56 protein-coding genes and 1 tRNA gene (2 of these 57 running past the window's edge) are annotated in these 56,066 nt (G+C 60.6%); 31 read left to right on the forward strand and 26 right to left on the reverse strand.

The window, feature by feature from the left end; genetic code table 11:
• From KP003_RS12035 to KP003_RS12090, 12 genes are all read left to right on the forward strand, one after another.
• Nucleotides 1-1,069, forward strand: partial view of a cache domain-containing protein gene (locus tag KP003_RS12035; protein WP_216497814.1) — the 3' portion only. Its footprint begins 902 nt before the window's first position; 1,069 of the gene's 1,971 nt are visible here — the last part of the coding sequence; its start codon lies beyond the left edge, outside the window; the stop codon is at nt 1,067-1,069.
• 39 nt (nt 1,070-1,108) lie between these two features.
• The gene (locus KP003_RS12040) at nt 1,109-2,491 is read left to right on the forward strand and encodes a sigma-54-dependent transcriptional regulator (protein ID WP_216497815.1); all 1,383 of its coding nucleotides are present in this window, start codon (nt 1,109-1,111) and stop codon (nt 2,489-2,491) included.
• Between the two features lie 376 nt (nt 2,492-2,867).
• Nucleotides 2,868-3,065: a hypothetical protein gene (locus KP003_RS12045; protein ID WP_216497816.1), complete on the forward strand. Its 198-nt coding sequence runs from the start codon at nt 2,868-2,870 to the stop codon at nt 3,063-3,065.
• A gap of 72 nt (nt 3,066-3,137) precedes the next feature.
• Nucleotides 3,138-3,389 carry a hypothetical protein gene (locus KP003_RS12050; protein ID WP_012529954.1) on the forward strand — a complete coding sequence of 84 codons (252 nt, stop codon included), beginning with the start codon at nt 3,138-3,140 and terminating at the stop codon, nt 3,387-3,389.
• 32 nt (nt 3,390-3,421) lie between these two features.
• Nucleotides 3,422-4,468 (forward strand): hypothetical protein, encoded by a 1,047-nt coding sequence (locus KP003_RS12055; RefSeq protein WP_216497817.1) that lies wholly within the window; start codon nt 3,422-3,424, stop codon nt 4,466-4,468.
• Between the two features lie 879 nt (nt 4,469-5,347).
• Nucleotides 5,348-5,659 carry a DUF485 domain-containing protein gene (locus tag KP003_RS12060; RefSeq protein WP_216497818.1) on the forward strand — a complete coding sequence of 104 codons (312 nt, stop codon included), beginning with the start codon at nt 5,348-5,350 and terminating at the stop codon, nt 5,657-5,659.
• Nucleotides 5,660-5,676: 17 nt separating this feature from the next.
• Nucleotides 5,677-7,671 (forward strand): solute symporter family protein, encoded by a 1,995-nt coding sequence (locus KP003_RS12065; RefSeq protein ID WP_216788511.1) that lies wholly within the window; start codon nt 5,677-5,679, stop codon nt 7,669-7,671.
• Nucleotides 7,672-7,877: 206 nt separating this feature from the next.
• Nucleotides 7,878-9,095, forward strand: a complete 1,218-nt coding sequence (locus tag KP003_RS12070) for a putative nucleotidyltransferase substrate binding domain-containing protein (RefSeq protein ID WP_216788513.1) — start codon at nt 7,878-7,880, stop codon at nt 9,093-9,095.
• A 58-nt stretch (nt 9,096-9,153) separates the two neighbouring features.
• A complete protein-coding gene (locus tag KP003_RS12075; RefSeq protein WP_216497821.1) occupies nt 9,154-9,477 on the forward strand; it encodes a DUF4212 domain-containing protein in 324 nt (107 codons plus the stop codon).
• Entirely contained in the window at nt 9,470-10,990 is a 1,521-nt protein-coding gene (locus KP003_RS12080; RefSeq protein WP_216788515.1) for a VC_2705 family sodium/solute symporter, read from the forward strand. The genes KP003_RS12075 and KP003_RS12080 overlap by 8 nt, the downstream gene beginning before the upstream one ends.
• A 155-nt stretch (nt 10,991-11,145) precedes the next feature.
• Nucleotides 11,146-12,411, forward strand: a complete 1,266-nt coding sequence (locus KP003_RS12085; RefSeq protein WP_216788517.1) for a putative nucleotidyltransferase substrate binding domain-containing protein — start codon at nt 11,146-11,148, stop codon at nt 12,409-12,411.
• 8 nt (nt 12,412-12,419) lie between these two features.
• A complete protein-coding gene (locus KP003_RS12090; protein ID WP_216788519.1) occupies nt 12,420-13,214 on the forward strand; it encodes a sugar phosphate isomerase/epimerase family protein in 795 nt (264 codons plus the stop codon).
• On the opposite strand, the gene KP003_RS12095 is transcribed toward KP003_RS12090, so the two are convergent.
• The 12 genes from KP003_RS12095 to KP003_RS12150 form a co-directional block, all read right to left on the reverse strand.
• Entirely contained in the window at nt 13,204-13,659 is a 456-nt protein-coding gene (locus KP003_RS12095) for a universal stress protein (protein WP_216497825.1), read from the reverse strand. The genes KP003_RS12090 and KP003_RS12095 overlap by 11 nt on opposite strands.
• Before the next feature lie 123 nt (nt 13,660-13,782).
• On the reverse strand, nt 13,783-14,595 hold the full coding sequence (locus tag KP003_RS12100; protein ID WP_216788520.1) for an inositol monophosphatase family protein: 813 nt from the start codon (nt 14,593-14,595) through the stop codon (nt 13,783-13,785).
• A complete protein-coding gene (locus tag KP003_RS12105; RefSeq protein WP_216497827.1) occupies nt 14,585-15,028 on the reverse strand; it encodes a ferritin family protein in 444 nt (147 codons plus the stop codon). The genes KP003_RS12100 and KP003_RS12105 overlap by 11 nt, the downstream gene beginning before the upstream one ends.
• A gap of 156 nt (nt 15,029-15,184) precedes the next feature.
• The gene (locus KP003_RS12110; RefSeq protein ID WP_275423192.1) at nt 15,185-16,726 is read right to left on the reverse strand and encodes an ammonium transporter; all 1,542 of its coding nucleotides are present in this window, start codon (nt 16,724-16,726) and stop codon (nt 15,185-15,187) included.
• Between the two features lie 52 nt (nt 16,727-16,778).
• Nucleotides 16,779-17,117 (reverse strand): P-II family nitrogen regulator, encoded by a 339-nt coding sequence (locus KP003_RS12115; RefSeq protein ID WP_183346759.1) that lies wholly within the window; start codon nt 17,115-17,117, stop codon nt 16,779-16,781.
• Between the two features lie 500 nt (nt 17,118-17,617).
• Nucleotides 17,618-19,867, reverse strand: coding sequence for a putative bifunctional diguanylate cyclase/phosphodiesterase (locus KP003_RS12120; protein WP_239027520.1), 2,250 nt, complete (start codon nt 19,865-19,867; stop codon nt 17,618-17,620).
• A complete protein-coding gene (locus KP003_RS12125) occupies nt 19,861-22,311 on the reverse strand; it encodes a response regulator (RefSeq protein WP_216788522.1) in 2,451 nt (816 codons plus the stop codon). Before KP003_RS12125 ends, KP003_RS12120 begins: the two co-directional genes overlap by 7 nt.
• A gap of 117 nt (nt 22,312-22,428) precedes the next feature.
• Complete coding sequence (locus tag KP003_RS12130) at nt 22,429-23,115, reverse strand: type 1 glutamine amidotransferase (RefSeq protein WP_216788524.1); 687 nt, start codon at nt 23,113-23,115, stop codon at nt 22,429-22,431.
• A 145-nt stretch (nt 23,116-23,260) separates the two neighbouring features.
• Nucleotides 23,261-24,193 carry a CapA family protein gene (locus tag KP003_RS12135; RefSeq protein WP_239027521.1) on the reverse strand — a complete coding sequence of 311 codons (933 nt, stop codon included), beginning with the start codon at nt 24,191-24,193 and terminating at the stop codon, nt 23,261-23,263.
• Nucleotides 24,194-24,462: 269 nt separating this feature from the next.
• Nucleotides 24,463-26,454, reverse strand: coding sequence for a heterodisulfide reductase-related iron-sulfur binding cluster (locus KP003_RS12140; RefSeq protein WP_216788528.1), 1,992 nt, complete (start codon nt 26,452-26,454; stop codon nt 24,463-24,465).
• A 56-nt stretch (nt 26,455-26,510) separates the two neighbouring features.
• A complete protein-coding gene (locus KP003_RS12145; protein WP_216788530.1) occupies nt 26,511-27,839 on the reverse strand; it encodes an electron transfer flavoprotein subunit alpha in 1,329 nt (442 codons plus the stop codon).
• A 23-nt stretch (nt 27,840-27,862) separates the two neighbouring features.
• Nucleotides 27,863-28,675, reverse strand: coding sequence for an electron transfer flavoprotein subunit beta/FixA family protein (locus tag KP003_RS12150; RefSeq protein ID WP_216788532.1), 813 nt, complete (start codon nt 28,673-28,675; stop codon nt 27,863-27,865).
• 219 nt (nt 28,676-28,894) lie between these two features.
• Here KP003_RS12150 and KP003_RS12155 point away from each other — a divergent pair, with 219 nt between their 5' ends.
• A complete protein-coding gene (locus KP003_RS12155) occupies nt 28,895-29,752 on the forward strand; it encodes an energy transducer TonB (protein ID WP_216788534.1) in 858 nt (285 codons plus the stop codon).
• Here KP003_RS12155 and galU read toward each other — a convergent pair.
• From galU to KP003_RS12190, 7 genes are all read right to left on the reverse strand, one after another.
• Nucleotides 29,749-30,615 (reverse strand): UTP--glucose-1-phosphate uridylyltransferase GalU, encoded by an 867-nt coding sequence (gene galU / locus KP003_RS12160; RefSeq protein WP_216497835.1) that lies wholly within the window; start codon nt 30,613-30,615, stop codon nt 29,749-29,751. The two genes, KP003_RS12155 and galU, sit on opposite strands and share 4 nt — an antisense overlap.
• A gap of 280 nt (nt 30,616-30,895) precedes the next feature.
• Nucleotides 30,896-31,741, reverse strand: a complete 846-nt coding sequence (gene folD / locus KP003_RS12165) for a bifunctional methylenetetrahydrofolate dehydrogenase/methenyltetrahydrofolate cyclohydrolase FolD (protein WP_216497836.1) — start codon at nt 31,739-31,741, stop codon at nt 30,896-30,898.
• Between the two features lie 174 nt (nt 31,742-31,915).
• Complete coding sequence (locus KP003_RS12170) at nt 31,916-32,155, reverse strand: FmdB family zinc ribbon protein (RefSeq protein ID WP_216497837.1); 240 nt, start codon at nt 32,153-32,155, stop codon at nt 31,916-31,918.
• Nucleotides 32,156-32,240: 85 nt separating this feature from the next.
• Complete coding sequence (locus KP003_RS12175) at nt 32,241-32,699, reverse strand: CBS domain-containing protein (protein ID WP_216497838.1); 459 nt, start codon at nt 32,697-32,699, stop codon at nt 32,241-32,243.
• A complete protein-coding gene (locus KP003_RS12180) occupies nt 32,696-33,007 on the reverse strand; it encodes a DUF167 domain-containing protein (RefSeq protein WP_216497839.1) in 312 nt (103 codons plus the stop codon). The genes KP003_RS12175 and KP003_RS12180 overlap by 4 nt, the downstream gene beginning before the upstream one ends.
• Complete coding sequence (locus tag KP003_RS12185) at nt 33,004-33,450, reverse strand: DivIVA domain-containing protein (RefSeq protein ID WP_216497840.1); 447 nt, start codon at nt 33,448-33,450, stop codon at nt 33,004-33,006. The genes KP003_RS12180 and KP003_RS12185 overlap by 4 nt, the downstream gene beginning before the upstream one ends.
• A complete protein-coding gene (locus KP003_RS12190; protein WP_216497841.1) occupies nt 33,447-33,779 on the reverse strand; it encodes a YggT family protein in 333 nt (110 codons plus the stop codon). Before KP003_RS12190 ends, KP003_RS12185 begins: the two co-directional genes overlap by 4 nt.
• 244 nt (nt 33,780-34,023) lie before the next feature.
• Here KP003_RS12190 and KP003_RS12195 point away from each other — a divergent pair.
• Nucleotides 34,024-34,121: transfer RNA gene (locus KP003_RS12195), tRNA-Sec, on the forward strand.
• 154 nt (nt 34,122-34,275) lie between these two features.
• On the opposite strand, the gene KP003_RS12200 is transcribed toward KP003_RS12195, so the two are convergent.
• On the reverse strand, nt 34,276-34,494 hold the full coding sequence (locus KP003_RS12200; protein WP_216497842.1) for a VF530 family protein: 219 nt from the start codon (nt 34,492-34,494) through the stop codon (nt 34,276-34,278).
• Between the two features lie 130 nt (nt 34,495-34,624).
• Here KP003_RS12200 and KP003_RS12205 point away from each other — a divergent pair, with 130 nt between their 5' ends.
• Nucleotides 34,625-35,335 carry a fatty acid desaturase CarF family protein gene (locus KP003_RS12205; RefSeq protein ID WP_216497843.1) on the forward strand — a complete coding sequence of 237 codons (711 nt, stop codon included), beginning with the start codon at nt 34,625-34,627 and terminating at the stop codon, nt 35,333-35,335.
• Between the two features lie 816 nt (nt 35,336-36,151).
• Here the strand turns inward: KP003_RS12205 and KP003_RS12210 are convergent.
• Together KP003_RS12210 and KP003_RS12215 are read right to left on the reverse strand one after the other, a co-directional pair.
• Complete coding sequence (locus KP003_RS12210; protein WP_216497844.1) at nt 36,152-36,583, reverse strand: hypothetical protein; 432 nt, start codon at nt 36,581-36,583, stop codon at nt 36,152-36,154.
• A gap of 319 nt (nt 36,584-36,902) precedes the next feature.
• Entirely contained in the window at nt 36,903-38,717 is a 1,815-nt protein-coding gene (locus KP003_RS12215; protein ID WP_216497845.1) for an alpha-amylase family glycosyl hydrolase, read from the reverse strand.
• 974 nt (nt 38,718-39,691) lie between these two features.
• Here KP003_RS12215 and KP003_RS12220 point away from each other — a divergent pair.
• The 4 genes from KP003_RS12220 to KP003_RS12235 all read left to right on the forward strand — a co-directional run bounded on the left by KP003_RS12220 (nt 39,692) and on the right by KP003_RS12235 (nt 43,329).
• A complete protein-coding gene (locus tag KP003_RS12220) occupies nt 39,692-40,006 on the forward strand; it encodes a BON domain-containing protein (protein ID WP_216497846.1) in 315 nt (104 codons plus the stop codon).
• A gap of 95 nt (nt 40,007-40,101) precedes the next feature.
• Nucleotides 40,102-40,251, forward strand: a complete 150-nt coding sequence (locus KP003_RS12225) for a lmo0937 family membrane protein (RefSeq protein WP_216497847.1) — start codon at nt 40,102-40,104, stop codon at nt 40,249-40,251.
• A gap of 127 nt (nt 40,252-40,378) precedes the next feature.
• A complete protein-coding gene (locus KP003_RS12230; RefSeq protein ID WP_216497848.1) occupies nt 40,379-40,801 on the forward strand; it encodes a hypothetical protein in 423 nt (140 codons plus the stop codon).
• Nucleotides 40,802-41,565: 764 nt separating this feature from the next.
• On the forward strand, nt 41,566-43,329 hold the full coding sequence (locus KP003_RS12235) for a sigma 54-interacting transcriptional regulator (protein ID WP_236026761.1): 1,764 nt from the start codon (nt 41,566-41,568) through the stop codon (nt 43,327-43,329).
• Between the two features lie 9 nt (nt 43,330-43,338).
• On the opposite strand, the gene KP003_RS12240 is transcribed toward KP003_RS12235, so the two are convergent.
• The 4 genes from KP003_RS12240 to KP003_RS12255 form a co-directional block, all read right to left on the reverse strand.
• Nucleotides 43,339-43,581 (reverse strand): hypothetical protein, encoded by a 243-nt coding sequence (locus KP003_RS12240; RefSeq protein WP_216497849.1) that lies wholly within the window; start codon nt 43,579-43,581, stop codon nt 43,339-43,341.
• Nucleotides 43,582-43,751: 170 nt separating this feature from the next.
• Nucleotides 43,752-44,873 carry a sigma 54-interacting transcriptional regulator gene (locus KP003_RS12245; protein ID WP_217299639.1) on the reverse strand — a complete coding sequence of 374 codons (1,122 nt, stop codon included), beginning with the start codon at nt 44,871-44,873 and terminating at the stop codon, nt 43,752-43,754.
• 314 nt (nt 44,874-45,187) lie between these two features.
• Nucleotides 45,188-46,120 carry a PAS domain-containing protein gene (locus KP003_RS12250; RefSeq protein ID WP_239027522.1) on the reverse strand — a complete coding sequence of 311 codons (933 nt, stop codon included), beginning with the start codon at nt 46,118-46,120 and terminating at the stop codon, nt 45,188-45,190.
• Between the two features lie 92 nt (nt 46,121-46,212).
• Nucleotides 46,213-46,503: a sll1863 family stress response protein gene (locus KP003_RS12255; RefSeq protein WP_216497851.1), complete on the reverse strand. Its 291-nt coding sequence runs from the start codon at nt 46,501-46,503 to the stop codon at nt 46,213-46,215.
• Between the two features lie 491 nt (nt 46,504-46,994).
• Here KP003_RS12255 and KP003_RS12260 point away from each other — a divergent pair, with 491 nt between their 5' ends.
• The 12 genes from KP003_RS12260 to KP003_RS12315 form a co-directional block, all read left to right on the forward strand.
• Nucleotides 46,995-47,312: a hypothetical protein gene (locus KP003_RS12260; RefSeq protein ID WP_216497852.1), complete on the forward strand. Its 318-nt coding sequence runs from the start codon at nt 46,995-46,997 to the stop codon at nt 47,310-47,312.
• 36 nt (nt 47,313-47,348) lie between these two features.
• Entirely contained in the window at nt 47,349-48,224 is an 876-nt protein-coding gene (locus tag KP003_RS12265; RefSeq protein ID WP_216497853.1) for a sensor histidine kinase, read from the forward strand.
• Between the two features lie 104 nt (nt 48,225-48,328).
• Nucleotides 48,329-48,643 carry a BON domain-containing protein gene (locus KP003_RS12270; protein ID WP_216497854.1) on the forward strand — a complete coding sequence of 105 codons (315 nt, stop codon included), beginning with the start codon at nt 48,329-48,331 and terminating at the stop codon, nt 48,641-48,643.
• A gap of 103 nt (nt 48,644-48,746) precedes the next feature.
• Nucleotides 48,747-48,896: a lmo0937 family membrane protein gene (locus KP003_RS12275; protein ID WP_216497855.1), complete on the forward strand. Its 150-nt coding sequence runs from the start codon at nt 48,747-48,749 to the stop codon at nt 48,894-48,896.
• 192 nt (nt 48,897-49,088) lie between these two features.
• Nucleotides 49,089-49,403 (forward strand): diguanylate cyclase, encoded by a 315-nt coding sequence (locus KP003_RS21625; protein WP_367620864.1) that lies wholly within the window; start codon nt 49,089-49,091, stop codon nt 49,401-49,403.
• Nucleotides 49,400-49,885 carry a ferritin-like domain-containing protein gene (locus KP003_RS12285; RefSeq protein ID WP_216497856.1) on the forward strand — a complete coding sequence of 162 codons (486 nt, stop codon included), beginning with the start codon at nt 49,400-49,402 and terminating at the stop codon, nt 49,883-49,885. The genes KP003_RS21625 and KP003_RS12285 overlap by 4 nt, the downstream gene beginning before the upstream one ends.
• A 505-nt stretch (nt 49,886-50,390) precedes the next feature.
• Entirely contained in the window at nt 50,391-52,547 is a 2,157-nt protein-coding gene (locus KP003_RS12290) for a putative bifunctional diguanylate cyclase/phosphodiesterase (RefSeq protein ID WP_239027523.1), read from the forward strand.
• Between the two features lie 481 nt (nt 52,548-53,028).
• Nucleotides 53,029-54,366 carry a M48 family metalloprotease gene (locus KP003_RS12295; RefSeq protein WP_216497858.1) on the forward strand — a complete coding sequence of 446 codons (1,338 nt, stop codon included), beginning with the start codon at nt 53,029-53,031 and terminating at the stop codon, nt 54,364-54,366.
• A gap of 88 nt (nt 54,367-54,454) precedes the next feature.
• Entirely contained in the window at nt 54,455-54,877 is a 423-nt protein-coding gene (locus KP003_RS12300) for a nucleotidyltransferase substrate binding protein (RefSeq protein ID WP_216497859.1), read from the forward strand.
• On the forward strand, nt 54,877-55,185 hold the full coding sequence (locus tag KP003_RS12305) for a nucleotidyltransferase domain-containing protein (protein WP_216497860.1): 309 nt from the start codon (nt 54,877-54,879) through the stop codon (nt 55,183-55,185). The genes KP003_RS12300 and KP003_RS12305 overlap by 1 nt, the downstream gene beginning before the upstream one ends.
• Nucleotides 55,186-55,214: 29 nt before the next feature.
• The gene (locus KP003_RS12310; protein ID WP_216497861.1) at nt 55,215-55,577 is read left to right on the forward strand and encodes a hypothetical protein; all 363 of its coding nucleotides are present in this window, start codon (nt 55,215-55,217) and stop codon (nt 55,575-55,577) included.
• A 47-nt stretch (nt 55,578-55,624) separates the two neighbouring features.
• Nucleotides 55,625-56,066, forward strand: the 5' portion of a protein-coding gene (locus KP003_RS12315) for a dihydrofolate reductase family protein (RefSeq protein WP_216497862.1). 119 nt of this gene lie beyond the right edge of the window; the window shows 442 of its 561 coding nt (coding positions 1-442); the start codon lies at nt 55,625-55,627; its stop codon lies beyond the right edge, outside the window.

Raw genomic sequence — 56,066 nt, forward strand, 5'->3', positions numbered from 1 at the left:
CCCCTGGAAGAACAAGGGGGAAGAGGCGCCGCGCATGAAGATCGTGCGCTACGAGTACTTCGAACCCTGGAACTGGATCGTCGCCGTCGGCTCCTACGAGGAGGAATTCTACCAGGAGGCTAACGCCATCAAGGGGCGCATCCTGGAAAGCATGGTGGTCCTCACCATCCTGGTCTCGGTGCTGTCGGTGTTCATGGTGCTGCTCGCCTCGCGGGTGATGACCGAGCCGATCAGCCGGATGATCGAGGTGATCCGCCAGGTCAAACAGGGACGGCTGGATGAGACCATGCCGGTCGAATCCGAGGACGAACTGGGCGAACTCGCCAACGCCTTCAACCGGATGACCAGGATCATCAAGCACAACAAGGAGCTGGAGGCCAACCTCGCCCAGCAGGGGAAGATGGCCTCGCTGGGGGTGCTCTCCTCCGGGGTCGCCCACGAGATCAACAACCCGCTGGGGGTCATCCTGGGCTACGCCGCCTACATCGAAAAGAAGCTGCCCCCGGAGGACCCCAACTACAAGTTCATCCACGAGATAAAGCGCGAGAGCAAGCGCTGCAAGAAGATCGTCCAGGACCTCCTCTCCTACGCGCGGACCCCGCAGCCGGTCCTGGAGGAGACCGACATCAACGACCTCCTGGAACAGATTGTGGACTTCGCCGCGAACCACACCGACATGCACCATGTCAGCGTGAAGAAGAGCTTCGACCGCAGCCTGCCGCCGATCATGGTGGACGGCGACCAGCTGCGCCAGGTGGCCATCAACCTGATCCTCAACGCCGGGGCCGCCATGCAGAAGGGGGGAGAGCTGGTGGTGAGCACCGAGCCCGGCGGCGAGGAGTGGGTGAGCCTCAAGTTCCGCGACAACGGCGCCGGGATCTCCCCCGAGCACATGGAGAAGATCTTCGAGCCGTTCTTCACCACCAAGGTGAAGGGGACGGGGCTGGGGCTCGCCATCACCAAGCAGATCGTGGAGCAGCATCACGGCAAGATCGGCATAGAGAGCGAGATCGGCGCCGGAACCACGGTCGAGGTGCGCCTCCCCCTGAAAAGGGAAGAGTACTACTAAACAAAACTGCCCGCCCTGCGCGGTTGACGGAGTAGGTCCATGACCAAGAAACGAGTGATGCTGGTAGACAACGAGGAGGGACTCTGCCGGATGATGGAGGCGGTCCTCTCGGACAACGGCTACGCGGTCTCCGCGTTCACCAGGAGCTTCGAGGCCGCCGAGAGCTTCCAGGCCGGCCAGTGGGACCTTTTGGTCACCGACATCAAGATGCCCGGGATGGACGGGCTGGAGCTTTTGCAGCGGGTGAAGCAGAAGGACCCCGCCATACCGGTCATCATGGTGACCGCCTATGCCACCGTGGAGATGTCCATCCAGGCCCTGAGGAAAGGGGCCTACGACATGCTCACCAAGCCCTTCGAGCCCGAGGAGCTCCTGTACCGGGTCAAGAACGCGCTGCAGCACACACGCCTCATGGAGGAGAACCGCGAGCTGCGCGAGGAGCTGGTGGGGCGCTTCAACTTCGGCAACATCATCGGCGCCTCCACCGCGCTCAAGGAGGTGCTGGAGCGGGTGGAGAAGCTTGCCGTGCGCGACACCTCGGTGCTCATCACCGGCGAGTCCGGGACGGGGAAGGAGCTGATCGCCCAGGCGGTGCACTACAACTCCCCCAGGAAGGAGAAGAAGTTCGTCGCCATCAACTGCGGCGCCCTCCCCGCCTCCCTCCTGGAGAGCGAGCTCTTCGGCTACAAGAAGGGGGCCTTCACCGGCGCCACCGAGAACCGGCGCGGCCTGTTGGAGACCGCCGACGGGGGGACCCTGTTTTTGGACGAGGTGGGCAACCTCCCCATGACGGTGCAAAAGACCCTGCTGCGCTTTCTCCAGGAACAAGAGTTCAACCGACTGGGGGACCCCACCCCCACCAAGGTCGACGTCCGCCTCCTGTCGGCCACCAACGCCGACATGAAACAGGCGGTGAAGGCCGGGGAGTTCCGCGAGGACCTCTACTACCGCCTGAACGTGGTCAACCTCCACCTCCCGCCGCTACGGGAAAGAAGGGACGACATCGCCCTGCTGGCGGCGCACTTCATCTCGCTGCAGAACTCGAAGTTCGGCACCCACATCAAGGGGCTCACCCATGACGCCATGGAGGCCGCCGTGGAGTTTTCCTGGCCGGGCAACATCCGGCAGCTCAAAAACGTGATCGAGGCGTGCATCGCCATGGAGAGCAGCGACTACATCACCCTGCCGGTGCTCTCCCAGTTCATCGAGGTGGTCCCCACCGAAACCGCCGGGGAGGCGATCGCCGAGGAGGGTGAATACTCCAAGGCGCTGATGCGCTTCGAGACCGAGTACCTGAGGGGGCTTTTGCGCAAGAACCAGGGGAACGTGGAGGCCGCCGCCAAGGAAGCGGGCACCAACATGGCCACCATCTACCGAAAGATCAAGAAATACGGCATCAGGAAGGACGAGTACAACATCTGAGCCGGTCGGCCGCAGGGACGGCCCCTTTTGCAGCATTGCAAAAAAGGGGGCTGCCCCACTTGCAGGCTTGCAAATTCAGCCCCCCCACCCGCTTCACGCACGCCAACCACCCGTTTTCACGCAGCTTTAAACCGGCACCCCCGAATACCGGCCGCGCGGGAAACGTTAACTCCCGCTGCGCCACCCGTTAATCTTTCTTTGCGATTTTGCGAAAGCCCCCCCTCTCTCCTCCGGCCAACCGCTCCCCGTCAGCGCGCCAACCATTTGAAATTACGTATATATCATGCTAATAAGTCGGTAAACGGCAAATTGGTACGCCAGTTGCTAACACTGTTTACGTCACCCTTTCTTTACGTAGTAAAAGGTATGAGGTCATATGCAGGAAGCTACGGTCTGCCCCTTCTTCGGCAAAAACGATGATTACTGCGACGTGGGCTGCGGGTACATCTCGCCGCACGACGTCAAGCAGATCATCACCTTCTGCAGCTGCCGTTACAGGGAGTGCCTCAAATACCAGGAGCTGTCCGACCGGGTGCCGGCCGGGCAACTCGATTCCCACCTCTGCCTGGTGTAGCCGACGGGTGAAACCGGGCGGGGGCGAATCAAACACTGCAGGGCTGCATTTTCATGGAAAAGGAGAACGGCGATGAGTGAAAAAGAACTTGAACTGCTCTCGAGGCTTGAGGAGTTGGAGCGGCATACCTGGCGCAACTCAGCGATCCTGCGCGCCGTCGCCATGGTAGCCTTCACCGCCATGATCGGAATCGTGATCGCCTCCGGCGTGGTCGGCGGCGGGCGCGGCAGCCACTGGTCCGGACCGGCCTGGAACACCATGTGGCTCTACGGCCTTTTCGCCGCCAACGCGGTCTCCATGTTCTGGACCACCCACAAGGAATAACAGCGCCTGGCGCCGATTAGGAGGAACGTCACATGCCGATGAGACTGTCAAACGTGATTCTTCTTTTAGTCGTCGTCGTCCTCTGCGCGACCTTTTCGCTGCGGATTTTCCAGGGGCTCGACGAGATGATGGGGGACCAGTACTGGGTGGTGGACACCGCACAGGGCGACCATGGCTGGTACGGCATGGGACTCCTCCCTTACGTGAAGAAGATCCCCAAGGAAGTGGTACAGGCGGTCAACACCGACCCGGACAGCGACGAGAAGTACATCATCTACGCGCAAAACGGGGACTTCGCCGGCAACTCGGTGTACGGCATCTGCCTGGGCATCCCGCTCATCATGTACCTGATCTGGTTCGCCTTCATCCTCGGCTTTCCGGACCGTATCGACCCGTACCTGCTGCCGCGGCGCATCTTCACCCTGACGGTGATCATCATGTGCTCGGTGATCGTTAACCTGTTCCTGATGCGGATCGCCGCCGACTTCGCCCGCGACCCCATGTCCCGCATCGCCAACGTGGCCGGCAACCACGCCTCGCTTTTGTTCCACAACGCGGGGATCTGGTTCGCCATCCTCTTCTCCGCGCTTGGGACGCCGAACCACTCCATGCGCGAGACCGCCGCTCCGGACAGCCGCAACTGGCAGACCCAGGCCAACGAGAAGTTCAACTGGATGTTCGTGCTGCTCTTCGCGGTCACCATCCTCGAGGTGGCCCTGGTCAAGAACAAGCTTGCCCTTCCCGACGCCGCGGTTGACTACTCGGTCTGGATCATCCTGGTGGTAATATTCATGAGGATGTTCGGCTTCTCCCCCAAGTATTGGGTGAAGCGCGGACGCGGCATCGCCATCATGTTCGCCGGGACCCTGATCACCCTCCCCGTCTTCTACCTCTTGGAACGGGCCACCGGGACCCTGGGCGCCGGCTTCGCCTCCCCCATCCTGAGCAAAGCCCTGGGGCCTGAGAACGCAAACATCGGGCTCTCCCTGATGGTTTCCATCTACCTTATCTTCTGGATGGAGTTCGCTGCCGCGATAAGGATGAACGGACCGTCGCGCCGACTGTCAATGGAAAAATAGACCAAGCTATTTCGAGAAATTCGTCAGTACCATGAGGGAAAGCCAGTTCAGGCTTTCCCTTTCTTTTTGCAACCGTCGTTGCGATTTACAGCATATATAAAACGCCGTCACATATTTTTCCCGATTTAACCCGTTACCGATCCCACCATATCCAGAAATCTTCACTCACATCACAGCCTTTCACATCACCATCGTCGCCCCTTATCGGTAATCCCTGTCATTAGCAGCTGCATCAACCGAATCTGAAAGCCGCACGTCCACCCCCCCGCCCCGTCTCTAAGCTGTCCGTCTCGAGGAAAAGCCCGCGATCCGCTACGGAATACTGCCGCTGCCGACCCGGCGGTAAACGAGAATGAGTAGCCGGAATGTTTGACACAATTATGCGACAGCGTTTGAGTGATTGGCAAAACACCACCACGAAACCCCTCAAAAACGGTGCCACGCCGCCGCCACCCAACAATAATAAAAAATAATTTACCGTGCCCTTTTCTTTTTTACGGTGTCATTTAAAATGGTTGCAGCCAACCAGATGATAAAACAAGCCACATCCAGAACACCAATTTCTTTAGAACGCTGTTTATTTTTATTGTACATTTGAAAATCATGTGATACAACATTCTCACGTATACGGAAATTTCGGAGACGGTTGGAAAGAGGCAGAGACGAACCGACGGACAAACCGAATCAAACATTCCTTACAAAACAGTGACTTGCAAAGCAGCGCTTCCAAACAGAACGCTTTAACAATTTTCAGCAAAACAACACCGACAGTTTTAGAAACAAAATTTGCGAAAACGGGAAAGGGGGATTTATCGGAAACTGAAACCAGAGGGGCGGGACGCCGCCGCAACGCATCTTACTGAGAAAGGAGTGACAACCATGGCAGAAAGACAGTACGACTGGAAAGCTATCGCAAAAAATCCCAAGTTCGTGGAGCTACATCACAAGAAGACGGCCTTCCTTTTCGGATGGTGGATTTTCTCCTGTGTGTACTATTTCCTGCTTCCCATCGGGGCGGCTTACACACCGGGAATCTTCAAGGTCAAGATCATTGGCGTAATCAATTTCGGGTACATCTTCGCACTCTCCCAGTTCTTCGTCTCCTGGGGGATTGCACTCTACTACTCGCACGTCGCCAACAAGGACTTTGACCGGTTGACCAGGGAACTGATCGACGAATTACATCTCTAGGAAAGGGAGGACAGGACATGACCATCAAGAAGATATTCATAGCAGCCAGCTTGGCCCTCTCGGTAGCCGCAGCAGCCTACGCTGAAGAGCAGAAGGCCCCGGCAGCCGGCGCGGCGCCCGCGATGAGCGCCCCGGCAGCCCAGGGAGCACCGGCCGCGACCGCAGCGGCACCAGCACCCAACGCGGCCGCTTCCGTGGCCACCCCTGCCCCCGCGGCACCCGCACCGGTCAAGAAGGAACTGAAGGCCAACAAGACCATCACCATCGGCATGTTCATGGTAATCATCGCCATTACCATGGGGGTCGTGGTCTGGGCTGCCAAGCAGACCAAGTCCGCAGCCGACTTCTACGCTGCGGGCGGCGGCATCACCGGCACCCAGAACGGCTGGGCCATCGCCGGCGACTACATGTCGGCGGCGTCCTTCCTGGGTATTTCCGGCCTCATCTCGCTCTACGGCTATGACGGCTTCATGTACTCGGTCGGCTGGCTGGTGGCCTACATCACCGTGCTCCTGATCGTGGCGGAACCCTGCCGCAACGCGGGCAAGTACACCCTGGGGGACATCCTCTCCTTCCGTACCTCGCCCAAGCCGGTGCGCGCCTTCGCCGCCATTTCCACCGTCGCCGTTTCCACCTTCTACCTCACCGCGCAAATGGTTGGTGCAGGCAAGCTGATGGCGCTTCTGATCGGCATCCCCTACAAGATGTCCATCATCGGCGTCGGCGTGCTCATGGTCGGCTACGTCGTCTTCGGCGGCATGGTCGCCACCACCTGGGTACAGATCATCAAGGCGGGCCTGCTCATGTCGGGCGCCTTCCTGCTCTCCTTCCTGGTCATGATCAAGTCAGGCTTCAACCCGATCGGCTTCTTCAACACCATCGTGAGCAGCCCTGAGATCCAGGACCACGTTTCCAAGCTGGTGCTGAAAGACGGTGTCATCCTTTCCGGCATGGACGCCGGCCAGCGCTTCCTCGAGCCCGGCCTGTACCTCAAGAACCCGCTCGACCAGATCTCCCTGGGTATGGCCCTCGTGCTCGGCACCGCCGGCATGCCGCACATCCTGATGCGCTTCTTCACCGTGCCGACCGCACAGGCCGCACGTAAGTCTGTCATCATCGCGATGTTCATCATCGGCGGTTTCTACGTCCTGACCACCCTGCTCGGCTTCGGCGCCGCCATCCACCTGACCCCGCAGGGGATCACCTCGGTCGACCCGGGCGGCAACATGGCTACCCTGATGCTGGCACAGCAGATGGGCGCCGACATCGCACCGATCATCGGCGACCTCTTCCTCGCCTTCCTGTGCGCCGTCGCCTTCGCCACCATCCTCGCCGTGGTCTCCGGCCTGGTACTGGCGGCCTCCGCTGCCATCGCACACGACATCTACGTGAACGTGATCAAGGACGGCCACGCCGACCAGCACGAGCAGGTCTTCGCAGCCCGCGCCACGTCCTTCGTGGTAGGCGCCTGCGGCATTCTGATCGGTATCGCCGCCGAGAAGCAGAACGTCGCCCACCTGGTGGCGCTGGCCTTCGCGGTCGCCGCCTCCGGCAACCTCCCGGTCGTTGTCCTCTCCCTCTTCTGGAGGAAGTTCAACACCGCCGGCGTCATCTCCGGCCTCGTGGTCGGCACCGTAGCCTCCATCGCCCTGGTGATGGTATCCCCCAACATGACCTACCCGAAAGTGATCGCCGAAGGCGCCAAGAAGGTGGTCGTGGCCATGGAGAAGAAGCAGGCGGCACTCCCCGCCGGCCAGAGCCTCTCCGAGAAAGACGCCAAGGCGCTTGCCAAGGCGAAGGTTGACGCACAGCAGACCGGCACCTCCATGGTCGGCCTGGAGAAGCCGCTCTTCACCCTGAAGAACCCGGGCATCATCTCCATCCCGCTGGGCTTCATGGCCGCCATCCTGGGCGCCCTGGCCTTCCCGAGCAGGCGCTCCGAGGAGATGTTCGACGAGGTCTACGTCCGCCAGAACACCGGTTTGGGTATGGCCAAGGCCGTCGAGCACTAGCACGCAGCACAGCAGCAGCATGGAATTGGGGAAGGGAAACCTTCCCCAATTTTTTTGTCCAGCGCCCCGTTCTTTCCTCCCCTTCCGGGCCCGGGTCCCGGCAAAAAAGTCAAGAAAACGCACCTGTTAGCAGCAAAACAGTTTTACATCCCCGTTTTTTTCTGTAGAATCAACGCCACGAGCAGATTGGAAAGAGGTGGCCGCGCATGCCCCATCAGATCTACCCACCCGAGTCAAGCGACGGGGAACTCCTTTCGGAGTTGCTGGGGGAGGTGCACGCCTATCTTCCGCTTTTGGACCGGAACGAGGGGAAGAGACTTTTGGAGGGGCTCCTGTGGCAGAGCTCTGAGGAGCTCGGCAAGCTGCGCCTGTACTCGGGACGTGAAGAGACGATCATCGACCGGGTGCGGACAGAGACCGACTACCCGGCGCTGCTGAAGCTCCACGAGGAGCTGAACCTCCTGGAGATGGAGCGCTTCCTCAACTTCTACTCGGTAACCGCCCTGCACGAGAACTGCACCTGGTACCGCGACGCCCTGGCCGGGCGCGCGCTGGAACTGGTGGCGGCGGAGATGCCCTCCCCCCCGCCGGTCCCCTTCGCCCTGGTCAGCATGGGGAGCGACGGTCGCGAGGAGCAGACCCTCATCACCGACCAGGACTACCTCATCGTCTACAGCGACGACGGGGGCGCGGAGGCCGACGCTTACTTCCAGGAGTACAGCCGCATACTGGTGGAGCGGCTGGCCGAAATCGGCTTCAAGAAGTGCACCGGCGGCATCATGCCCATAAACGACAACTGGCGCGGTTCCCTGTCGCAGTGGCAGCGCCGGCTGCACGCCATCGTGCGTTACGAGACCGAGGACTACGGCAAGAACATGATGGACCTGATCGTCCTCTCCGACGCCCGCTTCGTCGCCGGCGACGCGGAGCTGGCCGGCAGGCTGGTGTCACTGATCCGCTCCCTTTTGCAGGACTACTTCATGGCCCTTTGGGGCATGGCCAAGGCGGCCACCGAGATGAAGCTGGCGCTTGGTTTCCTGAAGCGGTTCTGGACCGAGGGAAGCGGCGAGCACAAGGGCTCCTTCAACCTGAAGCTCTTGGCCTGGGCCCCCCTGGTGATGAACGTGCGCATACTGGCCATCAACCAGGGCATTCCGGCCACCTCCACGGTGCAAAGGATCGAACTTCTCGAGAAGGAGCACAGCTTCTCCGCCAACATGGCGCACGGGCTCGTCGCCGCCTACCGCATCCTCACCAAGCACCGCATCCTGCTCCAGATCAAGGTGATCAAGGGGATCCAGAACGACGCCTACTACCTCAACCCCTACTCTCTTCCCAGCGACGAGAGGGAACGCATGAGGCAGGCGCTGCTCCTCATCGAGGATTTGCAAAAGACCATCCACACCAACTTCTCCATTGTCTAGGAGCGAGGTTGCGGTCCCCCCCGGGCTCTCCCGCCCGGGCGCCGTTAGCGGAGGAGACATGAGCCGACCCGAAAAGCCCTACAAGGTAAACCTGTTGCGCCCCAAGGAGGGGCACATGCGGGACGAGGTGCGCATCATCCTCGCCATCCTCTTCGGCTGGGGAGTCTGCACCTTCGGTTTCCAATTCCTGGTCTACGCCTGCCGGGGCACCGGCGCCGGCAGCCTCCTCACCCGACTCACCTTGTTCAACCTGCCGCTGCACTTTTGGTTCACCGGGCAGTTCCTCCCCCTGTGGTTCATCGTCCTGTGCGTCATCTTCAACATCTACGTGGACCGGATCACCGAGTACCACAGCCGCCGGAGAGACAGAAGCTATGAATGACTCGTCCTGGTCCATCTTCGTCGTTCTGCTGGTGCTGCTTTCCTTCATCCTGGTCGGCCTCAGGCAGAAGTCGCGCGAGAGCCAGGAGTACGGCTTCGGCGGCCGTTACACCGGCAGGATCGGCGGAGGTGCTGCCATCGCCAGCAACTGGATGAGCGCCGCGAGCCTCATGGGGCTGGCCGGTATCATCTACCTGCGGGGCTACCAGGGGCTCGCCTACGTGATCGGCTGGACCGGGGGGTACGTCCTCCTGCTGGTGCTGTTGGCCAGCCAGATCCGCCGCTTCGGCAAGTTCACCACCCCCGAGTTCGTGGGCGAGCGTTACGGTTCCCCGGCCGCGAGGCTCTTGGCCGCGGTGATCGCCATCGCCATCTCGGTGATCTACTGCGTGGCCCAGTTCAAGGGGATCGGGCTCATCTTCGCCTTCATGTTCGGCATCGGCTACGAGCAGGGGGTGACCTACGGGGCCCTCGCCGTGGTCTCCTACCTGGTGGTCTCCGGCGCGCTCGGGGTCCCGCGCAACCAGCAGCTGCAGTACCTGGTCATCTGCGTCGCGTTCATCGTCCCGCTCATGTGGCTGGCCCGCAAGCTCGGCTACTTCTGGCTGCTGCCGCAGTTCGGCTACGGCCGGGCCCTGACCGACCTGGCCCGGGAATTCCGCATAGACTTCACCCTCCCCTTCGCCGGGGACTCGCTCTTCGAATGGTGCGCGCTCTGCTTCACCCTCATGGTGGGGACCGGCGGGCTCCCCCACGTGCTGTCGCGCTTCTACACCGTACCCAACGTCCGTGACGCCCGCTGGAGCGTGGTATGGGGGCTCTTCTTCATCGCCCTCATCTACTGGTCCGCCCCCGCCTTCGCCGTTTTCGGCAGGCTCCTCGAGGCGCGCCAGGGAATCGCCTTCACCCCGGTGACGGCCCGCGCCTCGGCCGACGTGATAGCCTTGAAGACCGCACTCATGGCCGGGCTACCGGGATGGCTGGTGGGGGTGCTGGCCGCCGGCGCCCTGTCGGCCGCTTTCTTCACCGTCGCCGGGCTGTTGATGACCGGGGCCGCCTCCATCTCCCACGACATCTACTACAGCTTCATGAACCCAAAGGCCAGCGAGAGGGTGCGCATGCAGGTGGCCAAGGGGGGAACCCTGGTGCTGGCCGCGCTGGTACTCCTGGTCGCACTGAACCCGCCCGGCCTGATCGCCGAGATCACCGCGGTCGCCTTCGCATTGGCGGGGAACACCATCTTCCCTTTGTTCCTGTTGGGGATCTGGTGGGACCGGGCCAACCGTTACGGTGCCATCGCCGGCATGTTCACCGGCGTCCTCTGTACCGTCGCCCAGCCGCTTTTGGGGGGCGTGCTCCCGGGCCTCGCCTCCTACTTCCCGGTCACCGCCTCGGCCCTTTGCGGCGCACCGCTGGTTATCTGCGTCATGATCGCCGTCTCGCTGGCGACCCCCGCCCCGCCCGAGGAGATGAGGCGTTTCCTGGAGCAGGAGGTGCACGGGCACCTTGATTAAGAAAGGATGTTCAACGTTCCAGGTTCGACGTCAAGCTCATCGCTGAACTTGGGGCGTTTAGCTGATGCGTTTGCCGTCACGGTGCACGTTCCACATGACAGGTAGAGGATCAAACGTTGAACGTTGAACCTTGAACGGCTTTTCGGGGGTTGCACATGCCCATGCTTTTGGGAACCAAGGGAGACGACATCCTCAAGTGGCGCGCCAGCACCGAGCTGGTGCAGAGCCTCAAGAAGCGCCTGGAGGGCAAGTGGGGGAGCAGTTCCTCGCGCGAGGCGGAAGCCTTCCTCGGCACGCTGATCGACACGTTCAAGGAGGAGTTGGCCTACGAGGGGCAGCTCGACGAGGAACTGGCGGCGCTCAACCTTGCGATAGCGGAGGCGCCCGCCCCCGCGGCACTGGTGCCGCTCCAGGCGCGCTACCGGGAACTGGTCTCCGCCCATTTCCGGCGCCGCAACTCCCCCCTCGCCCTGTGCGGCGCCTGCAACGCCCTGCACGACATGGTGCTGCAACGGGCGGCACAACTGGCCGAGGAACGCATGCGCGACCTGGGACAGGGAACGGCGCCAGTCTACGCCTTGCTGGTCTCCGGAGACCGCGGCCGCGGCGAGCAGACCCTCTACGGCCGCAACCGATACCTCCTGCTGCACCAGCTCGACTCGCAGCGCTTCTACCTGTTCGGCCGCCAGCTCACCCAGGCGCTCCACGAGGCGGGGCTGCTCGCCGAAGGGGAGACCCCCTGGCACGGCTCCCTCTCCGAGTGGCGCTCCCTGTTGAAAAACGGTGACCGCGGTCAGCCCCCTCCCCCCGAACTGGAGCCGGTGCTCCCCTTCGCCGCCGCGCAGAAGCAGACGGCGCCGCCGCTTCCCGAGTGGCGCTGGCGCCTGGAGTCGATGGCCGATCTCTGCCACGTCGCCGGCTTCGAACCGCTTGCAGAACAGGCGATGAGCGCGGCGGCCGCCGCCCTCAGGGAGCAGCGCGGACGCGATCCATTCTTCCAGCTGGCGCGCCGGGTGATCAACCTGCCGCTCGCCCTCGGGCACTTCGGTCGCTGGCGGCTGGAACGCGGCGGGGAACACCAGGGGGAGATCGACATCGAGACGCTGGGGCTCTCCCCCCTGGTGCAGTTGGTCCGCATCCTGGCGCTGCAGGCGGAGGTGCACGAAGGGGGGACACTCGAGCGGGTTCGTCAGCTCTTGTACCGGGGGGCGCTGGACGTGGAGCTGGCCGAGCGGCTTTTGAAGGCGCTGCAGTGCCTGATGCAGTTGAGGATCGAGGGTGAGATCCGCAGCGAAGGGGCGGCAGCCTTCGCCAATCCGGAGGAGTTCAGCACGACGCTGGACGAACGCCTCAGGGCCGCACTGGAGGCGGTGCTCAGCCTGCAGAAGATCGCCTACCAGAGACTGGTGGGACAGGTATAGGACCGGGCATGCGCATATCCATCTCAGCAGGAACGCTGTTCACCTTCCCCCTCCCCAAGGCCTTCGCCATGGCCCGGGAAGCCGGTTTCGACGGCATGGAACTGGTGATCAACCAGGAGTTCCAGAAGGTGAACGCGCGGCGGCTGGTGAAAGAGCTCGCGCAGATCATGCCGATCTTCTCGATCCACGCCCCTTTCCTGCAGCTGGACGGCTGGGGGAGCCCGGTCGACTCTTTGAAACGTTGTGTGGAGATCGCCGCGGACTGCGGCATCGGGCTGGTGAACTTCCATCCCCCCTCCTGGCTGGGACTGGAGTTCGCGTACTGGCGCTGGCTGTACCGGATGCAGGACTTCCAGAAGGAGATCGGGGGGAACCAGGTGGCGGTCACCCTGGAGAACATGCCCTGGACCGGCAAGTACCGGATCAACGGTTACATCCTCTCCGACACCCAGAAGCTGATCGAGTTCCTCCAGGAGAGGAACCTCTACCTCACCTTCGACTGCACCCACATGGGGAGCGGGCGGGCAAACTTCATCAACGACTTCTACCTCTGCTACAACAGCGGCCGGATCAGGAACATCCACTTCTCCGACTACGGGCACGGCCGGCAGCACCTGCTGCCGGGGCACGGCATCCTGCCGCTCACCCGCTTCTTGAACCACCTGCGCAACACCGCCTACAACGACATCCTGACCCTGGAGCTTTCCCCCCACGAGTTCCCCAAGGGGGAAGGGATCATCCTGGAAAGCCTCAAGGAGATCCTCGCCTACCTGAGGCAGGAGACCGCCAAGACTACCCCCTGACCACGTAGACCGAGCACTTGGCGTCCCGCACCACCTTGTGCGACACGCTCCCCAGAAGCTTCCGCTTCAAAAACCCCTTGCCGGTGCTCCCGATCACGATCACGTCGATCTCCTCCTTCTGCGAGAACCGGATCAGCTCGTCGGCGGGATCCCCGTACACCACCGCGGTCTCAAGCGGCACCTCCAGTTCGGCGGCGAGTTTCTCCACGACGTAGAAGATGCGCTCCTTGAGCTCGCTCCACTGGTCCTGCTCGGTTATGGGGCGCGCGGGGACGAAATCGGTGAAGGTGTTGCGCGGCGCGTTGGGGAGCACCAGGAGCCCGTAGACCTTGCTCTTGAACTGGCTCGGGATGCCTGCCGCGAAGCGGACCGCCTCCTCGGCGGCCTTGTCCGACAGCGGCGACCCGTCGATGGCCACCAGGATCTTCTTGCGCAGGTTGAGCATCTTTCCTCCGGAGTGCGGATGGGGGGTGAAAGGCTGCACAACTATATAACATCGCCGCGCTTTTTCCTACAGGATTTTAAGTACCTGAAGCGTGTCGCGGGTGCGGGTAGGCGGGTAATAAGTTCACAGCACCGGCTCGGCCTTTCCCGCCCGTTCCAGGAGGGACTCGATCTCGTCGTGTATGAGACCGTTGGTGGCCAGGATGCGGTGGTCGTCGATCCGGTGCGGCTCCCCCATGTGGTTGGTCACCGTCCCCCCCGCCTCCCTGACCAACAGCGCCCCGGCGGCCACGTCCCAGGGTTTCAGTTTGCACTCCCAGTAGCCGTCAAGCCTCCCCGCCGCCACGTAGGCCAGGTCGAGCGCCGCGGCCCCGGCCCGGCGCACCCCGCGCGCCGCGAGCTGCAGCTCGAAGAAGTTGCGGAAGTTGTTCTCGTTGCCGCGCGCGGCGTCATAGGGAAAGCCGGTGGCGATCAGGGACTGCCTCAGGGGCGCGCGGGAGGAGACGCGGATGGGGGCTCCGTTCAAGAAGGCCCCCCTCCCGAGTGTTGTCGTGAACAGTTCGTCCATCATGCAGTGGTAGATCACCCCGAGGGTGAGCTCGCCTTCCCGCTCCAGGGCGATGGAAACGCAGAACCAGGGAAAGCCGTGGGCGTAGTTCGTGGTGCCGTCCAGCGGGTCGATGATCCAGCGCCAGGTGGGGTCGCCGTCGGCGTAGAGGTTCTCTTCTGCCAGGAAGCTGTGGCCGGGAAAGGCGCTCCGGATCCGGTTCACGATCATCTCCTCGCAGGCCCGGTCCACCTCGGTCACGATGTCGACCTCCCCCTTGAAGGAGAAGGTGAAATCCCCCCAGAGTCTCTGCTTCTGGAGAGCCCCGGCCTCGCGTGCGGCCGAGACCGCGACCTCGAGCATCTGCTGCAGCCCGACCTCACTGGACATCAGTTTCCTCCAGAAGTTCCTGCATCTCCTCGAGCAGAGTGAAGTGAATCTCGTCCTCCTCGGCCATGGTCTGGAACATCTCGCGCTCCCAGGGGTGCAGCGCCTCGCGGGCCAGTTCGGAGCAGGTTCGCGCCGAAAGCGCCTCGAACCGCATGGCGTTCCGGTACACCCCGAGGTCGCCCCGGTAGCGGGAGAGTTCCTGGGCCGAGAGCCGGCGCAGGATGCTCCTCGCCCCCTCCAGCGTGGCGGATTGGCGGAGGTCCACCCTTCCCCCCTCCCTAAGCGCCCGTAGCGCCCCCGCGTGACGCAACTCGTCGTCGCTGAACATCCTGAAGATGGTGGAGAGCCCCGCCACCCCTGCCTCGGCGCTGCAGCGCTCGTAGTACCCTATGCCGTCCCCTTCCTTCCGGAGCACCATGTCCCTGGAATCCATATCTCCCTCCCGAGATGTCTTTTTCTGGCTGGAAAACATTAACAGGAAATCTCTATATTTCAAAAGGGTAGGCGTTTTTTTCCCGACGCGGAAAGGCCCAACAAGAAAAGGGGGACCTCGCGGTCCCCCCTCTCGTCGCATGCTGTGCTGTCTGTGCTAGTTGTATGCGGTCTCGGAGTGCTGGGTCTGGTCGAGGCCCATGATCTCGTCTTCCTTCTCGACGCGCAGGCCGATGGTCTTGTGCAGGACGAAGGCGATCACCAGGGTCACCACCACCGCGTAGGCGCCTGCCGCGCCGACGGCGATCAGCTGGGTGACGAACTGTTTCATGTTGCCGGAGGTGAGGCCGGTGGCGCCGACGGTGGCGAATACGCCGGTCAGGATGGCGCCGGTGGTGCCGCCCACGCCGTGTACGCCGAAGGCATCCAGGGAGTCGTCGTACTTAAGCTTCGCCTTGAGCAGCACGCCGCCGTAGCAGACCAGGCCACCGGCTACGCCCATGAGCAGGGCTGCACCAGGCTGTACGAAACCGGCGGCGGGGGTGATCACGACCAGGCCGGCCACCACGCCGGAGCCGAAGCCCAGGGCGGAAGGCTTGCCGGCATGGATCCACTCGGCGATCATCCAGGTCAGGCCGGCAGCGGCCGGTGCGATGGTGGTGGTCATGAAGGCGAGGCCGGCCAAGCCGCCCGCCGCGTCGGAGCAGCCGGCGCCCACGATGGCGGAACCCGCGTTGAAACCGAACCAGCCGAACCAGAGCAGACCGACGCCGAGCAGGGTCAGCGGCAGGTTATGCGGAGCCATGCGCTCAGTCGGGAAGCCGTGACGCTTGCCGAGGAAGAAGAGAACCACCAGGGCCGAGATACCGGAAGAGAGGTGAACGACGGTGCCGCCTGCGAAGTCGAGTGCGCCCATCTTGAAGAGCCAGCCGTCGGACATCCAGACCCAGTGCGCCAGCGGATCGTAGACCAGGGTGGTCCAGAGCAGTACGAACAGGCAGTAGGCGGAGAACTTGATCCTCTCGGCCAGGGCACCCGAGATCAGGGCCACGGTGATGATGGCGAACATGGCCTGGTACATGGCGAACACGTACTCGGGGATGGCGCCCGGCTCGGTCGGGACGTTCTGGAACAGCGCGTAGATCGCGTTGCCGTCCTTGAAGGTGATCAGCCCGTTCAGAAGGGCCTTGCTGAAGTCGCCCACCAGGCCGTGTCCCATGTCGGGGCCGAAGGCGAGAGAGTAGCCGATGATGGCCCACTGCACGCCGACGATGCCCATGGCCACCAGGGAGTGCATCATGGTGGAGAGGACGTTTTTCTGGCGGACCATGCCGCCGTAGAACAGGGCGAGGCCCGGGGTCATGAACAGGACCATGGCAGCGGAGACCAGCATCCAGGCGGTGTCGCCGGTGTTGAGGACCGGGGCGACGTTTTTGGCTGCGGGGGCGGCGGCCGGTGCTGCGGCAGCCGGTGCGGCTGCGGCCGGAGCAGGTGCCGCGGCGGGGGTGGCGGCCGCCGGGGCTGCGGTGGCGGTAGCGGCAGCCGGTGCCGCGGCGGAATCGGCCGCCTTCTCCTCGGCTATGGCGAGGACCGGTACCAGCATCAGGCTGGCCAGGAGGGCCAGCTTCCCGAGTTTCATGGTGAGGCAGCTGGAAGCGGGCTTAGCTGCATCCTTTACCTTTTTAATGTCACGCATCATAACACTCTCCGTTGATCGTATTTATGGGTTTGGATTGAAAGAACCTGAAGTCCTAGATCGCCTCGTCGCCCTTCTCGCCGGTCCTGATGCGGACCGCCTCTTCCAGCGACAGGATGAAGATCTTGCCGTCGCCGATCCTGCCGGTCTTGGCGGTGTCTTCGATGGTGGTTACGGCTTTTGCCGCGAGCTCGTCGGCCACCACAATTTCCAATTTCACCTTGGGTATGAAGTCCACGACGTACTCTGCGCCACGGTACAGTTCGGTGTGCCCTTTCTGGCGCCCGTACCCCTTCACCTCGCTCACGGTGATCCCCTCGATTCCGATCTCGTTGAGGGCGTCCTTCACCTCGTCCAGCTTGAACGGCTTGATGATTGCTTCTATCAGCTTCATCACTTGCCTCCTTTGTTAGTAATGGCGGTGGATTTGTCGTTTGCACACTGCGTGCATCACAGGTCTTGCAGAACATTCGGCAGGCCGGTTTGATCGGCTTGCAGACATAGCATCCATCGGTTCCAGGTTTCACCCTCTTTTCAGGCCCCTGAAGGCTTCGATGCCCTTGCCTTTTGTTCAACTTTGAATAAACAGATCTTTGCAGCCTTGAAAACAGTCCCCCTTTCCCAATAATGATGCCCTCCACCACGACCTGCACCATTGCCTAAACGGGCGGGAAAGCCTTCTGCGGCACACCCTCGTGCCGTGTAACCATCCCATAGCACAGGCTGTGCCAGCACGCACAACGCCACGCAACACATCGAAATTTCGGACATTTCAGACGCCACAGCGTAAACGCGGCCATGCAGCGGTCACTTATTGCGGCAGGGATGATCATTTTTTAGGCAAGGAAAAGGAAGGGAGACAGAGGCGGGACGACTGGCCAGCGGCGCGGCGCATCAGCAGCCGGAATCGGTGGCGGCAGGATCGGTGGCGACAGGATCGGTAGCGACAGGATCGGTAGCGACAGGATCGGTAGCCGCAGGATCGGTAGCGGCAGGATCGGTGGCGACAGGAGCGGCGACGACATGATCGCCGACGGGGGGGAGGAACAGGCGGGGGAACTCCTCGGGCCGCATCGGCTTGCTGAACAGATACCCCTGGTACATGTCGCAGCGGTTCCTGGTGAGGAATTCGAGCTGCGCCTGGGTCTCGACCCCTTCCGCGATCACCTGCAGTTTCAGGGTGTGCGCCATCTCTATGGTGGCCAGGGTGATCGCCGCATCATCGGGATCGCTGGTGATGTCGTTGATGAAGGTCCGGTCGATCTTCAGCACGTCGAGCGGGAACCGCTTGAGGTAGGAAAGCGAGGAGAAACCGGTGCCGAAGTCGTCTATGGCAAGACGCACCCCCATCCCCTTGAGGGCCTGGAGGGTCTTAACCGTCCGCTCGGTGTGCGCCATGAGCACCCCTTCGGTGAGCTCCAGCTCCAAGAGGCCGGGATCGAGGCCGCTCCGCTCGAGGACGGCGGTGACCATGTCCAGCAGCTCGTTCTTCAAGAACTGCTGCCCCGAGATGTTGACCGCGATGGTGACCGGCGGCAGCCCCTGGTCGATCCAGAGCTTGTGCTGGCGGCAGGCCTCTCTCATCACCCATTGGTCGATCTGGATCACCAGCCCGATCTCCTCGGCCAGCGGCAGGAAGCGCCCCGGCTCGACCACCCCCAGCTCCTTGCTGTTCCAGCGCACCAGGGCCTCGATCCCCACCACCTCGCCGGTCCGGCAGCTCACCTGGGGCTGGTAGTACACCTGGAACTCCTCCTCCTTGAGGGCCTTGTGCAGCTGGCTCTCCAGGATGATCCGCTCCAGCGCCTTTGCGTTCATGGACTCGTCGTAGATCTGGTAGCCGTTTCTCCCCTGCTCCTTGGCCTGGTACATGGCGCCGTCCGCGTTCCTGATCAGGTCGCTCGCCGTGGTCGCGTCGAAGGGGTAGAGGCTGATGCCGATGCTGGTGGAGACGAAGACCTCCTGCCCCTCCAGCGAGTAGGGAACCGAGACCGCGTCCAGAATGCGCCGGGCGACCTTGGCCACGTCCTGAAAATGCTCGATGTCCGAAAGCATGATGGTGAACTCGTCCCCGCCCAGGCGCGAGACCAGCGAGGGGGGACAGTCGTCCTCGGCGCGGGCCAGGCAGTCGCTTCTACGCACGCAGCGCAGCAGGCGGTCGGCGACGTCCTGCAGCAGCCGGTCCCCCACCCCGTGTCCCAGGGTGTCGTTGACGAGCTTGAAGCGGTCCAGGTCGAGGAACAGCACGGCCAGCATGCGGTCGTTGCGGTTGGCGAAGACCAGCGCCTGCTCCAGCTGCTGCTGGAAGAAGCGGCGGTTGGGGAGCCCGGTCAGGGCGTCGTAGTAGGCCAAAAGGCGGATCTGCTCCTCGGCCCGCTTGCGCTCGGTGATGTCCTGGATGGTGCCGGTAAGGCAGACGGCCTCACCCTCCTCGTCCAGCACGGTCACCAGCTCGGCGTGCAGGGTCCGCTCCCCCCCGTCCAGGGTGATGCGGTAATCGAAACTCAGGGGAGCGCGCTGGGCAATGGCGTCGTCGATGGAGCCCTGCACGAAGGCGCGGTCCTGGTGGTGCACCGGGTCGAGTATGGGGTTTCCGTCGCGGTGGCTGGGATCGATGCAGCAGATGCTGTACACCTCTTCCGAGCAGCGGATCTCTCCGGTGGTGAGGTCCCACTCCCAGGAGCCGATGTGGGCGAGGCTTTGGGCATGGGCGAGGCCGGCCCGGCTCTCCCTGAGCTGCTCAAGGGCGCTGCTTGCCCGCAGCATGTAGCTCACCCGGTAACCCAGGATGTGCCAGTTGATCGGCTTGGTGATGAAGTCGGTGGCGCCGACCTCGTAGGCGCAGTCGATGGATTCCAGGTCATCCAGACCGGTCATCATCAGCACCGGCGTGTCGCGCCCCCACTCGGTGCGCCGGATGGCGCTGCAGACGGAAAAGCCGTCCACGCCGGGGAGCATCACGTCCAGGAGCACGAGGTCGGGGGCATGGGCGACGAATTCCTCCAGCGCCTGCTCGCCGGTCTCTGCGTCGCGCACCGCGAACCCAGAGTTCTCCAGGGTCTCCCGGGCCAGCAGACGCACTGCCTGGTCGTCGTCCACCACCATGACCAGCGGGGTGGCGCGCTTGGACTTCCTGGTCAGCATAACGGCCCTCCCCTCAAGGCGTCGCGCACCAGCCGGTACTCCTCCTCGACCTGGTGCAGCAGCGGCAGCGCCCCTTCCGTGGACCCCGCCCGCCCCAGACTCTCAAGTTCCATGCAGACCCCGGCCAGGCGCAGGGCGCCCAGGTTGGCGCTGCTGGACTTGAAGCTGTGCGCGGCCGCCTTGAGTTTCTCCGCGTCCCCACCCGACTCGGCCTCGCGCATGGTCTGCAGCAGCGCCGGGGTGCTGGCCAGGTACAGGTCCACCACCTTGCGCAGGATCTCCACCCCGCGGTTGCCGGGGAGGGTGCGGATCATCTCCAGGGCGCCGCTCATCTTGTCGTGCGAGATCACCTCCAGCGGCTCGTCGGTAGCCGCCTCCCCATCGGTCGCCGGGGCCGGTGCCGTCCCGTCCAGCAGCCGTTCCATCGTCTTGGCGATCTGGTCGCACGTGAAGGGCTTGGAGAGATAATCGTCCGCGCCAGCCTCCAGGCAAGCCACCCGGTCACCCGGCATGGCGTAGGCGGTAAGCGCGACGATGGGGACCCGGTCACCGCTCCCCTGCTCCCACGCCCTGATCCGCCTGGTCGCCTCGAGGCCGTCCAGGACCGGCATCTGGCAGTCCATGAAGACCACGTCGTAGCGGTTTTGCTGCACCTCGCTCACGGCGGCGGCGCCATCCTCCACCACCTTGACCCGGCACCCCAGGCTTTCCAGCATCCCCCTCCCGACCTCCTGGTTCACCGCGTTGTCCTCCACGAGGAGCACCTGGCGCTGGCGCGGTGCAGGGGCACCGCAGCACCCTGCCGCCAGACGATCTTCGTCATCCATACCCAGCGCCGCCATCAGCGCGCGGTACAGCCCCTCCTGCTGCAGCGGCCGCCTGGGGAACGTGGTCGCCTGCAGCTCGGCCAGGCGCGGGTCCGCGGCCTGCTCCTCCCGCTCGGTCAGGAGCAGGATCCGGATCGTGCGCCCGGCGGGTACGGTGCGGATGGTGGCGGCAAGCTCCACCCCGTCGGTGCCGGCCAGGCGGTGGTCCAGGATGGCTACGTCGAAGGGGGCTGTCACGATGCGGCAAAACGCATCGGGGGCATCTGCAACGCATTCCAGGTCCATACCCCAGGAATCAAGCTGTTCCCCGATCCCGTCCCGGGTCTCTTCGTCGTCGCTGGCCAAAAGCACCCGTTTGTCGCGCAGCGCCGTGCAGCAGCGCTCTGGGCGTGGGGTCTCCTCATGAACCTCGAGCCGGGCGGTGAAACTGAAGCGGGAGCCTCGCCCCGGCTCGCTCTCCAACTCCAGGGCGCCCCCCATCAGCTCGGTCAGCTGCCGGGCGATGGCCAGCCCCAGCCCGGTGCCGCCGTACTTGCGGGTCATGGATTCGTCCCCCTGGGTGAACTGGTTGAAGATGCGCTGCTGCGCCTCGGGGGCGATGCCGATGCCGGTGTCCGCGACGCTGACGCGAACCACGGCCGGGGGCTCCGCGACCGCCAGGGAGAGGCGTACCGACCCCTTCAAGGTGAACTTCACGGCGTTCCCCAGCAGGTTCACCATCACCTGGCGCAGCCTCCCCGGGTCCCCCGTAAAGGTGCGCGGCAGTCCCGGCTCCAGCTCCAGGGCGAGCTCCAGCCCCTTCCGGGCCGCGTCCTCGGCGCAGATGGCGATCGCGTCGGAGGCGAGCTGGTGCAGGTCGAAGGGGATCTGCTCCAGCTCCATGCGTCCCGCCTCGATCTTGGAGAAGTCGAGGATGTTGTTGATGATGGAGAGGAGCGCCTCCCCGGAGCGTCGCACCGTGTCCACGTAGCGGGTCTGCTCCCTGGTCAGGTCGGTCCCCAAAAGGAGCTCGGTCATGCCGAGCACGCCGTACATCGGGGTCCTGATCTCGTGGCTCATCTGCGCCAGAAAATCCGACTTGGCTCGGCTGGCCGACTGGGCGCTCTGCATCGCTTCCCGCACGCTCTCAAGGCTCGCCTCCAACTGCCGGTTCACCTCCGACAGTTCCAGGGTCCGTACCGCCACCTCCATCTCCAATTCCTCAGAGTGCAGCGCGAGGCGCTCGTCCCGGATCGAGATCTCGGCCAGCATGTTGTTGAAGCAGGCGAACAGGACCGCCAGCTCGTCTTCGCCGGCGCGCTCCACCCTGACCCGGTAATCCTGGCTCCTGGAGACGATCTCCATCTTCCTGCTCAGGTCGCGGATCGGCTCGGATATGATCCAGTCTATGCGCTGGGAGAGGAGCGCGGCTACCCCCGCCGAGCCGAGCAGGGCCAGGGTGAGCTGCAAGGAGGCGAAGAGAGACAGCGTGGAGTCCGGGAGTGCGGGGGATACAGCGGGGGAATGGTAGCAGATGAAGCTTAGGGTGAGAGACAGGAGCAGCAGCGTGTTGCAGCCGAGGAGAAGCGTGATCAGTCTGGATTTGAGCGAGCTTTTTCCCGGCCACGAAAGCTTCACGGCACCTCCTTCGTCGCGTTCCGGAGGGGGAATTGACCGGCCGGAGCCCCCGCGGGGGCGCGGTCTCGTGATGCCCGGAAGGCAAACGTTAGAACTTTACAATATAGGGTCGGGATTTCAAGGCAGGCGGGCGGCCGCTGCGAGGGAGATGAAGTTGGCCAGGATGGCGCGGGAGGCGGCGTTGAACTCCGTTTCGGCGGCGATAAAGCCGGAAAGGTAGTCGGCGCGGGGAGTGAACAGGCCATCCCAGCCGTCGACGATGGCGCGGTCGACCTCGGGGTGGAACTGGACCCCGTAGACGCTGCCGGGAAGCCGGAAGGCCTGGGCCGGGCAGGCACCGGATGAGGCGAGCAGCGTGCCCCCGGGCGGAACGGTGAAACTGTCACCGTGGAGCTGGAAGGTTACGAAGGGGGTGGGAACCCCGGCGAAGAGCGGGTCGGCGCTCCCCTCGCCGTTCAGTTCCACGCGGCAGATCCCCATCTCGCCGTGGCAGGAGGGGGAGCTCACCACCCCGCCGGTCGCGTGGGAGAGGAGCTGCCCCCCAAGGCAGATGCCGAGAAGGGGCGTCCCGGCCTTGATGGCGGCTTCGATGAACTCCAGCACGCGGGCCAGGTGCGGGTGCTCAACCGTGTCGTGCACCCCCATCTCCCCGCCGAGCACCACGATCCCCGCAAGCGTCGCCGGGTCGGGGAAGGGCTCGGCCGCGTAGGCGGCCAGGCACCGGTAGGGATGCCCCGACTCATCGAGGATCCCGACGAGTCCGCCTGCCGGGCAGTGCGGGTCGTTTTGCACGATCAGGAACATGGAATCTCCTTGTCATTATCTAAAAGCGTCCTCCCTCCCCCTTCTGAGAGGGTGTCCGAAGGGCGGGAGGAGGACGCCACGAAGCTGCAGAGGGGGGGAGAGGAGATGAAGGCCTGCTGCGACAGCTCGGTTTGCGGTTCTCCCCTTATTTCTTGACCGTGATCCGTCCCCCCTCACCAAAGACCAGCGGCGACTCCGGGAAATCCGCGGCGGAAAGCATGCGCATCAGGCGCAGGGCGCGGCGCTTGGGGTCGGGCTTAGGACCCGTGTAGCGGAACTGCCGGAAGGAATCTATGCTCCCCCCGACGAAGGAGCCATCGGCTGCGAGCTCCACGGTTAGCAGCGGCGCGTAGCCGCTCTCGCCGGCGACGCTCACCCCGCCGTAGGTGGCGAAGTTCCCCAGGCTGTAGGCGATGAGCCTGCCCCGGTACAACTCCAGGGCGCGCGGCACGTGCGGCCCGTGGGCGAGCACCAGGTCGGCGCCCCGCTCCACCGCCTCATGGGCGAAGCGGACCAGGTCGCCGCGCGGCTCGTCCAGGAAGCGCTCCTGGCCCGGCGCCACGTGCAGCGCCCCCCTCCCCTCGGCACCGGCGTGGATGGAGAGGATGACCAGGTCGTAGTCGCGGGCGACGCGCTCTATCTCCTGCAGGGGCTGTGCCGGGAAGACGATGGAGCGCGGCGGCGGCCCGTAGGAGAGCGCGATCACGGCGACGCGCACCCCGTGCAGGTCGAAGCGGGCGATCTCCCCCTTCTTGCTGGAAAACTGCAACCCCGCCCCGGAAAGCGCCTGCCTGGTCGCCTCCAGACCGGCCCGCCCGAAATCGACGGCGTGGTTGTTGGCCAGGGAAAGCACCGAGAGTCCGGCATCTTTCAGGTTCTGCGCGTAGGAGGGGGGGGTGCGGAACAGGTAGCGGCGCCCGGCCAGCGGCTCCTTGGTCGGCGTTTGCTCGCTGCACAGAGGCCCTTCCAGGTTCCCCAGGGCGATGTCGGCGCGGCGCAGGTAGGGAGCGACCGCGGCGAAGAGGTCCCGCCCCCCGCGGGGGGGGAGCTTGGCTGTCGGGAAGTCGCTCCCCATCATGATGTCCCCCACGGCCGCCACGGTGACGGTCGGGGCAGAGAAGGCCGGTACAGGCAGGAGCAGCAGAAAAAGGACGAGCGCGCCCCGGAAGGGGAAGACGTTTACGGTGACACGGGCGAAGTGGGACAGGGCGAGCTTCCTTTCTTGCCTATTAAGGGTGCAGATCGGCCGTATTTTTAGGCGGTGTTCGTCGTGTCCGAGGAGGACGCAGGAGAGGGCGAATGATTATTCGCCCCTACAGACCCCTCGAAGGCGCCCCCCCTACCCCATTAGGCGTTTTTTCGCAAAAGCCCCTCGGCGAGCACCTCGACCACGTCCCTCACCCGGACCTGGCCCGCCCCCTTGTCCTTGAGGCCGTCCTCAATCATGGTCATGCAGTAGGGACAGGCGACGCAGATGGTGTCGGGCTTCTGGGCGAGCAGCTCGTCGACGCGGGCGTGGTTCACCCTCTCGCCGGTGAACTCCTCCATCCACATGCGCCCGCCGCCGGCACCGCAGCAAAACGAGTTCCTGCCGTGGCGCTCCGTCTCGACGGGAGCGACGCCGGTGGCCGCCTGGACCAGGGTGCGCGGCGCCTCGAAGATGTCGTTGTGGCGCCCGAGGTAGCAGGGGTCGTGATAGGCGATCCTCCCGAGGCTGTCGTCCTTCTTGTCCAGGTTGATGCGCCCGCTCCGGATCAGGTCCGCGATCAGCTCGCTCTGGTGCACCACCTCGAGCTCCAGCCCGTACTGGCGGTAGTCGTTCTTCAAGGTGGTGAGGCAGTGCGGGCAGAGGGTGATCACCTTGGTTACCCCGCGCTGGCGGAAGAGCTCCACGTTTTCCAGGGCCATCTTCTCGAACAGGTACTCGTTGCCGAGCCTCCTCAGGGAATCGCCACAGCACTTCTCGTCCTTGCCCAGGATCCCCCAGGAGATCCCCGCCGCGTTCAGCACGGTGGCGAGCGCCACGGTGACCTGCTTGGCGCGGGAGTCAAAGGAACCGGCGCACCCGACGTAGAGAAGGTACTCCGTCTCGCCGGCCACGAAGGGCTTGACCGGCAGGGTGGAGACCCACTTGGCGCGCTCGCCCGGGGCGATGCCCCAGGGGTTGGAGCGCTGCTCCATGTTCTCGAACAGGTTCAGGAGCTCCTCGGGGAAGCGGGACTCGGTCTCCACCAGGTGGCGCCGCATCTTGACGATCTTGGGCATCTGCTCGATCAGCACCGGACAGGCCTCCATGCAGGCGCCGCAGGTGGTGCAGGACCAGATGGCGTCCTCGGTGTTGGTCCCCTCACCCTCGGCGCCGATGAGCGGCAGGGTGCCGCGTCTCCCCTCCCGGAGCGCGTCGCCGTTCTCCAGGAGGTTGGTCTTGATGGCGTGCACGATCTGGCGCGGGTTCAAGGCCTTGCCGGTAATGGTGGCCGGGCAGGCGGCCTGGCAGCGGCCGCACTCGGTGCAGGTGAAGGAGTCGAAGAGGTCCTTCCAGGTGAAGCGCTCCACGGTTCCCACCCCGTAGACCGCCCCCTTCTCGAACTTCTCGCGGGGCTGGGTCGCGGGCCAGGCGAGAGCCCCGAAGTAGCAGTTGGGGATCGCGGTCAGGATGTGCATGTGCTTCGAGTGCGGCAAGAAGCAGATGAAGGCGAAGAGCACGAAGGCGTGCAGCCACCAGGAGACGTTGCGCAGCGTCGGGATGAGGTCGGGGTGCGAGCTCAGCCAGGAGCCGATGAGCGAGGAGACCGGCATGGCCGACGGGTCCTCCATCCCCAGCGCGATCAGCGAGCCGTGCAGCCCGAAGTAGGCCAGCATCAAGAGCGCGATGAAGGAGAGGATCAGGAAGGCCTCCGGGCTTCTCCCCTTCACGTAGAGGCTGTCCAGGTGGGGGGGCTTCACCACCAGGCGCCTGATGAAGGAGAAGGCGATGGCGAAGAGCGTGAGCAGCGACACCGCGTCGAAGGCGAGCAGGAGCGCCCGGTGCACCCCTTCGGGGAGCAGGGCGAGGCTAACCGACGGGAACACCCCGTTCACCAGGAACTCGCCGTTGGCAAGCGCCAGGATCATAAAGGACCAGAAAATCACGAAGTGGTTCAGGCCGAAGGGCTTTCTCAGCACGCGCAACTGGGCGAAGGCGTACAGGAACATCTCGGCGAGACGACGAGCCGGCTGGTCCAGCCTCTCTTCGGGCTGGCCGTAGCAGAGCAGCGAGAAGCGGCGGTACACGCTCCAGCAGAAGAAGAGGAGCGAGGCGACCAGGAGCGTCGTGAAGATAGCGGTTTGCGGCATCATAGGTGTACCTCGTTATGGTGTGCGGCGCTGCCGCGCAACTGGGTCTCTGGGGTTGATCACGCCTTGGAGCGGGCGGCCTTGAGCGCCCTGAGCTTGTTGGTCAGCGCCGGAATGATCTTGAACAGGTCGCCCACGATGCCGTAGCTCGCCACCTCGAAGATGGGGGCCTCGGCGTCGCGGTTGATGGCGATCACCACGTCGGAGTCCTGCATGCCGACCAGATGCTGGATCGCGCCGGAGATGCCGCAGGCGATGTAGACCTTCGGGCGCACCGTCTTGCCGGTCTGCCCCACCTGCCGGTCCGGGGGCATCCAGCCGGCGTCGACGGCGCTCCTCGAGGCGCCCACCACGCCGCCCAGAACGTCGGCCAGCTCCTGGAGCATGGCGAAGTTCTCCTTGGCCATCATGCCGCGCCCGCCGGAGACGATGAACTCGGCCCCGGCGATGTCCACCTTGGAGCCGCCGCCGTCCATGAGGATGTCCAGCACCTTGACCAGGACCTGCTCCTCGACCACCGGTACCGGCTCCCGGACGATCTCGCCTTTGGCCTGGGGGTCGAACTCGGGCATGGGCATCACGTGCGGACGCACCGTGGACATCTGGGGGCGGAACTTGTCGCAGACGATGGTGGCCATGATGTTGCCGCCGAAGGCGGGGCGGGTCTGCATCAGGTTCCCCTTGTCGTCGATGGAGAGCCCGGTGCAGTCCGCGGTGAGCCCGGTGGCGAGCACGGTGGCGACCACGCCGGCCAAGTCGCGCCCGAGACCGGTGGCGCCCATCAGGATCACCTCCGGCTTGTACTTCTCGACCAGGGCGCAAAGGCTCTTCTGGTACGCCTCGGTGCGGTAGTGGCGCAGTACCGGCGCGTCCATGAGGTAGACCTTCTCCGCACCGTAGCCGAAGGCCTGGTCGCAGAGCTTCTCCACCCCCTCGCCCATAACCACGGCGCAAAGCGGGCACTTCCTCGCCTGTGCCAGCTCCTTTCCTTTTCCCAAAAGTTCCCAGGAGACCTTGGCGGCCTCCCCCTCGGTCTGCTCCACGAAGACCCACACCCCGGAATAGGCGGCAAGCTTCTTCTTGAGCGCGGCCTCCTCGGCGTCCTCCTCCGAGAGCTCGGCGCCTGCGGAAGAGGCTGCCAGCTCCTGCAGGATGCGCAGCTCCTCCGGGGTGAAGGCCATCTCGATCGCCTGTACCGGGCAGACCTTGACGCACTTGACGCAGCCGATGCAGCGGGAGGCGTCGATGATCGGCTCCCCCGCGTCGTTCATCTGGATGGCGTCGACCGGGCAGGCGCTCTGGCAGCGGGCCCCGCAGGCGATGCACTTGTTTTCCAGCAGCCTTGCCTTGCCGCGCGGTTTCTTGGGTGGTTTCACAGCATCGGTCATTGCTTTTCCCTTGGTGATTTAGATTAGAGAGCCAGGAGATCCTTCTCCAGCATCTTGTCGATGAGCAGCTGCGCCGCCCCTTCCGGGTCGTGCACCCCGTCCCCCAGCATCTCCCCCTTGGCCCGCTCGGGCGAGAAGATGCGGCTCACCCAGGTGGGGGAGCCCTTGAGGCCGATGCCGTTCACGTCGAGCTGCAGCACCTTGTTGTCCCAGACCTCGACCTGGGCGTCGGCCGACTCGAGACGCATGGCCACGGTCGGGTAGCGCGGGCGGTTCAGCTCGCGCACCACGGTGAGGAGCACCGGCAGCGGGGCCTCCACGTGCTCGTGGCGCCCTTCCAGCTTGCGGCTCACCCGGATCTTCTTGCCGGAGAGGTCGAGCTCGTCGACCCTGTCCACCAGGGTGAGCTGGGAGAAGTTGAGCCGGGTGGCGATGCCGGGGCCGACCTGGGCGGTGTCGCCGTCGATGGTCTGCTTGCCGCAGATCACCACCCCCACCTCCTCTTCCTTTGCCAGCCTCTCGATGGCGGCGGCCAGCACCTTGCTGGTGGCCAGCGTGTCAGCGCCGCCGAAGCTGCGGTCGGAGAGGAGCACGGCGCGGTCCACACCCTGGGCCAGCGCCTTTCTGAGCGTCGCCTCGGCGTTGGGGGGGCCCATGGAGATGGCGGCCACGCGGCAGCCGAAGCGGTCCTTGAAGCGGAGCGCCTCCTCGACGGCATGGGTATCGTAGGGGTTGACGATGAAGGGGACACCCTCGCGGATCAGGGTGTTGGTGACGGGATCGATCTGTACCTGGGTTGTATCGGGAACCTGCTTTACGCATACCACTACGAGCATAGGGACCTCGGGTGTTTTGATGCCTTCAGGGTACTAGAGAATTGGGGAAAAAAGTTGACCTAGGTCAAGGAGCGGATGTTTACGGAAGGGTCCGGGAGAGTTAGCTGAGTCACGGTGCCCGGTCGCCCCCCCAAACCCCTTGCTTTTTACCTGATGATCTTCTACCATCACGCGAGTTCAGGTGGCCACTACACACCCGGAACAAGCGGGTGGAGATACATGTCCGACAGATACATCGAAAAAAACTTTCTCTACCTGCTGGCGCTGTCACTGCTGTTCCACGTAGCGGTATATCTAGTTATCATGATAATCCCCCCGGAACAACCCAAAACGGCACCGGAACCTACCATGGTTGACCTGACCGACCTGCCGGACCTGACGCCGCAACCGCAGCCGCAGCCCCCCAGGGAAAAACCGGAGCCCAAGCCCGAGATCAGGCGGTACGCGGAAAAACCGCAGCGTGTTGTCAAGGAGATGGCGCCGAAGGGGCGGGACGAGATGGACCGGATGCTGCCGAAAACGCGGCCGCTGCCGCAGTCGAGCCGCCCGGCGCCGGCGCAGAGAGTGCCGGTACCGCCTCAGGCGGCGCAGCCGACCCAGGAGCCGCTGCCCCCCGGCCAGGGGATCTTCAAGCCCAAGACGGCCCAAGTCCCCGACCGCGCCAAGCTCTTTCCCAGCGCCACCAGGATGGCGCGCCTGGAGGAGAGCTACCGGGAGAAGTACCGCAGCGAGGTCGAGGAGGGGGACACCCGCTTCCTCAACACCGACGACATCATGTTCGGCTCGTTTTTACGCCGCCTGGAGACGGCGATCTACGGGGTGTGGCACTACCCGCAGGCGGCCCTCGTGCGCGGCATCGAAGGGACCACGCCGGTCCGGATCACCTTCAACCGCAGGGGCGAAATCGTCCGCGTCGACATGCTGGAAAGCTCGGGGAGCAAGATCCTCGACGACGAGGTGCTGCGCACCCTGAACGCCCTGGGGCCGATCGGCTCCTTCCCCAAGGGGTACACCGGCGAAACCTTCAAGCTGATCGCCTTCTTCCACTACGGCAGCGGCAGCGGCAGGCTGCACTAGCAGGAAAGCCGCTGCCTCAAAAACGCCTCGAAATCCCCGTTGAACTCGTCGCGCTTGAGCGCCATGTCCACCGTCGCCTTCAAAAAGCCCAGCTTGTCGCCGCAGTCGTGGCGCACGCCGTCGAAACGGCAGCCGTAGATCGGCTCCTTGCGCGATAGCGTCTTGATGGCGTCGGTCAACTGGATCTCTCCCCCCTTGCCCGGTTCCTGGTTCTCCAGGATCGGGAAGATCCCCGGCGTCAGGATATAGCGGCCGATGATGGCCAGGTCCGAGGGAGCCTCCGCGACCGGCGGTTTCTCCACCAGGTCCAGCACCTCGAAGGCGCGGTTGGAGAGGTGGTTCGCCTTGACGCAGCCGTAGGAAGAGATGGTCTCGATGGGGACCTGCTCCAGGGCGAGCACCGGCGAGCGGTAGCTCTCGTAGGTCTGCAGCAGCTGGGCCAGGCAGGGTTCCTGGGCGTCGATGATGTCATCCCCCAGAAGGACGGCGAACGGCTCGTCCCCCACGAAGTCCTTGGCGCAGAGGATGGCGTGGCCAAGCCCCAGCGCCTCCTTCTGCCTCACGAAGAAGATGTTGGCCATCTCCGCGATCTCGCGCACCTGTTGAAGTTCGTGGTCCTTACCCTTCTCGTAGAGAAGCGACTCAAGCTCAAAGGAGATATCGAAGTGGTCCTCGATCGCCCTCTTGCCGCGGCCGGTGACGAAGAGGATCTGTTCGATCCCCGAGGCTACCGCCTCCTCCACCACGTACTGCACCAGCGGCTTGTCGATGAGCGGCAGCATCTCCTTGGGGGTGGACTTGGTGGCCGGCAGGAACCTGGTGCCCAGGCCCGCGACCGGAAAGACCGCCTTCTTAACGCGCATAGCGAACTCCTTGGTCACATAGAAGAAATAGTTGCAGCGGACCTGCACCCGCTATGTATCCCGCAACGCCGCTCCCCTTCCCCTTCGGAAAGGATGTGCCCGGCACGGGACCGTTCATCCTGTAGGGGCGAATAATCATTCGCCCGCCTTTGCTCCCCCTCCCCTTGCGGCAGATTGTGCCGAAACGGTCCGAGGTGCCACGAAGCGCCGCAGCTGCCCCAGCGTCCCCCCCTTTGCGAAGGGGGGACAGGGGGGATTTGCTTTTAAGCCTTTTAAGCGCCTACATCCCTCTCTTGGCCGACTCCAGCGTGTTCTGCAACAGCATGGTGATGGTCATCGGCCCCACGCCGCCGGGAACCGGGGTGATGGCCGAGGCACGCTCGCTGGCAGCCGCGTACTCCACGTCCCCCACCAGCTTCTTCTCGCCCACGCGGTTCACGCCGACGTCGATGACCACCGCCCCCTCCTTGATCCAGGAGCCCTTGATCATCTCGGGAACGCCCACCGCCGCGATGACGACGTCGGCCTGGGCCACCTTGCCGGCGAGATCGCGGGTCTTTGAGTGGCACAGGGTCACCGTGGCATTTTGCTGCAGGCACATGAAGGCGACCGGCTTGCCCACGATGTTGGAGCGCCCGACCACGACCACTTCCTTGCCGGAGAGCTCGACTCCCGCCTCCTTGAGCATCACCATGACGCCGTAGGGGGTGCAGGGCTGGAAGAGCGGCTTGCCGATCACCAGGCGCCCCACGTTGTAGGGGTGGAAGCCGTCGGCATCCTTATCCGGAGAGATCGCCTCCAGGACGCGCTCGGTGTTGATCTGTTTGGGGAGCGGCAGCTGCACCAGGATGCCGTGGATCTTGGGGTCCGCGTTCAGCTTCTCGATCAGCGCCAGAAGCTCCGCCTCGCCGGTCTCGGCCGGGAGCTTGTACTCGTCCGAGAAGATCCCCACATCAGCGCATGCCTTCTCCTTCATGGAGACGTAGACCTTGCTGGCCGGGTCCTCCCCCACCAGTACCACGGCGAGACCGGGGACGATCCCCTTTTCCTTGAGTCGAGCAGCCTCTGCGCTGATCTCAGCGCGGATCTTCGCCGCGATGGCCTTCCCGTCGATGATTTTCGCCATTAACGTGCACCCCTTTTTTCACTGGAATATGCAGGCGCGGTGCGGGCGCGCGGCCCCACCGGCGTCAGGTTTTAAGCTGTCGATAATAAGTAAAGAGAGATTTTTTGTAAAGGACTTTGCCGGGAAAACGGGACAAAAAAAGCCCCCCGCGAACGGGGGGCTGGTGGGTCTGGATCAGGAGGCCGAGGGGCAGCCGGCGCAGCTTCCGCCGGAGGGGCAGGAAGGTGCCGCCTTGGAGCCGCCGTAACCGTCTCCGTACCATCCTCCCCCTTTCAGCGAAAAGCCGGACTGGGAGATCAGCTTCTCGACCGGGCCGCCGCAGGCGGGGCACTCGGAAGCGGGCGCGTCGGAGAACTTCTGGCGCAACTCAAAGGTATTATTGCAGCTTTTGCATTGATACTCGTAAAGTGGCATTTCTCTACTACCTCCTAATAAACTGTGACACCGGCCAAAAGACGGCTAAGGGCAGAATTAATATAAGGACCCGGCACCATATTTGTCAAGGGGCAAGCTGGAGGCTCTGGGAAATTGCGAAGAGCAGGCGCGAGCGGTAGATGATGCCGACCACCTTCTTGCCGTCCACGACCGGCACCCTCTGGAAGCGGTGGGTGAGGAAGAGACGGGCCACGTCGCTTACGCTGGCGTCCTGGGTTACCGAGATGGGCTGGTGTTCCATGATGGCGGAGATGGGAAGATCCTTGATGCGGTCGCACAGGGAGCCGAAGAAAGCGGGGTCGGATTTTCCTTCCGGCGCGCCGTCCATGATGGCCGTGATGATGCTGAGGGGCGTCAGGATCCCGGCCAGCCCTCCCCTGTCGTTGACCACGATCAGGCCCGGCGCCGCGTTCAGAAAACTCTCGTCGCCAAAGTTGCTCTTCATGATCCGGACCGCCTCTGCCACCGTGGTCCTGGTGGTGATGGACGGCACGTCCGTTACCATAATGTCTTTCGCCTTCATGGATGCTCCTTGTTTATTTTGAATAGGGAGAGAAGATCATCCTGCTCCACCCCCTCCACCCTCACTACCTTGTGCCGGGACTTGGCCCCGGACTTGATGCTCACCTTGGACTTGGCGATGCCGAGGCTCTTGGCGATCAGCTCGACGCACTGCTTGTTGGCCGCGTCGTCCACCGGCGGCGAGGTGAGCCTGACGCGCAGCTCGCCGTCCTTGGGGCCGCAGATCTCGCTGCGCGAGGCGCGCGGCTGCACGTGCACCGTGAAGAGAAACCCCTCCGGCGTCTGCGTTACCCTTACCTCCTCGCTCATTTATCCAGGGCGAGCAGCTTGTAGTAGGTGTCCAGGAGGTTCTTGAAGCCGGACTCGAACTGGAGCTTGTCCCGTTTGAGATCCTGGATCTGGTTGTTCAACTGCACCAGCTTGTTCTCGGCATCGGCGATGATGCGCTCCCCCTTGAGCTCCGCCTCGGAGATCATGAGGTGCGCCTCCTTCTGGGCGTTGGCCTTCATCTCCTCGGTGATGCGCTGGGCCGCCAGCATGGTCTCGCGCAGCTGCACCTCGCGGGCCTCCATCTCGGCCATCGCGGTGGCGTTGCGGTTGAGGCGCTCCTTCAGGTCGTTGTTCTCCCTCATGAGCTCTTCCATCTCGCCGGCCACCATCTGCAGGAAGGCGTCGACGTCCTCGGGGTCGAGCCCCCCGAGCATCTTGCCCTTGAACTGCTGCTGCTGGATGTCCATCGGAGTTATTTTCACAGGGTGCCTCCTCCCTTGAGCTGGTTGCTGAAGATCATAAGGTAGGTGTAGGCGGTATCGAAGACGATGATCTGCACCAGGTAGATGAGGGCGAAGAGGACCAGCGGCGAGAGGTCGAGCATCCCGGTGTTGGGCATGTAGCGGCGGATGCGGCGCAGTGCGGGCTCGGTCACGCGGTAGATGAAGCTGACGATGGGGTTGTAGGGGTCGGCGTTGACCCAGGAGATGATGACGCTGGCGAGCAGGATGTACTTGTAGATGGTTAACAGACCGCTGGCCAACTCGACAATCTTCGCAAGGGCCAAGAGGATGTTGGCAAGCAGGATCATTTATCCCCCTCTGAGCATGGTGGTAAAGCAAGCCAAGCTATACAGAAATCACGATGGTTTGTCAAGCTTCCCGGGTACAGTGGGCGCATCGCAACTATCGGCAAAGAAAGAACTTTTATGATGAGGCAACAAATTAAGGGGACACGGGTGCGGGTATTGCCGGCGGCGGGGTGGGGGCGCATATTCAATATTACATATTGACTAAAAGTTGGCGATGCTTTACAAACGTGCGAACAGTAAATGAGGAAGCACCACCGTCGCTGGTGGGCGGCCTGGTCTTCAAAACCAGTGAGGGGGGTGAGAAACTTCCCTGGTGGGTTCGATTCCCATGTGCTTCCGCCATTATCTTTCCGCATCATTTTCGGTAGGGGCGAATAAACATTCGTCCCTTCTTTCGTATGGGGTAACAAGGGGAGGCCCATATGATCATAAGTTTCATCGAGAATCTTATGAACTTATGGGCGGCCCTCTGGCTCCCGGGAGGCGCTGTTACGCTCTACATCTTCAACCGCAGGTACATCTCCTCGACCTTGTCTCTGGCCCAGGGCGTCCTTCTTAGGAACTTGAGGCTGGAGGAAATGCTGGGGGTGTGGGTAAAACAGCGAATGTCGATCCGCCTTCCCAGCTCTTCCCAGCCAAGTTCCTCCACCAATTCGGTGAGAATCATCTTCAAAGTGACGCCGTGGAGCGGATCGGTCGGCGATTGAGTGGTCATCGTTTCTTCCTGTGGCTGTTAGCTGCAAGTCTGAACAAGGGGCGTGCTGTTGATATGGCCCATTTGCTCAAATAAGTCAACGGAATCAGTCGGCTCAGGGTAGAGCCATGATGAGGAGACGGTAGTGGGGTTGGAAGAGAAACAGAGACAGTTCAATGCAGCCATGGAGTTGTATAACACACGGAAGGGTTATAAGCGTTTCGGCCTGTTGGTTTCGTTCGCCAACGTGAGCCTGCAGACCTGGCTAGTCTGGTGCATCCTGCCGCTGCCCATAGGCATCGCCGGAGAGCTGACCGCACTACTGGTCGCGTGGATTCTTGCCGACTTTCTGAATGGCCTGGTGCATCTGTTCATGGACCACAATGATGACTACGACTCGCTCTACGGACCGCTGATCGCCAGTTTTCACCTGCACCACAAGATGCCTCGTTACGGGCAGAAGTGTTTGCCGGCTGTCTACTTCCTCGAGTCCGGCTCCAAAATCTGGCTTGTCCCCTGCCTGGCTTTACTGGCGGTAGCAGCAGGATTCTTTCGGCTACATCCGCTGTTATTTCATACCCTCGTCTATGCCGGAATCCTTTCCTCCGTGGCTGAGGTCTCCCACTACCTCTGCCACAACTCGATGTCGCCCGCCGTGGTTTTCCTGGGCAACTGCCGAATTCTCCTGTCCAAGCGGCATCACGCTATTCACCACATGCAGGACAACGTGAACTACGCATTCCTGAACGGCGTCACAGATCCTGTCATAAACCTCATAGCCGCCAGATTTCCCCAGGGGTACAAGCACAACACCGACCTCCATTACGCCACCTATTCAGGCGAAACCGGCTCGCACCAGTGACACAAGGGCAGATGACAAGCGTAAGCCGCACCCTTATTTACGTTTATCGCCTTATGCGTAAATAGCGTCAAACCACTTCAGCTGACCGTTAAGCGACCGGGACATTCCAGGGCAACGGCTCAAAAGTGCCTCACCTCACCCTCCTCCGGGTCTTCACACAAGACCGACGGATGCAACGACTGACGAAAACCCGTTGCCTAGGAACATTAGCCACTATGAGGACTGCTGATTAAACGAAAAAACAAAAAAGAAATGGTACCTTACGTGTGACAACTTCTAAATCGCCATTTATATCTCGTAAATCACTATTTATCTTATACAAGTCCCAGCTCATAACTTCTACATCGTGATTTACAACTTCTGAATACTGGTTGATAAGTTGTAAATCCCAATTTATAACTTATCAATAACGGTTTACAACTTATATATCGCGAGTGAGAAGTTATACATCCCGATTGATAACTTCTCACTCACGATGCATAAGTTATGCATCGCGGTTTAGAAAAAGTATATCGGGGCTTATAAATCAGGGAGCGCGGTTCGGAACTTTCAAATAGCTGCTTACAAAACACCACCCGCAGATGACAACTTATACACAGCTATTTAGAAGATATAACTCGCGGTTTACAAGTTGTGCATCGTAATGGACGGATTATCTGGAGCAGGAAAGAGGGCTTAGGCGGGTGACAGCCCGCGGCTGTCAGGCATTAAGGAGAGTAATAAAGGCTTGCAACGAAAATCCTCCGGGGTGCCTGGCTGCACCACGGAGGATTTTTTGTTAGGGCTTGGCCCTTGACCTGGAAATGGTGAGCCGGATCAGGTCGGCGTACCGCCCTCCTCCCCTTCCTTTGCGGCACGCGCTGCACTGAGAGCTGCGTTAGCGGCCTTGGTCCTTGCGCGCCCCCTTTTCTCTTTGGCGAGGGTGAACCCCGAGGCGAGAAGGATTTCAGGATTGCGCACAGCAGCCATTTCCAGGATGGAGGCGACCTCGTCCAGGTTGAGGACCAGTTGTGCCTGAAGAAGCTCGCGTTCCGCAATCACCACCCTGCTCCCCAGCATCGACTCGTGATACACCGCATCGTGCTTGGCCGATGCGGCAAGATAGTATTCCACCAGGGTCGGATGCACCCCCCAGAACGAATCCGGAAACCTGGTCTTGTCAGCCAGGGAACTCACTACCCCCTGGTTGAACTCATGAAACTTCGTTGGCGGCATGTTGTGATAGTCCCGAACAATTCTGGAGCCCACGTCGCACCTCCTTTCCTTCGCCTGAGCGCAAGGCTTAACCTTAATTTATTTTAATAATTTCCCTGCCCCCATCAGATTACAACCTGGAGCAAGTAAAGCAAGCGCCCGGTGGCCAGATAATTCATTTCCACCGTCTCCCGGCCATCATAGGGATACTGGCCGCGATCGCCGTGCCCCAATCAGTCCTCGTTCAGAATGTGTCTCACGAGGTGCTGGCACTTTGGAAACTCACGAGCAAGAAGTCGAAGTTGTTTCGTTTCCAGGCGATTTTTCCCACGGGTCGACGCATCTACTGGAAACGCTGATACAAGCGGAGCCATCACTGGGAAAAGATCAGCACGCTGTAGGGCCCCAGAGAAACTGTGGCGTGACAGGGGAGTCCGTCGCACTCGCCCGTTTCGGCACCGGCGTCGCTGCTCGGATGATCAGAGAAGGCTTCGCTGTACCCCTGCCAATCGCTGTTGAAGCGCAACCTCCAGATCCCTTCGGCCGGAAAGCCGACAACGTATCCCTCCTGCGGTTCTCTGAAGAAATTGGCGACCACAACGACGTCGTCTCCAGCTCCTCCCTGGTCCCAGCGGTGGAAGGCGATGACCTTGGCCTCCTCGTTCAAGTGGTGCACTTGGGTGAACTGCCCGCACAGGCCGCGGGTGAAACCGGCGCGGTTGAGTCGCAGATGGATAAGGTCCCGGTAGAGCCGGACGATGCCGCAGAACTCGTCGCGCTGATCCCAGTCCAGCGGGACCGTGTCGCGGAACCATTCCCCTTCGAGAAACTCCTGCCCCTGGAACAGCATCGGTATGCCGGGAGCCGTAAAGACTAGGGCGGCGGCCAGGGTAGAGCGTTTCTGGGCGTACCATCCCTTGGGGTCCCCGGGATTTATCTCCTGAGGCACGCGGGCCTTGCCGTTGGCCACCTCGTCGTGGCTTTCGCTGTAGATGACCCGATCGAAGGCGTCGTCGTTGTAGCGGTAACAAATGGCGTCCCGGACGGAGGCAAGCGAGCGTGCTTGGTCATCGGGGGTTATCACCGCCTGGCGTATGGGATGCACGAACATGGCGTCCCACTGCGATCCGAAGCCGGCGCCCCCGGCACCCACGGCCTTGGTGAGCCAGCTGTTGTTCTGCAGATCCTCGGCTATGGTGATACGGCCGGGGAACTGCTGGGCGACCTGTTCGTTCAGCCACTGCAAAAGACTCCACCCCTCCGGAAGGTCGTTTTCTGTCGACCCGTCGACACTCCTGATGAACTGGGTGCAGTCGTAGCGCAACCCGTCCACATGGTATTCCTTAAGCCACATGAACACGTTGTCGGATATGAACTGGCGCACCTCGCCCTGGCCGTAATTGGGGCGTGTCTCCCCCCATGGGGTGTGGGACCGGCCGTCGTTGTAGAAGTAGATGCCGCCCAGCCCGTTTTCGGACCAGCCGTCGAACTGCCACAGATCGAGATCGTTTGGGCCCAGGTGGTTGTACACCACGTCGAGGATCACCGCGACCCCTTGGCTATGGGCACGTTTGACGAAACGTTTGAAGGCCAGAGGGCCTCCGTAGCTCAGTTCGACGGAGAAGATATGGGCAGGGTTGTACCCCCAGGACCGGTCGCCGGCAAACTCGCCCACCGGCATGATCTGGATGGCATTGACTCCCAGTTTTTTCAGATGCCCCAGGCGGGCCGCGATCGAGTCGAACTGGGCAGCCGCGTTGTCATCCTCCTGGTCATTGAAAGTCCCGACATGCAGCTCGTAGATGACCAACTCGTTCCAGGGAGCCAGGTGGAAGTCGTCGCCCCAGTCAAAGCTCGGATCGTGGACCACTGCATCGCCAGTGGAACCGGTCACCTCGCGGGCATAGGGGTCGATGCGCTTGAGCTCCCCCTTTTCGGTAGTGAGCAGGAACTTGTAGGCGTCGCCGACTTTGGCCCCAGGCACATCGGCAAACCAGTTGCCGTTCTCCTCGGCCTGCAGGGGGTTCTTGGCGCCATCCCAGTCATTGAACGTCCCGATGACCGATACCCGAGTGGCATGCGGGGCCCAGACGCGGAATCCGACTCCCCCAGCGTGCGGGGTTGCCCCCATCCCCCCGCCCCTATCCCCTTTGAGCTCTTTCTCCTTGACAGTGATCTCTTTGCTCATGGTCACAGTCCTCCGGCAGCCCTATCTGAGCAGCCCACTTCGCGTACCAGGAAACCAGGCTCCACTCACCCAGAAGCCATCAAAGGCCACAAGGCCGCAAGAATGCCGGTGGTAGTCATGGTTCTTCCTTTATGGGACGATACACCTTTATGTGACGGAAAACCTCTTCCCTGCCGAGTTTCCCAAACTTCAGAAATCCTCTGTCCAAAATCTTCATTGCCCATCTCCTTAATGGTGATTTCATCCTGGTTTAGCCAGCGCAGGAGGCCGGATTCCTCTTAATTTGCTACTAGCGTGCCGAGTTAATCCAAGCAACCTTGAGAACACAAGAGTCTGAATGCACGAGGAATAATTGGAGGGGCAAGGATGAGTGCGGGGAGAAACCGCAAGGGGTACCCGTCATTTATGGCATAACCGCCATATGCGGTGGGTATGGCTTGGTACGCCCCAGGTCGCCGTTGCGCAGGTATTCGGGTATTTTAAAAAACGGGAGCAAGCCACAGCCGCGGACCATCTCTGGCGCACTAACGGCCCTGCCTTCCCCCCCCCTGTTGCGGCCCTATAGATAAAAGCATGACCTCGAGCTGAAACAAAGGACAACCTGTGACACGATCGATGTGGGTGTCAGACCCGACGCCGGCAGCTACAACTGCTCGGATCCCGAAATGGAGGTGGATAATAGCAGCGGAAAGGCTCTTCCTGCAGAAGAGTACCCCGTCCCGACGCGGGCGTGACTCGGCCGAACTGGAGACCGCAGTGGAACGATGCTGAAGCGACCTGCCACATATCAAAGTTCCGCCACATGTGGCGGCCGCCCACCTTTTGCCGGGCATCCCGTGGCTTCACTCGGCAGCTAACGATCAGCTATGACAGGTTATTATTACGGCCGTACTCGAATCCGGCAATTGGCTTGCCAATTGCAAATAAAGGGTACCGCAGCGTATTCAAACCGTTTATTAAAAGGAGACGACATCATGCTAAAACTGCAGCGTATCTTGAGGCTACTGGTTTGTGCCGGGCTGGTAACAACGTCCTTTGGCTGTGCGTCCACCAGGACCCATGAAAGCCCCGGCGAGTACGTCGACAACACAGTCATCACAACCAAGGTAAAAGCAGCCATCTTCAACGAGTCTTCGCTGAAAACCATGCAGATAAGCGTCAAGACCTACAAGGATGAGGTTCAATTAAGCGGTTTCGTTGATTCGGCAGAAAGCGTTGCCAAGGCGGGAGAAATCGCCAGGCGCGTTCCTGGCGTCGGGTCTGTAAAAAATAACCTGTTAGTAAAATAGCCGCCGGGACAGTAATTCCCCGGGCAGGTTGCAAATCTTGACCTTGAGAACCGATACAGGCTAAGGCTGACGCAGTCAGACCTGGGGAGGTTAGTATGCTTTGGACTATATGCGCGATCTTGATAGTACTTTGGCTGGTTGGGCTGGTTACCTCCTATACCATGGGTGGCCTGATTCACATTCTTCTCGTGATTGCCATCATTGTAGTAGTGGTACAGCTCATCCAGGGACGCAGATCCATTTAGGACGCACCCCCCATAAGCCAGTAAGGGCTGCGCTCCCTTTCTGACAGGGGGCGGTCCAAAGGTGCGAGGTACCCTTCCTTGTCGGGCATGACAGACAAGGAGGGGTACGAGGCGCCAGGGAGGTAACATGAGGGTTTCAAGCACCATTATCGCGGCGGTGTGCATGATATTACTGGTCAATGCTGGAGCCTGCCTGGCCATCGACCAATCGATTTGTACTCCCGGCGAGATCGCCTACTATCCTGGCGGGCAATTGAAATCCTGCACACTGAAGGATGATGTCATCGTAAGTGGCGTTAAATGCAAGCAGTATGCGTCCGTCACCCTGTATCAGTCAGGAACCCTTCAAAGTTGCGTCACAAGCGACTATTTCAATTACGGAGATATTACCTGCAACCAGTACGGCCTGGTCAGTTTCCATGCAAACGGCAAACTGGACACCTGCAATCTTTCCAAATCGCTGACGATCGACGGCAAGACCTGCGCCGCATTCGAAAACATCTCGCTTTTCGAAAACGGGAAACTGAAGTCCTGCAGCGCCCCTCATTGACCGGCGCCGGCCACCTGTGACAGGAGGCGGGAAGAGGCCGTAGCGTAGCGCTCCGGAACCGTTACAGCAAGCGCAGGAACCGATCGATAAACCACTCCCCCACCCTGTGGACAAGGGACCTTCTTTCCCCCTCTTCAAGCAGAATCGGCTTGGAACCGGCCAGATCCTTTGGAAACATATGCCTTGAGTGCGAGGTCCTTGTTAAGACAACCGCATTCACCTCGTCATTGCTTAACAGGCTCAGGTAGTCCAAGTAGTTGCCCCCCGTGGACGATACTCCTTCTATAACCTTAGCTTCACTCGTAAAAAGGAGTTGCTGGGCCCGCCCCTGCCTTAAAAAGTCCCCAATAATGCTACCGTTGTGGGTGCCAGCTTGGAATCGGTGACGCCGGACCTCCGACCCCGGGTGCACGTTAACCTACGGGATCAGGTCCTATGCAAGGAGCCGATGGGGAACCTACATGCCGAAGCATGTCGCTTTATAAGAATATGTGCATAAAACTGAATTTATATTAAAAGGGAAAATGCAGCCGATCCTTGAGTAGGGAACGAGTCACAGAGTGCAGCCACCTTAAGTATAACTGTCATATGTAGCAGCATAAAATTTTGGCATTAGTCATATACGGAAATGGGTGTTATCATAAAATGCGAATCCAAAAACCATCCTACTATTTAATGTACACAAACAAATGTTAGATTTGTTTTAATAATTTAAACATCTGTGTAAATTTTTGCCCTGAGTATTGGGACACAAGAGGTGACAGATGGGCATTGACAAAAACAAAGGCCTTTTGAATACGATCGCCAAAAAACGCCCCACCGGACAGCACCGGTTAAGTGCCCAATCGGTTGCATCGCCCCCGCTGACAAAGGAGGCGATGCTGAGGCTTGTTCAGCAGCTTGAAATCCACCAGATCGAACTTGAATCGCAGAACGAGGAGTTGCGCCGGGCCAGAGAAGCGCTTGAGGTCTCGCGCAACAGCTACGCAGAACTCTACGACTTTGCCCCCGCAGGCTATTTCACCTTCGATGTCAACGGGGTGATTCGGCAGGTAAACCTTACCGGCGCCAATCTATTGGGGGTGGAACGGCACCTGCTGGTAGACACGCCCTTCACCCGGTATATCGCCGACGCACAAGGAAGGGAGCTTTTCCCCCGGCACCTGGCAAATGTCGCCCAGAATTCGAGTCTACAGCAGTGTGAAATCAGGCTCAAAGGGAAAGGCGATTCTATCGTCTACACCCAGTTTCGCAGCGTCAGGGTCGACGACAGCAGCAGCTCGCATATCCGTATCTTTTGCTCGGTGGTTGACGGTACCATTGCCAGGCGCCTGAAGGAGGACCTGCAAAAGTCTCATGACAATTTCGAGTCAACCGTGTCGGAGAGGACCGGAGAACTGGCGAGGGCAAATCAGATGCTCGCACGGGAAGTTGAGGAACGCAAGAAGACGGAGGAGTCGCTCCAAGATGCCTGTTCCGAGATAAAGCGTCTGAAGGACCGGCTCCAGGCCGAAAACATCTACCTGCAGCAAGAGGTTGCCCGGCAGTACAACAGCTGCGAGATTATCGGACAAAGCGAAGCCCTTTCGCAGGTAATGGCCCGTATAGAACAGGTAGCCCCCATGGATGCGACGGTTCTCCTGCAGGGCGAGACCGGTACCGGCAAGGGAATGGCGGCGCGGGCCATCCACAGAAGCTCTGCCCGCAGAGAGCGCCCCATGATAACGGTCAACTGCACTACGCTGCCGGCTACCCTTGTAGAGAGCGAGCTTTTCGGGCGGGAAAAGGGGGCTTTCACTGGGGCTTTTGCAAGGCAGATCGGGCGCTTCGAACTGGCCGACGGCGGCACCATATTCCTTGACGAAATCGGCGATTTGCCGCTTGAGTTGCAAAGCAAACTGCTCAGGGTCATCCAGGACGGGGAGTTCGAGCGATTGGGCGCCAACCATACCATTAAGACCGATGTACGTATCATCGCGGCTACCAACCGAAATCTGGAACAGGAAATCCGGACCGGCAGGTTCCGGGAAGACCTCTACTACCGGCTCAACGTATTTCCGATCTCGATGCCACCACTTAGGCAGCGCAGTGAAGACATACCGCTGCTGGTTGATTTTTTCCTCGCCAAGTTCAACAAGAAAATCGGCAGGGAGATCACAACCGTACCGAGTGAGACCATGCGTACCTTGCAGAAATACCACTGGCCCGGCAACGTGCGGGAATTGGAGAGTGTAATCGAGCGGGCGGTAATCACAAGCCAAGGGAGCACGCTGCAGGTACTGGACCAGTTCAACAATTTCCGCATGAAAGAGGATGCAGCAAATAACACAGGGCAGACATCGAATGAAGAGAGGGAGGGGGGGGAAGATATCAAAACCCTCGTCGATCTGGAACGCGACTACATCCTCGGTGTGCTGCTGAAAACAGGTTGGCGCATCGAGGGAGCCAGTGGCGCGGCAGGGATACTCGGACTCAATGCCAGCACCCTGCGCGCCCGTATGCGGAAATTCGGAATCATCCGTAAATAGTTGGCAACTTCATGGCTTATGCTTCGATTCTTGATCGCGCTTTAACTTCCTGCAGCCTTCTATCAGTGCAATTTTCTGGGTCTCGATGGCTGCCTCACAGGAACGTTCATCTTCGGCGGTCAATGGCGCTGTACCGTTTCTCGACTCAAGCAGGTTTTCTATATTAGACTCGATCCCTCGTACGAACCCGATGAATTCTCTATATTGTCTTTCTTTGATGTCTTCTGTCTTGTCCTTGATGCTGATATCCATGGCAGTCTCCTTTTATTGGTATTCCTGGTCCTACGCCTTGCGTTTCGTGCCGGCGCAGTATGAATTGTCGAGGTAGCGGGACAGGTTGGCGAACCCGCCCTGGATTGCCGGCTCAGGGGATAGGGGAGCGATATATGTGACAGTCGTTGGGCAGGCAAACAGTTGATCCTTCACTGGTCACGCCTGTACTGGCGCAGGATGCCGAATTTCCGCATCCGTGCCCGAAGCGTGCTGGGATTAAGCCCGAGGAGTACGGCCGCTCCGCGATCCCCCTCGATGCGCCAACCTGTTTTTTGCAGCACGTTGAAGATGTAGCCACGTTCCAGTTCGGCAAGTGCCTTGATCTCCATCTCCCCAGTACGAATGATGCCGGACTTTTCCCAAACCTGCAGTTCGCCCCCATGGCCGGTGATCAACGCCCGCTCGATGATGTTCTCGAGCTCCCTGACGTTTCCGGGCCAGTGGTAAGACTGCAGGTCGCCTAGTGTAGCGCTGGAGACGCTTGCTGCCTTCTTGCCGATTTGCCCGTAGTGTTTGGCAAGGAAATGATCTACGAGCAGCGGGATGTCTTCTTTGCGCTTCCGAAGGGGGGGGATGGTGATGGGAAATGCGCTGAGGCGGCAGAACAGGTCCTCCCGAAACCTGCCAGCCCGAACCTCCGGCTCCAAGTCCCGGTTGCTTGCCACAATGACCCGCACATCGACCTTTATGGTGCGAGGGCTGTCCATACGCTGGAGTTCCCCGTCCTGGATGAGTCGGAGCAGTCTCCCCTGCAGTTCCGGTGACAGTTCGGCGATCTCTTCAAGGAGTATCGTGCTTGCATCGGCCAGCTCGAAACGCCCGATCTGCCGCCCCTCGGCTCCGGCACACTCTCCACTCTCCCACCCGAAGAGCTCGCATTCGACCAGGTTCGGAGGCAGTGCCGCTAGGTTGACCGTGACCATAGGCCGGTCCCTGCGAGAGCTTTTGTTGTGGATGGCGTGTGCCGCTACTCTCTTCCCCGTGCCGGCCTCTCCAATCAGCAGCACCGTCGTATTCAGGAAAGCTGCCTGTTCGACCCTCCGCAGGAGCTGCAAAATGGCGTTGCTTCTACCAATGACCTCGCCGAAGTTATACGTCTTGGCTATCTCCTGCTGCATGTATCTGTTCTCGGCCTGAAATCTGTCTTTCAAGCGCTTTATCTCCGCATAGGCGCCAAGGAGTGATCCCTCCGCCCTCTTGCGTTCCTCTATCTCCTGGGTCAGCTGCATATTCGCCCGGGCCAGGTCGTTGAGTCGTCTGTCCACCTCCATCCACCTCCACCCCCTCTCCGCTTCCCGTCAGGGACGGATTTCGCAACATGCGTGCCAGACAAAGCCGCCTGTGATGGAGGGTTCAAGCTGCCGATTAAACAGGGAAAAACCAGAGAAGGGATTCGGTGGGAGAGATAAGGCGTCGAGGGGAATCCGTCAGGTTTACCATAACTGCTACATATGACGGAGAGCCTTATGGCAGATGTTGGCGGGTGAGACCGATAAGGGGTGAAATCTTCAGCGGTAGCGGAAGCAATTGGCTTGACTTCGATCCTGAACCCAGCGCGCCGCTGGGAGATTAACCAACTGCCAAATTATAACGAACTCCCTGCTGCAACAAGCTTCTCAAGCCTCGCAATTTCCTCGCGCAAACCCGCCTCCAGGGCCTTGGCAGCGGTGATATCGGAAAAGGTGATCACCACCCCGTCGATTACCTCCTCCATGGTGCGGTAAGGCATGATGCGCACCAGATACCACCCCCCGTCGGCGGTGGCAATCTGCCTCTCAGAAAAGACCAGAGTCCGCAGTACCTCCTCCGCCTCCTCGATGATCTCAGGATAGTGCAGGTGGCTCACGATGTCACCCAGAGGACGCCCCACGTCACCCGGGATCAGCTTGAAAAGTTTATTGACCCCCTTGGTAAAGCGCCGGATGCGGAATTCGTTGTCCAGGAAGATGGTAGCTATTTCCGTGGAGTTCAAAAGATTCCTCATGTCGTTGTTTATCCGCGCGAGCTCGTCCATCTTCGACTGCTGCTCGGCGTTCACCGTCTGCAGCTCTTCGTTTAATGACTGCATCTCCTCCTTGGACGTGGTCAGCTCCTCGTTGGTGGACTGGAGCTCTTCGTTGGTGGATTGAAGCTCTTCGTTGGCTGACTTCAGCTCTTCTTGCGAGGACTGCATCTCCTCGCAGGTGGTCTGCAGCCTTCCCCGCAACTGCTGGAGTTCCTGCTCCAACTCGAGAACCCTGGCGTGATCGGATAGAGAGCCCTTGGCCCTAGTCGACCGTTTCCCCCCTGGAGTTGTAGCCTGGTCGATAAAAACGATCATCACCATCCCACTGAGCACCTCCGGCTCTTCTATGGCCCGGACGGTGACGTCAACGGTCTGCGTACTGCCCCCCTCAGCGATCTTGACCCCCTTGAGGATAACGGCCTCCTTTTGCCGGAGTGCCTTCTCGAACGCGATCCTCAGATCATAACTGAGTCCTTCGCGCGCCATGGCGAAGATATTCCAACCTTCACTCACATCCGCTTGATGGGCGCCTGGTCATACAAAGGTTCTCTTGGCGAAGAAGGCAAGCACTGCTATATTGAGAGAATAATTATCAACTGTTAAGCTTATTTTATTTTCATCACTGCGTCATGCAGGATGGTTCTGATCTCACCCAGGACCTGCTCAGTCCCCACTTTCAGATCCTCCCATTCGTCATCGCTTGCAACCGCAATCCTCTGCAACCGTTCACTTGCATCATCGTACTTGCGCTGCAAAGCCGCGATGGCTTGATGGTAATCCGAACTGGACTCCGCGGTGGCGGCGCTCGCCACCTTGTCCTTTAGCCGGTCGATCTGGTTATTCCATTCCACCATCTGCGCCGAGAGTTTCTCCACATACTCTTTTTGCTTGTCCATGTGTACCTCCTCCCACGCTGCCATACTGAACAAACCAGGTATTTCTTACTTTAAGAAGCTCTGAGGTACAACTAACGTGCCAGTTAAAACTCCTGACGTCTTAGAAGCTAAGACCTTGATATACTGCATATCCGCGAACTTTACCAATCACTGAGCACGGTAGCCGCCCAACAAATCTGTCGTATTTGGCGGTGCCGCAACATATGGAGGCCTGCCGGCGTAACGCGCGAGTTGCCATTGGCTGGGTCTCAAAAGAACCGGGATACCTTCTACCGCTAAGATAGCCGTAGGCCGTCATATGTCCCAGTTATGTCAAACATGACGGATCAGTTACGCCTGGATTTCGGCACCATCCCGACCCCCTTTCCAAATAGTCCCCTCATTTCAGATGATTTCGCTCTCGCTCTCCCTCGGGTCGTCTCTGGCGTGAAAGTTGCGAAGTCCCCTCTCAGCAGCAGACCAGTGAATTGTGATCTCACAAGGGAGAAGCTATGCAATCAGTCAGGATATCAGTCGACTTGTTTACAGCGCTCACCGGGGCACTGTTAACCATCAGTCCCATGACTTCGAGAGCGGCAGAACATGCACCAAATGCTTACGGTGAACCGTCTGCAACGTATGCCCCGGAACAAGTCTTCACCCCGGACGTCGGTGTAGCGGCCTGGAGTGATCTGTCGGTGGAAAGCGATGTCGTGAGGCACGCGAAAGAAAGGATCCCACATGGAGGTTCCGAACAAGACGATCTCTCCGGAGCGCTGCTGGAGGAAATGGTCAAAATGGACCAGGGCCAGCCTGTAAAAAGACCATGACCACTGAGCCGCAGCCGCTCCCGGAAAGGACATCATATGCGCATGGAAACTGAGACGCTCGGAAAGGGCCAAAAGCAGATACATGGAGACCGGGTGCCTAATGAAGTGAAAAGCCAGCAGGGCGGAGCCTCGCCATGGCGCCGCCCTGCGCAGGACCAGATCCGCGCTCTCCCCCCTGAGAATGAGCTCCCCCTGAGCCACGCCGATCAGCCGCGCGTGCAGCAGGAGTTGCAACTCATGACCGAGGCCAATAGCGATCTGGAGGCATTCAACGCCACCATTGCCCACGACCTCTGCTCAGCGATTACGGCCATCAGTGGCTATTGCCAGCTGCTCAGCGAGATTTGCCGGAACCAGCTCGATGACCAGGGGAAGGCATACCTCGAGTGCATCTATGATGCGACACGGGACACGAAACAGCTCATCGCGTCCTTGCTCAACTTTTCACGCGTCAGCCGCATCGAGTTGAGCCGGGAAAAAGTAAACTTGAGCGAGATGGCAAAAGTGGTGGCGAAGCAGCTGAGGCTCTCGTCACCGGCGCGGAGGGTCACCTTCCGAATCGCCCCGGGAATCAGCGTTGAAGGCGACCCTGGACTTTGTCGCAGCGTCCTGGACAACCTCATCGGCAACGCCTGGAAGCATAGCATCGGTCGTAAAACGACAGTCATAGAGTTCGGCACGATCCCAATGGCAGGGCAGACGGCCTATTTCGTCCGGGACAATGGGCCGGGATTTGACATGGCGTTTGCGGACCGGCTCTTTGTCCGTTTCCAGCGCCTGCCCGGGACCACCGCTGAGGGACACGGCATCGGCCTTGCCACCGTCGACAGAATCGTCAGACGCTACGGCGGCCGGGTCTGGGCCGAGAGCAAACCCGGGGAAGGCGCGACCTTCTTTTTCACCATGGGATGACCTGCTGACAACGGATGGTATTTGCATGACCAAGTCTCCAAAGGTCAGGTATCCCAGCTGCTACCGTTGAGACGGGAAATTCGAGCTTGAAAGGAGAGGCCATCATGTTAAAACCGCGTCGCGTTTTGAGACTTATCGCCTGCTTCGCACTGCTAAGCGCATGCCCGGCATACGCTGGTGCGCAGAACCAGGAAAGCACGGGTCAGTATGTCGACGACTCGGTGATCACGGCCAAGGTGAAGAGCGCCATATTCGGCGACCCCACGCTTAAATTGCTGCAGATAAAGGTAACAACCTACAAGGGTGTAGTTCAGTTGAGCGGGTTCGTCGATTCGAAGCAGAGTGCCGACAAGGCAGGGGAAGTCGCACGGGAGGTCAAGGGCGTCGTGTCTGTGCAAAACGACCTTATCGTGAAATAGCCGTTCATCTCGCTCGACAAAGGAAGACCTGCTCCGGCGGGTCTTCTCGGTTTTTACCACTCGAACGGGTAGCGGGCGCGCACTGCGCCGCAGGGAGGATCTCATGCTTTGGACAATTTGTCTGATTCTGATAGTTCTGTGGCTTGCGGGGATGGTTACCTCGTACACTATGGGGGGCCTGATCCATATCCTGCTGGTCATAGCCATAATCGTCTTGCTGGTGCGCGTCATCCAGGGGCGCAGGGTCCTTTGACCCATGCCGTTGACCATCGAGCCCGAGGAAAGCAGCCTGGTAAGGACCGCCACAGGGCCTATTTCGATGAAGAGTTGGAACGGCTGGCCCAGAGCGCTATGTTTCCCATGACCCTGGTGATGGCGGACGTCAACGAAACTGAAAGGTTTCAATGACGCACTGGGGCATGCAGCGGGAGACGAGCTGATAAAGATGGCGGCCCGGGTCATCAGGAGCGCCTTCCGTACCAAGGACATCGTTTCTCGGATCGGAGGAGACGAGTTTGCAGTAATCCTGCCGCAGACGGCAACCAGTGTGGCCAGGGAAACCGTCCGCCGGAGCATGAGTTGCCCGGAGGTCGCGAATGGCCAGGTGAGCATCGCCTTCGGCATAGCCACCGCAAAAGACAGGGATCAGCTTCGGGACACCTTGAAGCTCAGTGACGAGAGGATGTATCGCGAAAAGTCGGAGCAGAAACGATCGCAGCCAGAAGGCCCTGAAGACCAGGGAGGAGGGGGAACGCCATGAATGTTTTCGATTGCGCCATAAAGATGGAAGAGGACGCGAGGGGTTACTACCAGCAGCTGGCAGAGTCGGCCGGCACTGAGGAACTGAAGAATCTCTTCACCCTGCTGGCCCAGGCCGAGCAGGAACACCACGATGCCTTGGTGGAGCTGAAGGCGGGGATCAACTCAAGAAAATCGCAATTCGAGGCCTTGCGGGAGGCGGCGTGCCTCTTTAAACCCCTGCTCGCCAAGCGCGAACAGATGGCAGCGCTAAAAAAGGACCCGGACGCCTATCAGATGGTCACCCGCCAGGAGCAAAAATCGATAACATTCTACGAGGAGCTGGCTGCGCAGACAAAGGACGACGAGGCGCGCAAGATCGTTCTAAGTATCGCCGACGAGGAACGCAGGCACCTGAGCATCGTCGAAAATATCTATTCCTTCGTCGAGTCGCCCAAGAACTTCCTTGCCTGGGGCGAGTTTAGTAACATCCAGGAATACTGAGAGGTAAAAAGCCCCCTGATTCGGATTTCTCGGATTAGTACCGAAAGGCAGCCTTCGCTACAAAGCAAATATATCCATTATGACCTGGGCCCCTCCAGAGGGGCCCCCGCAATGGTGAAGCGCCAGTTTGTGGCGCTTTCTGCAACCCATTACGGATACTGTCAAATATGACAGTTTTCGCAGGCAGCAAGTCTTTGGCGAAGCACTCCCGGCACTGCATCACCCTGCAGAATCAGCCAGTTGATAACCACGCCCCGTTAAAACCAGCTGGCACGTTAGTTGCGACCTTCTCTGGGGAGGCGGTATCAAAGAGTGCTGACAACCAAGGGTGGCGGCAACCGGGCGGAAAATTGCGGAACCACCGTGCCAGAATGTTTGCAACTGGGTCATTGAGCAGGAAGTACACCAGCAGAGGTCGACAATGGAATCCGAACGGGGAAAAGAGAGACCGGACCGGACAAAGGATGAGACCCGGCGACTCCTTCATGAACTGCAGGTGCGTCAGGTGGAACTTGACGTGCAGAACGCGGAGCTGCGCCATACAAGGGATGAGCTCGAGGCGACGCTTGATAAGTTTACCGACCTCTACGATTTTGCCCCGATCGGATATTTCACCCTGGACCGCCAGGGGGCAATCCGCGCCGTTAACCTTAGTGGTGCCAGTCTCCTAGGCATCGAGCGCAGCGACCTTTTGGGAAGACTTTTCCTGGAATTTGTCCCCGCAAAGGCCCGCCCTGGCTTCTCCGAATTCCTCGGGAGGGTGTTCGACTTGCAGAAGAAGGAATCCTTGGAGACGGCGCTTAACCCGCAAGGGGATGCTCCTCTCTTTGTGCACATAGATGCCGCGCTCTGCGGTTCGGGGCTCGAGTGCCGCTGTGCCGTTTCGGACATCTCTGAGAAGAAGCAGGTCACCGACGCCCTGGCGAAGAGCGAGGAGCAGTACCGTGCCATAGTAAGCAACATAAACGAGTACGTCTACAGTGCCAGCTTCGAAAACAACGCCCTGGTGTCGACCTACCACAGTCCCAAGTGCGTCGACATCACCGGCTATTCCCCGGAGGAATACGCACGTGACCCCCACTTGTGGCTTTCCATGGTTCATGAAAATGACCGGGAACTAGTCCTTCGTTTTCTTGATGCCGTTTATGCCGGCAAAAAACCCGAGCCGATCAGGCACCGCATCCGGCACAAAAATGGCAGCGAACGGTGGATTCTGAACAGTTGTACGGTACAGAGGACGGAAAGCGAGGGGGTTGCCACGATTACACGGCTGGACGGCTTCATCCTCGACATCACCGAGTTGAAGCTCGCAGAGGAGAGCATATTTTTCCTTGCCTACCACGATCCGCTCACCGGGCTTCCCAACCGCAGCACGCTGTATAAGCGGATAACTCAGTTGATGACGGTAGCGAGGAGAACAGGCAAAGGCATAGCCTTGCTGTTTCTGGATATCGATGGTTTCAAGAAGGTAAACGACTCACTGGGCCACGATGTTGGAGACCGGGTCCTCCAGTCGGTTGCAAGGCGCCTGAAGGAATGCACGCGATACTGCGACATCGTGTCGCGGCTTGGGGGAGACGAGTTCGTCATCATGCTCTGGGATTGCGGGGCCGCGGAGGCTACAGTTGTGGCAAATAAAATCATCACTTCAGGTTTCAGCGTCCCGGAGGTCAGTGCCCCCCTTAACGCCAGCATCGGCATAAGCCTGTTCCCCCAGGACGGTACGGACTACCTCACACTGCTAAAGCACGCCGATGTCGCGATGTACCACGCCAAGAAATCCGGCGGCAAGAAGCATCAGTTCTTTACCCGCAGGTTAAACGAGCACGCCCGCGAGCGGTTCATCATGGAGGCCGATTTGCGGCACGCAGTGGAGCGAAGCGAGTTCGTGCTGTACTACCAGCCGAAGGTCGACCTCACCACCGGAAAATCCAGAAGCATGGAGGCGCTGATCCGCTGGCAGCATCCCGTCAGGGGGTTCACCCTGCCTGGCAATTTCATCGGCATAGCGGAGGAAACCGGGCTTCTTACCCCGATCAGCAAATGGACCATACGGACCGTCTGCCGGCAGCTACGCCAGTGGAGGCAGCAGGGGATCGGCCCTCTTTCTGTGGCGATAAACCTTTCAGCAACCTTCTTCCAGCAGGCAGACTGCGAGGAAATCATCGAGTCGGCCCTGTATGAAACAGGGGTGCCGCCCGAATGCCTGGAGCTGGAGCTGACCGAAGCCACCCTTATGAACGATCCGGACAGGGTCCTAGGGAGCATGGCCGCCATGAAAGCGCTTGGGGTGCAACTGTCCATCGACGATTTCGGGATGGGCTATTCCTGTCTCAATTATCTGAAGAAGCTCCCGATCGACAAGCTGAAGATCGACCAGTCCTTCATTCATAATATAGCTTTCGATACCGACAACATGGCGGTGGTTCGCGCCATCATGAGCATAGGTCGGAGCATGCAGCTCAAGGTAATAGCGGAAGGAGTGGAGAACGCCTCGCAACTCGCCTGGCTTCAGGCGGAGGGGAGCGAGGAAGCGCAGGGATTCTACTTCAGCCGCCCGATGTCGGTGAACGGGCTAACCCCTCTCCTCAAGCAGGGGGCCAACTACCTGCACAACCCGCGCGGCAAGCAGAGAATCAGGGAGTCGGAAATCCCCCGCTAGCTCCTGTCCTGCCCCCTCTTCTGCAGCATCGCGGTTAAGCGGTCGCCACTGTCCAACCGTTTTATCGACTATTATGGGCCTCGCTTTCCTCCTGGGAGCGAGGCTCCTTTTTATTCGGTGCCGCTTTCTGCCGCAACGCGTTCCGTCATATATGGCGACAAATACAACCGGATTCCGGGTGATGCCCGTTCTCCTCTTCCTCCGCCGGGTATGGATTCGCCCCCGCGGTGCCGCGATATGGCACTCGAGACAGAATGCCCCAGTAGGCAGTCGGGAAAATATTGACAGAAACGACAAATAGTACTACATAGCCGTTGGCCGTGCGACAAGACAGAGACAGTCGAATTGCTCGCACCAAACTCGCACCAAACTCGCACCAAACTTCCACCCAAAAGCCTGAATTTGGGTAATCCTTACCGGTCTGATGCGGACTCTGAAAGGCCTTTTTTCCATACCTAGCCCACAGAAAGAGGTCATTGCGATGAGTTCACGCTTGGTTGCCGTCACCTGCCCGTCGTGCGGGTTGAGCAAATCCGTCCCCTTTGACCAATGCCCGCCCGACGCGACGGTCACCAACTGTCCCAAGTGCAAAACAACCTTCGTCTTTTCCAGGGACGCAGCCTCGCTGCAAGCGCCGCCCCCCCTGGAGCAGGCCGCTCCCCCCAAGGCGGCAGGCACAACCGAGGCATCTGCTCCCCGGCAATGTCCCAAGTGCGGCTACGAGAGGAAGGAGTCCGACGCCGTCTTCGATGCCGCGTCCTGTCCCAAGTGTCACGTGGTCTATGCCAAGTGCACCGCTCCCGAGGTATCGGCAGCTGCCGCGAAAATTTCCGGCATCGTCCGCCCCGTCAACGCCGGCACCCTCATCTACCACCGCGAACACACCCTCTTCACCATCCACGCCGTGGTCGCCCTCATCTACTGGGTGGGCCTGGTCTTCGTTACCAAAGGCGCCTTTCTGTTCGCACTCCCCGCCCTCCTGGTCGCACTGCTGGTCGGCCAGTCCGCGCTGATAGCCCATCTCAAAGGGAACGGGATCAAGCTCTCCCCCACCCAGTTCCCGGACCTCTACGACCGGCACGTCCGCTGCTGCAAGGCCCTGGGGCTCGCCGACTATCCCGACGCCTACCTGATCAACGGCAGCGGTTTCCTCAACGCCTTCGCCACCAGGTTCCTGGGGAGGAACTTCGTGGTGCTGTTCTCCAACACCATCCAGGCCATGTCCGACCGTCCCGACGCCATCAACTTCTACATCGGACACGAGCTGGGACACATAAAGCAAAAGCACCTGCAGTGGGCCCCCTTTATCTGGCCGGTGAGCCTTCTTCCCCTGGTAGGCGCCGCCTACTCCCGCGCCCGCGAGTACACCTGCGACCAGTTCGGCCGGGCCTGCTGCGACAGTACCGAAAGCGCCTTGAAGGGGCTGATCGCCCTCTCCGCCGGGGAGAAGCTCTGGTCCGAGGTGAACATCGACGCCTACCTGGAGCAGACCGCGCACAGCAGCGGCTTCTGGATGTCGCTCCACGAGCTCATCTCCGACTACCCCTGGCTGGTCAAAAGGGCCGCCCGGATCAACAACCCGTTCGTCGCTCCCCCTCCGCGCAGCCTTTTCGCCTGGATCTTCGCCCTCTTCATGCCGCGCATGGGTGTAGGCGGCTCCGCCGCCGGCGTGCTCGTCACCGTGGCTATCATAGGGATCCTCGCCGCGATAGCCGTCCCCCAATTCGCAGCCTACAAGGCCAAGGCCCAAAACGCGCAGATGCGATCCATGCAGATGAACGTCCCTCCCCTGGGCAAGATGGCACCGAGGCAACCGTGAGTTCTGTTTGCGTTGAAACCACCCTAAAAAAAATGTAAAGTCCTCAGGAACCATAGAAATCGCAGTTGCTGTGGAAAAGGAGCCTGCCGTGCCTGAAGATATCCGCTGGAAACAGCGCTTCAACAATTACCTGAGGGCGTTGAAGACCTTGACAGAGGCAGTGCAGCTAGCGAATGAGCGCCAACTGACCAAGCTGGAAGAACAGGGAATGGTCCAAGGTTTCGAGTTCACCCACGAACTTGCCTGGAATGTTCTGAAAGATTATCTGAGCGAGAAAGGAATCATCGGCCTCATTGGCTCCAAGGACGCGACAAGAGAAGCATTCAAGAACGGGCTCATTGAAGATGGCACCGCGTGGATGGACATGATCAAGGCCCGCAATCTCAGCTCCCACACTTACAATCCTGAAACAGCAGAGGAGATCGTAGAAAGCGTACTTACCCGCTTTTACCCCCAGTTCGAGCTGATGGCGAAGAAGTTCACGGCGTTGGCAACAGACGAGGACGATTGATGCCCTTTGGCTTGAGCGATGACACTATCGAAAAGATCTGCGATGTCTTAAGCCATCATGCTGGCGTTAAAAAGGCAGTCCTGTACGGATCGCGGGCTAAGGGCAATTTCAAGCCTGGGTCAGACATAGACCTCACCCTTTACGGCGCACTCCTCACTACATTCGATCTCGGCTCGATTGCGGAAGAGCTTGATGACCTTTTGTTGCCCTACAAGATAGACCTCTCCCTGTTTGCCCGATTGGACCATACCGAGCTTAAGAAGCATATTGAACGGGTCGGCGTGGTGTTTTATCAACGGCCATCCTAACGTTTCCCGTACAGCCAAAGGAGTTCCCCATGCGTTACATCAATACCGACAAGATACTTGCCGCCCAGCTCACCACTCCGGCCGAAAATCCCCTCGTCGGCGACGACACGCGCCTCATCGACGTCTGGTTTGACGGCAGCGCGGTACGAAAGCAACTGTTCAAGAAGGTGCACAAGACCGAGCAGGAAGCGATGGCCCAGGAGCTCGAGAAGAGGGGTTTCATCCGCTCCGGCAACCTCCTGATCAACCCGAAAGCCGTTCTCTTCGCCGAAATGGAGCATGAGATCGTCGGCGGCCTCGTCACCATCGGCTACCAGGACAACGGCAAGCCGGTCGAGCTAAAGATGGATACCCAGGCCTTCAAGAACCTGTGCGAGCGGCTGGGGAATTAGGAGAGTCCGCTAGTCCGAAGGAACTGCAACTTTGAGGGCGTACCGTCATGAAGACACAGTACTACGCGGCGGCCAGTCTCGACGGATTCATTGCCACCGAAGACGATTCGTTGGACTGGCTTTTTCCCTTAGGCAATGTGGACGACACCAGCTATCCCGGATTTATCGCTGAGGTCGGCGCACTGGCGATGGGTTCAGCAACCTACGAATGGATGCTGCATCATGCCGACAAGGTGGCCCTCGAGACGGGGGCAGCGTGGCCGTACACCCAGCCAGTCTGGATATTTTCCAGCAGGGCGCTCCCGACCATCAAGGGAGCCAACATCCACTTCGTCCATGGCGACGTCCGGCCTGTTCATGCCGAAATGATCAAAGCGGCCGGCTCAAAGAACATCTGGATTGTAGGCGGAGGTGATTTAGCCGGTCAGTTCTACGATGCCGGGCTACTGGACGAGATAATCGTGCAAGTCGGTTCGGTCACGTTGGGAA

The organism is Geomonas diazotrophica, assembly GCF_019063885.1.
Lineage (GTDB): Bacteria > Desulfobacterota > Desulfuromonadia > Geobacterales > Geobacteraceae > Geomonas > Geomonas diazotrophica.

Excerpts from the sequence above, each read along its gene's own strand:
- KP003_RS12270 (WP_216497854.1), top strand. The coding sequence starts at position 48,329 with ATGTTAAAACCGCGTCGCGTTTTGAGACTTATCGCCTGCTTCGCACTG.
- KP003_RS12090 (WP_216788519.1), top strand. The coding sequence starts at position 12,420 with ATGCGCATATCCATCTCAGCAGGAACGCTGTTCACCTTCCCCCTCCCC.
- KP003_RS12140 (WP_216788528.1), bottom strand. The coding sequence starts at position 26,454 with ATGATGCCGCAAACCGCTATCTTCACGACGCTCCTGGTCGCCTCGCTC.
- KP003_RS12045 (WP_216497816.1), top strand. The coding sequence starts at position 2,868 with ATGCAGGAAGCTACGGTCTGCCCCTTCTTCGGCAAAAACGATGATTAC.
- KP003_RS12245 (WP_217299639.1), bottom strand. The coding sequence starts at position 44,873 with ATGGAGGTGGACAGACGACTCAACGACCTGGCCCGGGCGAATATGCAG.
- KP003_RS12040 (WP_216497815.1), top strand. The coding sequence starts at position 1,109 with ATGACCAAGAAACGAGTGATGCTGGTAGACAACGAGGAGGGACTCTGC.
- KP003_RS12050 (WP_012529954.1), top strand. The coding sequence starts at position 3,138 with ATGAGTGAAAAAGAACTTGAACTGCTCTCGAGGCTTGAGGAGTTGGAG.
- KP003_RS12240 (WP_216497849.1), bottom strand. The coding sequence starts at position 43,581 with ATGGATATCAGCATCAAGGACAAGACAGAAGACATCAAAGAAAGACAA.
- KP003_RS12220 (WP_216497846.1), top strand. The coding sequence starts at position 39,692 with ATGCTAAAACTGCAGCGTATCTTGAGGCTACTGGTTTGTGCCGGGCTG.
- KP003_RS12145 (WP_216788530.1), bottom strand. The coding sequence starts at position 27,839 with ATGACCGATGCTGTGAAACCACCCAAGAAACCGCGCGGCAAGGCAAGG.
- KP003_RS12105 (WP_216497827.1), bottom strand. The coding sequence starts at position 15,028 with ATGGATTCCAGGGACATGGTGCTCCGGAAGGAAGGGGACGGCATAGGG.
- KP003_RS12265 (WP_216497853.1), top strand. The coding sequence starts at position 47,349 with ATGCGCATGGAAACTGAGACGCTCGGAAAGGGCCAAAAGCAGATACAT.
- KP003_RS12060 (WP_216497818.1), top strand. The coding sequence starts at position 5,348 with ATGGCAGAAAGACAGTACGACTGGAAAGCTATCGCAAAAAATCCCAAG.
- KP003_RS12055 (WP_216497817.1), top strand. The coding sequence starts at position 3,422 with ATGCCGATGAGACTGTCAAACGTGATTCTTCTTTTAGTCGTCGTCGTC.
- KP003_RS12275 (WP_216497855.1), top strand. The coding sequence starts at position 48,747 with ATGCTTTGGACAATTTGTCTGATTCTGATAGTTCTGTGGCTTGCGGGG.
- KP003_RS12065 (WP_216788511.1), top strand. The coding sequence starts at position 5,677 with ATGACCATCAAGAAGATATTCATAGCAGCCAGCTTGGCCCTCTCGGTA.
- KP003_RS12130 (WP_216788524.1), bottom strand. The coding sequence starts at position 23,115 with ATGTTCCTGATCGTGCAAAACGACCCGCACTGCCCGGCAGGCGGACTC.
- KP003_RS12230 (WP_216497848.1), top strand. The coding sequence starts at position 40,379 with ATGAGGGTTTCAAGCACCATTATCGCGGCGGTGTGCATGATATTACTG.
- KP003_RS12310 (WP_216497861.1), top strand. The coding sequence starts at position 55,215 with ATGCGTTACATCAATACCGACAAGATACTTGCCGCCCAGCTCACCACT.
- KP003_RS12080 (WP_216788515.1), top strand. The coding sequence starts at position 9,470 with ATGAATGACTCGTCCTGGTCCATCTTCGTCGTTCTGCTGGTGCTGCTT.
- KP003_RS12285 (WP_216497856.1), top strand. The coding sequence starts at position 49,400 with ATGAATGTTTTCGATTGCGCCATAAAGATGGAAGAGGACGCGAGGGGT.
- KP003_RS12170 (WP_216497837.1), bottom strand. The coding sequence starts at position 32,155 with ATGCCACTTTACGAGTATCAATGCAAAAGCTGCAATAATACCTTTGAG.
- KP003_RS12110 (WP_275423192.1), bottom strand. The coding sequence starts at position 16,726 with ATGATGCGTGACATTAAAAAGGTAAAGGATGCAGCTAAGCCCGCTTCC.
- KP003_RS12305 (WP_216497860.1), top strand. The coding sequence starts at position 54,877 with ATGCCCTTTGGCTTGAGCGATGACACTATCGAAAAGATCTGCGATGTC.
- KP003_RS12120 (WP_239027520.1), bottom strand. The coding sequence starts at position 19,867 with ATGCTGACCAGGAAGTCCAAGCGCGCCACCCCGCTGGTCATGGTGGTG.
- KP003_RS12255 (WP_216497851.1), bottom strand. The coding sequence starts at position 46,503 with ATGGACAAGCAAAAAGAGTATGTGGAGAAACTCTCGGCGCAGATGGTG.
- KP003_RS12100 (WP_216788520.1), bottom strand. The coding sequence starts at position 14,595 with ATGTCCAGTGAGGTCGGGCTGCAGCAGATGCTCGAGGTCGCGGTCTCG.
- KP003_RS12095 (WP_216497825.1), bottom strand. The coding sequence starts at position 13,659 with ATGCTCAACCTGCGCAAGAAGATCCTGGTGGCCATCGACGGGTCGCCG.
- KP003_RS12190 (WP_216497841.1), bottom strand. The coding sequence starts at position 33,779 with ATGATCCTGCTTGCCAACATCCTCTTGGCCCTTGCGAAGATTGTCGAG.
- folD (WP_216497836.1), bottom strand. The coding sequence starts at position 31,741 with ATGGCGAAAATCATCGACGGGAAGGCCATCGCGGCGAAGATCCGCGCT.
- KP003_RS12150 (WP_216788532.1), bottom strand. The coding sequence starts at position 28,675 with ATGCTCGTAGTGGTATGCGTAAAGCAGGTTCCCGATACAACCCAGGTA.
- KP003_RS12295 (WP_216497858.1), top strand. The coding sequence starts at position 53,029 with ATGAGTTCACGCTTGGTTGCCGTCACCTGCCCGTCGTGCGGGTTGAGC.
- KP003_RS12180 (WP_216497839.1), bottom strand. The coding sequence starts at position 33,007 with ATGAGCGAGGAGGTAAGGGTAACGCAGACGCCGGAGGGGTTTCTCTTC.
- KP003_RS12235 (WP_236026761.1), top strand. The coding sequence starts at position 41,566 with ATGGGCATTGACAAAAACAAAGGCCTTTTGAATACGATCGCCAAAAAA.
- KP003_RS12215 (WP_216497845.1), bottom strand. The coding sequence starts at position 38,717 with ATGAGCAAAGAGATCACTGTCAAGGAGAAAGAGCTCAAAGGGGATAGG.
- galU (WP_216497835.1), bottom strand. The coding sequence starts at position 30,615 with ATGCGCGTTAAGAAGGCGGTCTTTCCGGTCGCGGGCCTGGGCACCAGG.
- KP003_RS12075 (WP_216497821.1), top strand. The coding sequence starts at position 9,154 with ATGAGCCGACCCGAAAAGCCCTACAAGGTAAACCTGTTGCGCCCCAAG.
- KP003_RS12085 (WP_216788517.1), top strand. The coding sequence starts at position 11,146 with ATGCCCATGCTTTTGGGAACCAAGGGAGACGACATCCTCAAGTGGCGC.
- KP003_RS12200 (WP_216497842.1), bottom strand. The coding sequence starts at position 34,494 with ATGACCACTCAATCGCCGACCGATCCGCTCCACGGCGTCACTTTGAAG.
- KP003_RS12175 (WP_216497838.1), bottom strand. The coding sequence starts at position 32,699 with ATGAAGGCGAAAGACATTATGGTAACGGACGTGCCGTCCATCACCACC.
- KP003_RS12260 (WP_216497852.1), top strand. The coding sequence starts at position 46,995 with ATGCAATCAGTCAGGATATCAGTCGACTTGTTTACAGCGCTCACCGGG.
- KP003_RS12135 (WP_239027521.1), bottom strand. The coding sequence starts at position 24,193 with ATGATGGGGAGCGACTTCCCGACAGCCAAGCTCCCCCCCCGCGGGGGG.
- KP003_RS12155 (WP_216788534.1), top strand. The coding sequence starts at position 28,895 with ATGTCCGACAGATACATCGAAAAAAACTTTCTCTACCTGCTGGCGCTG.
- KP003_RS12115 (WP_183346759.1), bottom strand. The coding sequence starts at position 17,117 with ATGAAGCTGATAGAAGCAATCATCAAGCCGTTCAAGCTGGACGAGGTG.
- KP003_RS12070 (WP_216788513.1), top strand. The coding sequence starts at position 7,878 with ATGCCCCATCAGATCTACCCACCCGAGTCAAGCGACGGGGAACTCCTT.
- KP003_RS12225 (WP_216497847.1), top strand. The coding sequence starts at position 40,102 with ATGCTTTGGACTATATGCGCGATCTTGATAGTACTTTGGCTGGTTGGG.
- KP003_RS21625 (WP_367620864.1), top strand. The coding sequence starts at position 49,089 with ATGGCGGCCCGGGTCATCAGGAGCGCCTTCCGTACCAAGGACATCGTT.